A 52,706-nucleotide genomic window follows, 5' to 3' on the forward strand; every position below is an offset into this window, starting at 1 on the left:
GGCCGTGTCCAAGAACCCGTTCATGCAGTTCGTTGTCAAGGGCGCCAAGGCCGGTGACAAGGTCAGCGTGAGCTGGAAGGACAACAAGGGCGACAGCCGCACCGACGAAGCCACGGTCTCCTGACCCGGCACGACGCAAACACGGATGGAGAAGGCGCGCTTGCCCTTCTCCATTTTTTGCTTTTACAAAAACCGACGAGGTGACAGACATGAAACGTTGGACCCTGGCGCTAGGCGCCCTCATGATCAGCGGTGCTGCGCTGGCGCAGAAATCCGCGGCCGACGGCATAGCCGAATACCGTGCCTTGCTGGCCGACGGCAATCCTGCCGAGCTGTTCGAGGCCAAGGGGGAAGACCTCTGGAAGCAAAAGCGCGGCCCCAAGAGCATGTCGTTGGAGAAGTGCGATCTGGGCAAGGGTCCGGGTGTGGTCAAGGGTGCTTTCGTCGAACTGCCGCGCTACTTTGCCGATACCAACAAGGTGCAGGACCTGGAGTCGCGCCTGTTGACCTGCATGGAGACCCTGCAGGGCTTCAATGCAGCCGAGATTGCCAAGACGCCGTTTGGCAAGGGGGAGCAGGCCCATATCGAAGGCCTGGTGGCCTGGATCTCCTCCGAATCGCGCGGCATGAAATTCCAGCTGCCGCAGGATCACGCACAGGAAAAGACCATGTATGAAGTGGGCAAGCGCCTGTTTTTCATGCGCGGTGGCAGCCATGACTTTGCCTGCGCCACCTGTCACGGTGAAGAAGGCAAACGTATCCGCCTGCAGGATCTGCCCAATCTGACCAAGAACCCGGGTGCGGGCGCCGGCTTCGGCGCCTGGCCCGCCTACCGCGTTTCCTCCGGTGAACTGTGGGGCATGCAGCGGCGCCTGAACGACTGCTACCGTCAGCAGCGTTTCCCCTACCCGGGCTATGGCAGCGAAGCCACGATCGCCTTGGGTGTGTACATGGGTGTCAACGGCAAGGGTGGCGAGTCCATCGCCCCAGCTCTCAAGCGTTAAGAGGAGACCGATACCATGAAGAAACAAACTCTGTACATAGTCTGCGCTGCGGCCCTGGCCGCCGCGCTGGTGGCCGGTTGCTCCAGCCTGCCCGATAGCGCTGAACTGGATCAACTGACGACCCGGATCGCCCAGTCCTCCTTCCGCGACCAGGGCCAGGCCAAGGTGGACCGCCTGGTGCAGGACGAGGCCAACAGCGCGTGCAGCGCCGCAGATGTGGCGGGCAAGCCGCTGGATGAGAAAGTGGCCAAGTCCATCGAAGCCGCCAATTTCGCATCCATCCAGTGGCCTGCAGGTGGCCAGTACATCGGCGACTGGAAGGAAGGCGAAAAGATCGCCCAGAGCGGCCGTGGCAAGACCTGGAGCGATCCAGCCGGCAGCGAGAACGGCGGCAACTGCTACAACTGCCACCAGATCAGCAAGACCGAGATCTCCTATGGCACGCTGGGCCCGAGCCTGTACAACTACGGCAAGATACGCGGTGTGAGCAATCTGTACGCACCCGAGTCCGCCGCCATCATCCAGTACACCTGGGGCAAGATCTGGAACGCCAAGGCTTACAGCGCCTGCTCTCAAATGCCGCGCGCGGGCCACGCAGGCGTGCTGAACGAACAGCAGGTCAAGCACATCATGGCCCTGCTGCTTGACCCCAAGTCGCCCGTCAACCAGTAAACGTCTACCATCGGCCCGGGTCGTCCCGGGCCTTTTTTACTTCACTTACATCAGTGGATGCAGAAATATGAATCTTTCCAAACGTGAATTCATGCAGGTGCTGGGCGCCGGCACCATGGCCGGCATGGGTCTGGGCGCTTACGCCGAAGCCGATGCAGCCACCGCGGCCCAGGGCCTGTACGACATCCCGAAGTTCGGCCAGGTGTCCTTCCTGCACATGACCGATTGCCATGCGCAGCTCAAGCCCATCCATTTCCGCGAGCCCAACGTGAACCTGGGCATCGGCAGCATGAAGGGCCGCCTGCCGCATCTGGTGGGCGAGCATCTGCTCAAGGTGGCCAAGGTGCGTCCCGGCTCGGCCGAGGCCCATGCCCTGAGTTATCTCGATTTCGAGAAGGCCGCGCGCCGTTACGGCAAGGTCGGCGGTTTCGCGCACCTGGCCACCCTGGTCAAGCGCCTGCGTGCCAGCCGCCCCGGTTCGCTGCTGCTGGACGGTGGTGACACCTGGCAGGGTTCGGCCACCTCGCTGTGGACGAATGCGCAGGACATGGTGGACGCCTGCAAGCTGCTGGGCGTGGACATCATGACCGGCCATTGGGAGTTCACCTACGGCATGGAGCGGGTCAAGGAGATCATCGAGAAGGACTTCGCCGGCAAGATCGATTTCGTGGCGCAGAACGTCACCACCGCCGACTTCGGCGACCCGGTGTTCAAGCCCTATGTGATCCGCGAGATGAACGGCGTGCCCTGCGCCATCATCGGCCAGGCCTTTCCCTACACCCCCATCGCCAATCCGCGCTACATGGTGGCGGACTGGTCCTTCGGCATCCAGGACGAGAGCATGCAGAAGGTGGTGGACGAGGTGCGCGCCAAGGGGGCCCAGGTGGTGGTGGTGCTCTCGCACAACGGCATGGACGTGGACCTCAAGATGGCCAGCCGCGTGAGCGGCATCGACGCCATCCTGGGCGGCCACACGCACGACGGCATGCCCGTGGCGAGTATCGTCAGCAACAAGGGCGGCCAGACCATCGTCACCAATGCCGGCTCCAACGGCAAGTTCCTGGGTGTGCTGGACTTCGAGGTCAAGGATAAAAAGGTCAGCGACTTCCGCTACAAGCTGCTGCCCATCTTCGCCAACATGCTGCCGGCCGACCGCGAGATGGACGCGCTGATCACGAAGGTCCGTGCGCCCTACGAGAACAAGCTGGGCGAGGTGCTGGCCGTGACCGAAGGCACGCTGTACCGCCGTGGCAATTTCAACGGCACGGGCGACCAGCTGCTGCTGGATGCGCTGATCGATGTGCAGGGCGCGGACCTCGCTTTCTCCCCGGGCTTCCGCTGGGGCACCAGCCTGCTGCAGGGCCAGGCCATCACGCGTGAATGGCTCATGGACATGACGGCCACCACCTACTCCTACGCCACGGTCAGCGAGATGAGCGGCGCCATGATCAAGACCGTGTTGGAAGACGTCTGCGACAACCTCTTCAACCCCGATCCCTATTACCAGCAGGGCGGCGACATGGTGCGCGTGGGTGGGCTGCAATACAGCTGCAACCCGCTGGCCGGCATGGGCAAGCGCATCGACAACATGCGCCTGAACGGCAAGCTGATCGAAGCCGACAAGAGCTACAAGGTGGCCGGCTGGGCCCCGGTGGCCGAAGAGGCGAAGAGCGCCGGCAACAAGCTGGTCTGGGACGTGGTCGAGACCTGGCTCAAGGCGCGTGGCGGCAAGGTGGCGCCGCGCAAGCTCAACATGCCGAAGGTCGAGGGCGTGCTGCCCAACCCGGGCTACGCCGCGCTGTAAGGCAGGGCACCCGCATGAGCATGAGCACGGGTCCTGCGGGGCCTGTTCTCGTTTCAGCGGATCTGCTCGATGGAAAACTTCTTGTCCAGCACGATGGCAGGGATCAGCGCATAACCTTGGTTCTGCCAGTGCATCAGCTCGGTGATGGCCGAGGGCGTCACCTCCACGAAGTCCTGCATGTCGGCCGCGGTGTAGCCGTAGTCCTGCAGCGCCAGACCGCAGACCTTGAACTTCACGCCCATGTCGGCGTAGTAGCGCATGCGCTGCAGAACTTCCTGGTAACGCTCCTGGTTCTTCTTCGCCAGCGTCACGATCTCGGTGCCGTGCAGCAGCACGATGATGCTCATGTCTTCAGGGAACATGCTGTAGGGCGCCTCGGTCAGCGGATTGACCAGGCTGCGCACCCAGTACAGGGCCGCGCCCAGCTTGGCCGGGTCGTCGAGGAAGATGTCGACCAATGCCTTGGGGTTCTGGTAGGGCGTCCGCACCACCTTGGCCTGGGCCAGGGCGGGAGCGGCCTGGAAGGCCAGCAGCAGGACCATGACGAGGCAGGTGCGGGCGTACAAAAGCACGGTGCTCAGGCGCAACATGGGGGAACTCCTTATGGCCAGAGGCCTGGCGAGACCGTCATGATAGTTCTCATGAGATACCGCATGCTGTGCAAGCGCCTGCTCTCGCTGACTCTGGCAGGCTTGCTCACCGCCTGTTCGACCCTGCTGCCCGAAACGCATACCAACTCCACGAGTTTCCAGAGTTTTGACGAGGCGCGCACGGCTGTCGAGGCGCTGGAGCCGCGCAAGAGTGACCGCAAGGCGATGGAGAACAACGGCTTTGCGCTCACCCAGCATCCCAATATGACCTGGCTGACCCACGCCGATGTGGCCCACCGTTTTGCGTCAGGCTCGCTGCTCAGGCGTGACGATCTGGACCAGGGGGTGGTGGCCTGTCTGGAAGCGCGTGACGCCTGTCGCGGTGTGGAAATCGTCGGCGCCCGGATTTCCAGGGTGCGCACGGGCTCCTTCTGGCCCGACTTCCTGAATTTCTACCGCCGCACGGAGACCACGGGCTGGCGTTTCAACGCACTGGTGCTGTTCGTCGGCGATCAGGTGGTCTACCGCTCCTGGGGTGGCCAGCCCAAGGTGGATGAAGTGGAAATCATCCAGCGCCCGATGGGGCCGCTGCAGAACATCATTCCGTGAAGCGGGCGGTGCGACGCCGGTGAGAGGGTGTCAGTGTGGTGCCCCCGACAGGAATCGAACCTGTATCTGCCCCTTAGGAGGGGGCCGTTCTATCCATTGAACTACGGTGGCCGGTACCACGCCATTGTAAATGGCGTGGTACCGGCCACCGTGTGGCCGTATGTGGGCACCTCCCTCCCGGCCTCCCTCCGCCCGCGGAGGGAGGAGAGGGTTCAACCGCGCGCGGCGCGGCTGGCCTGCGTCACTTGGTCAGCAGGCGCATGGCTTCCTCGATGCCCTTGATGGTCAGCGGGTACATGCGGTGGTTCATGAGCTGCTGCATGATGCCGATGCTCTGGCGGTACTGCCAGACGCCCTGGGGCTCGGGGTTGATCCAGGCGAACTTGGGGAAGGCGTTCGTGAGGCGCTGCAGCCATTCGGCGCCGGCTTCCTCGTTGTTGTATTCCACGCTGCCGCCGGGCTGCAGGATCTCGTAGGGGCTCATGGTGGCGTCGCCCACGAAGATCAGCTTGTAGTCCTTGTTGTACTTGCGGATGATGTCCCAGGTCGGGAATTTCTCGCTGTAGCGACGCCGGTTGTTCTTCCACATGAAGTCGTAGACGCAGTTGTGGAAGTAGTAGAACTCCAGGTGCTTGAACTCGGTCTTGGTGGCGCTGAAGAGCTCCTCCACGCGTGCGATGTGCTCGTCCATGGTGCCGCCCACGTCCATGAGCAGCAGCACCTTCACGTTGTTGTGACGCTCGGGCACTAGTCGGATGTCCAGATAACCGGCGTTCTCGGCGGTGGCGCGGATGGTGTCGGGCAGGTCCAGCTCCAGCTCGTGGCCTTCGCGCGCGAAGCGGCGCAGGCGGCGCAGCGCCACCTTGATGTTGCGCGTGCCCAATTCCTGGGTGTCGTCGTAGTCCTTGTAGGCGCGCTGGTCCCAGACCTTGATGGCGTTCTTGTTGCGGCTCTTGTCCTGGCCGATGCGGATGCCCTGGGGGTTGTAGCCGTTGGCGCCGAAGGGGCTGGTGCCGCCCGTGCCGATCCATTTGCTGCCACCCTCGTGGCGCTCCTTCTGTTCCTCGAAACGCTTCTTGAGCGTCTCCATGAGCTCGTCCCAGCCCATCTTCTCGATGGCGGCCTTCTCCTCGGGGCTGAGGTTGAGCTCCAGGTTCTTGCGCAGCCACTCCAGCGGGATGTCCCTGGTGAAGTCGGTCAGCATCTCCACCCCCTTGAAGTAGGCGGAGAAGGCGCGGTCGAACTTGTCGTAGTGCTTCTCGTCCTTCACCAGCGTGGTGCGGCTCAGGTAGTAGAAGTCGTCCACCGAGTAAGCGCTGCCTCCTTCGGGGTCGGCCTTGGGGCCGACCACGCCCGCCTGAAGCGCTTCGAGCAGGGTCAGGTATTCCTTGACCGAGACCGGCAGCTTGGCCGAGCGCAGGGTGTAGAAGAAGTCGATCAGCATGACGAGCTCCTCAGTGCGGTTTGTCCAGCAAGTAGTGCAGATGCGCGCGGACCTCGGGCCATTCGCCGCTGCGCAGGCTGTACATCACGGTATCGCGGATGGTGCCGTCGCGCCGCAGGGCCTGGCCGCGGATCACGCCGTCTTTTTTCGCGCCCAGGCGCTCAATGGCGGCCTGCGAGGCGAAGTTGAAGTTGTCGGTGCGCCAGCCCACCACATGGCAGCCGAGGGCGTCGAAGGCGTGGGTGAGCAGCATGAGCTTGCACGTGGTGTTCACGTGGGTGCGCTGCACGCTTTTCGCGTACCAGGTGTAGCCGATCTCCACGCGTTTCACCGCCGGCAGGATGTCATGGTAGCTGGTGCAACCCAGCACACGGCCGCTGAGTTCTTCCACGACGGCAAAGGCGAAGCGGCTGCCTTCGGCGCGCATCTTCAGGGCCGTCTCGATGTAGGCAGGGGTCTCGTCCGGCGTGGGCACACCGGTCACGCGCAGCTTCCAGAGCGCGCCATCGGCCGCCGCGGCGCGCAGGCCCGCCTCGTGTTCCAGGCCCAGCGGCACCAGCTGCACGCCCCGCAGCGCCAGGGTGACGGGCTCGACGAAGGCCATTTCAGCTTTCCCGTTCTCCGCTCTTGCGGGCGCGCCAGCGACGGGCCCCCTGCAGCCCCAGGCCGCCGCCCAGGCCCACGAGCACGATGGCGACTATGCTGGTGCCGCCGTAGCCTTCTGCGAAGATATCCCAGCCCAGCAGGATGCCGGCCCAGTAGCCGGCCAGGGCGCCGCCGACAAAACCGACGGCGTCGGACAGGCCTTCGAGCAGGAGTTTGTTCGTCATCGCGCAGGCCTCAGCGGTTATTGCGTTGCATGAACACCAGTTTTTCGAACAGGCTCACGTCCTGCTCGTTCTTGAGCAGGGCGCCCACCAGCGGCGGCACAGTCACCTTCTCGTCCCTGCTCTGCAGGGCCTCGGCCGGAATGTCCTCGGCCAGCAGCAGCTTGAGCCAGTCCAGCAGTTCGCTGGTGGAGGGTTTTTTCTTGAGGCCGGGCAGGTTGCGCACGTCGAAGAAGGTTTTCATGGCCGCGCCCAGCAGCTCCTGCTTGAGGCCGGGGAAGTGCACGGCCACGATCTTGGCCATGGTCTCGGCGTCGGGGAACTTGATGTAGTGGAAGAAGCAGCGGCGCAGGAAGGCGTCGGGCAGCTCCTTCTCGTTGTTGGAGGTGATGAAGACCAGGGGGCGGTGCCTGGCCTTGATCAGCTCGCGCGTCTCGTAGCAGTAGAACTCCATGCGGTCGATTTCCCGCAGCAGGTCGTTGGGGAATTCGATGTCGGCCTTGTCGATCTCGTCGATCAGCAGGGCCACGGGCTGGTCGGCCGTGAAGGCCTGCCAGAGCACACCCTTGACGATGTAGTTGTGGATGTCCTTGACCTTCTCCTCGCCCAGCTGGCTGTCACGCAGGCGGCTGACCGCGTCGTACTCGTACAGGCCCTGCTGGGCCTTGGTGGTGGACTTGATGTGCCATTGCAGCAGGGGCAGCTTCAGGGCCGCGGCCACTTCCTCGGCCAGCATGGTCTTGCCGGTGCCGGGTTCGCCCTTGACCAGCAGGGGGCGCTTGAGTGTGATGGCGGCATTGACCGACAGCATCAGATCCTGGGTGGCGACGTAGTTCGAGGTACCTTGGAATTTCATGGGCAGCAGGGGTGTCGGGGGCTGGGAAACCCGGTTTTGGCGGTAGATATAATGTCAGGCTGATTTATATCAACCACTGGCTGATTGTCCTCGCAAAATGAACAAACTGTTGCTGACGCTTATCTCCCTGCTTGTCGCTTCTGCGACGGTGTTCTCCGCCCACGCCCAGGAAGCCAAGGGTGACGCCAAGGCCGGCGCGACCAAGATCGCCATGTGCATCGGCTGTCACGGTATCCAGGGTTACCAGGCCAGCTTTCCTGAGATCTACCGCGTGCCCATGATCTCGGGCCAGAACGCCAAGTTCATCGTGTCCGCCCTGAACGCCTACAAGAAGGGCGAGCGCAAGCACCCCACCATGCGCGCCATCTCCGACAGCCTGAACGACCAGGACATGGCCGATGTAGCGGCGTATTACTCCGAGCACGGCATGGGCGGCAGCGCTGCCGTCAAGGCCGCGCCGGCAGCATCGGCCAAGGTGGCCGAGCTGCTGAACAAGGGTAGTTGTATCGCCTGCCATGGCGACAACTTCAACAAGCCGATCGACCCGAGCTACCCCAAGGTGGGGGGCCAGCCGGCCGACTATATTTTCGTGGCGCTCAAGTCCTACAAGACCGAAGGCGCCGCCACCTGGGGTCGCGCCAACGGCATCATGGGCGGCATCGCCAAGCAGTTCTCCAACGCCGAGTTGAAGGAACTGGCCGGTTACGTCAGCAGCCTGCCGGGTGACCTCAAGACCGTGCCGCAGAGCGAGTTCCGCTAAGCGCCACTTCCCGCACACAAAAAAGCCGCTCGATGAGCGGCTTTTTTTATGGCCCTCCAGCCTGTCCGCCAGCGGTGTGCTGCTCAGTCCTTCGTGGCCTGCTGCTGCACGCAATCGATATAGGCCGCTCCGTCCGGTGGGCGGCCGGCGCGCTGGCTTTCCCAGACCATGCGGCCCAGGCAGTCCATCACGCCGTGGTGGGCCGCGTGCAGATCGTCGCGTTTCGCGGCCAGCAGCTCCACGGCCTGGCGTATGCCGCGTGGCTGGTCGATGCTGCACTGTTCGCTGATGGACAGGTGCATGGACAGGTGCAGGAAGGGGTTCTCGCGCCCGGGCTCGGCCTGGGCCATGCTGGCCAAGGCGCCGTCCAGATCGGCCAGCTCGGCGTGGTACTCGGGGTGCTCGGCGATCCATTGGCTGGCCAGCAGCTCGATGGCCTCCAGGGCTTGGTTGGCGCGGGCCTTGGCGTAGACGCCGCAAAAGAAGCGGCGCACGTCGGCCTGGGAGGGCTGGAACATCATGGGGCGATTATCGGCGAGCCTTCTGGCGGGCGCTTCAGCCCAGTCGACGGGAGATGGTCTGGGCGGCCTGCAGCAGGGCCGGCAGCAGCGTCTCCTGCGCCACCTTGGTGTTGGTGCGGTTGGCCTGGCCGCTGAGGTTGAGTGCCGCGATGAAACGGCCGCTGCGGTCCGTGATGGGCGCGGCCAGCGAGATCAGGCCTTCCTCCAGTTCCTGGTTCACCAGGCTCCAGCCCTGACGGCGCACCTGCTGTACCTTGGCCAGCAGGGCTTCCAGGTCGGTGACCGTGTGTTTCGTCAGGGCCTTGGGGCGTGAAGCTTTGAGGCGACGCAGCACCTCCTCGTCGTCCAGGCCGGCCAGCAGCACCCGGCCCATGCTGGTGCAGTAGGCCGGCAGGCGTGAACCCACGCCCAGGGTGTTGCGCATGATCTTGTGCGTGGGCACGCGCAGCACGTAGACGATGTCCGTGCCCTCGAGCACGGCGGCCGAGCAGGACTCCTTCACTTCGTCCACCAGCGCTTCCATCACCGGTTCGGCCAGGTTCCAGATCGGCATGGAGGAGAGGTAGGCGAAGCCCAGGTCCAGGATGCGCGCGGTCAGGCGGAACAGGCGGCCGTCGTTTTCCACGTAGCCCAGGGTCTGCAGCGTGAGCAGGATGCGGCGCGCACCGGCGCGTGTGAGGCCGGTGCGGGCGGCGACTTCGCTCAGGGTCTGTTGCGGTGTCTGGGCGCTGAAGGAGCGGATGACCTCCAGCCCGCGCGCAAAGGATTGCACATAGCTGTCGCCGGGCTGTGGCGCTGTCGCGGGGGTGGCAGGGGGCATGGGGCGGTCGGAAGGATCTGGATTAGAATTCATTATACGAACAAATGTTCTATATACGAACAAATCGAAGGCAGGAGCACATCCCATGATCAACAAGATCGCGGCCTCGGTGGACGAGGCGCTGGCTGGTGTGAAGGACGGTTCCACCGTCATGATCGGCGGCTTCGGCACGGCGGGCATTCCGCTGGAGCTGATCGACGGCCTGATTGCGCAGGGCGCCAGGGATCTCACGGTGGTGAACAACAACGCCGGCAACGGCGACACGGGGCTGGCTGCGCTGCTGGCCACGGGCCGCGTGCGCAAGATCATCTGCAGCTTCCCGCGCCAGGCCGACAGTTTTGTCTTCGACGGCTTGTACCGCAGCGGCAAGCTGGAACTCGAGCTCGTGCCCCAGGGCAATCTGTCCGAGCGCATCCGCGCGGCGGGCGCCGGCATCGGCGGTTTCTTCACGCCCACCGGCTACGGCACCGAGTTGGCCCAGGGCAAGGAGACCCGCGTGATCGACGGCAAGGGTTATGTGCTGGAGCAACCCATCCATGGCGACGTGGCGCTGGTCAAGGCCGAGCGCGGCGACCGCTGGGGCAACCTGACTTACCGCAAAACCGCGCGCAACTTCGGCCCCAGCATGGCCATGGCCTGCCAGCAGACCATCGCCAGCGTGCACGAGATCGTCGAGCTGGGCGGCCTGGACCCCGAGGCCGTTGTGACGCCGGCCATCTATGTCAGCAAGATCGTCAAGATTCCCCGTCAAACCACCCAAGCGGGCGGTTTCAAAAAGGCAGCCTGACCATGAGCTATCAAAAACGCAGCAAAGACCAGCTGGCCGCGCGTGTGGCCCGGGACATTCCCGAGGGCGCGGTGGTCAACCTGGGCATCGGCCAGCCCACGCTGGTGGCCAACCACATCCCGAAAGATCGTGAAGTGCTGCTGCACAGCGAGAACGGCCTGCTGGGCATGGGCCCGGCCCCACTCGCGGGGCAGGAGGACTACGATCTCATCAACGCCGGCAAGCAGCCGGTGACGCTGCTGCCCGGCGGCTCCTACTTCCACCACACCGACAGCTTCGCCATGATGCGCGGCGGCCACCTGGACATCTGCGTGCTCGGTGCCTTCCAGGTCAGCGCGACCGGTGACCTGGCCAACTGGCACACGGGCGAGAAGGACGCGATCCCCGCCGTGGGTGGCGCCATGGACCTGGCGGTCGGCGCCAGGCAGACCTGGGTCATGATGGATTTGCTGACCAAGCAGGGCGAGAGCAAGATCGTGCAGACCTGTAGTTACCCGCTCACCGGCATCGCCTGCGTCAAGCGTGTCTACACGGATGTCTGCACGCTGGACTGCACGCCGCAGGGGCTCAGGCTCGTCGATCTGATCGACGGCCTGACACATGCCGAACTCGAAAGGATGATCGGCCTGCCGATAGGTCTTACTCCCTCTCCCTTTGGGAGAGGGCAGGGGTGAGGGCATGTCGGGCGGGCGACGAGCCCTCACCCTAACCCTCTCCCAGGGGGAGAGGGAACAAAATTCACGAAAGGATAGACCATGAATCAAGCCTACATCTGCGACGCCATCCGCACCCCCTTCGGCCGTTACGGGGGCGTGCTCTCCAGCGTGCGCACCGATGACCTCGGCGCCATCCCCATCGCCGCGCTGATGGCGCGCAATCCCCAGGTGGACTGGGCGGCCTTGACCGACCTGATCTACGGTTGCGTCAACCAGGCCGGCGAAGACAACCGCAATGTGGGCCGCATGGCGGCCCTGCTGGCCGGCCTGCCGCCCGAGGTGCCGGCCTCCACCGTGAACCGCCTCTGCGGCTCGGGGCTGGACGCGCTGGGCAGCGCGGCACGCGCCATCAAGGCCGGCGAGGCCACGATGATGATCGCCGGTGGTGTGGAAAGCATGAGCCGCGCGCCTTTCGTGATGGGCAAGGCCGAAAGCGCCTTCAGCCGCAGCGCCGAGATCTTCGACACCACCATAGGCTGGCGCTTCGTGAACAAGCTCATGAAGCAGAAATACGGCACTGACTCCATGCCCGAGACGGCCGAGAACGTGGCCGACGAATACAAGATCAACCGGGAAGACCAGGACAAAATGGCCCTGGCCTCTCAGCTCAAGGCCGTGGCCGCGCAGAAGGCCGGATACTTCGACGCCGAGATCACGCCCGTGTCCATCGCCCAGAAGAAGGGCGATGCCATCGTGGTCAGCAGGGACGAGCACCCGCGCGAGACGTCGATGGAGGCCCTGGCCAAACTCAAGCCCATCGTGCGCGAAGGCGGCACGGTGACAGCGGGCAACGCCTCGGGTGTGAACGACGGCGCCTGCGCCCTGCTGCTGGCGAGTGAGGATGCCGCCAAGAAGCATGGCCTGAACCCGCGCGCCCGCATCGTGGGCATGGCCACGGCCGGCGTGGCCCCGCGCATCATGGGCATCGGCCCGGCGCCGGCCACGCAGAAGGTGCTGGCGCTCACGGGGTTGACGATGGCGCAGATGGACGTGATCGAGCTCAACGAGGCCTTCGCCGCCCAGGGCCTGGCCGTGCTGCGCCAGCTGGGGGTGCGTGACGACGATTCCCGCGTCAATCCCAATGGTGGCGCCATTGCGCTCGGCCATCCGCTGGGCGCTTCGGGCGCGCGTCTGGCCACCACGGCGGTGAACCAGCTGCACAGGAGCGGCGGCCGTTACGCCCTGTGCACCATGTGCATCGGCGTGGGGCAGGGCATCGCGGTGATCCTCGAACGGGTCTGAGTACGGGCTTCCGGTTATCCCCCGGCGTAGCGCTGCCGCAGCAGCCGGTGCAGCACCTTGCCCGTGGCGGTGCGCGGCATCTGTGCGTCCTCCACGAACACCACCTGGCCCGGGCACTTGAAGCCAGCCAGGCGCTGGCGGCACCAGTCGCGCATTTCGTCGGCGCTGGCGCTCTCGCCCTGGTGCAGCACGATGACCGCCATCGCCGTCTCGCCCCATTTCTCGTGCGGAACGCCGATGACGGCCACGTCGCGCACCTTGGGGTGCAGGCCCAGCACGCCCTCCACCTCCGAGGGATAGATGTTCTCGCCACCGCTGATGATCATGTTGCTCTTGCGGTCTACCAGCCAGATGTAGCCGTCGGCATCGCGCCGCGCCATGTCACCCACCGAGCACCATTCGCCGTCCAAAGCCTCGGCCGTCTTGTCGGCATTCTTCCAGTAGCCGTCGAACACGTAGGCCGTGCGCGAAAAGAGTTCACCCACCTCGCCGTCCGCCACCTCCTGCCGCCGCTCGTCGAGCAATCGTATCGGGCCGCTGCCCGCCCATTCGCGCCCGACGGAGCCGAGCTTGCTCAGTTGTTCCTCGGGTCGCAGCAAGGTCACCCAACCCGCCTCGGTCGAGCCGTACAACTCGTACAGCCGGCCGTTGGGAAACAGCTCCATGATGCCGCGCTTGGTGTCCGGCCGCGCCGGCGCCGACGAGACCATGAGCTTGCCCACGGCGCTCAGGTCGAAGCCGCGCTTCACCTCGGGCGGCAAGGCCAGCATCATGATGTAGTGGGTGGGCACGAGCGAGGTGAAGGTGACGCGGTCCTCGGCCAGCGTGCGCAGCAGTGCCTGCGCGTCGAAGCTGCGGCGGTCCTCGATGATGCAGGTGCCCCCCATGTGGATGAAGGTGGTGCCGAAGTAGAGCGAATTGGCGTGGCACAGCGGCATCACCAGCAGCGCCGTGTCCTGGCGCTGGAAGCCCATCTCCAGCGCAGTGGCCAGGGCAATCAGCGTGCTGCCGCCGTGGCTGCGCAGGGCCCCCTTGGGCCGACCCGTGGTGCCCGAGGTGTACATCAGCGCGCAGGTGTCCTCCGGGAGCACCGGTTCGAAGGCGAAGCCGGGATCGGCGCCGGCCATCAGCGCTTCGTAGGCCGTCCAGCCGGCGGGTGCGCTCTCGCCCAGCGTCACATAACGTCCGGCGGGCACGCGCAGCTGCGCGCGCAGGGTGTCCACGGTGGCGCAGAACTCGGGGCCGGCGATCACCGCGCCGACCTCCGCGTTGTCCAGGATGTAGGCGATTTCCGGGCCGCTCAGGCGGAAGTTCAGCGGCACGGCGACCAGTCCGGCGCGGGCCAGACCGACATAGATCTCCATCCACGCCACGCAGTTGTAGGCCAGCACGCCGACCCTTTCCCCCCGGGCCAGGCCCAGGCCGCGCAGGGCCGCGCCCAGCCGGCTGGCGCGTTCGTTCCATTCGGCGTAGCTCAGCCGGCGGCGGGAATCGCGCGCGCCCAGCTTGGAGGGTGTGAGTCTGGCGTGGGTGGCCACGGCGTCGGCAATGGTGAGTAGATGGCTCATGGGCGGTCTCCGGTAGGGGCGGGTGGAAAGCCGTTCCGGGGCATGGGGCATCCCGGAGGACAGATGGCTTGACATATGTGAATTCTGAATTCAGAATTCATCAACAGTCAAGCCCCGGGTTTTTCCGGCCGGCCCTCGCCGGCCCCGGTTCACGCATCTGCGAAGGAGACGACCATGGCCCCTCCCCCCATCGGTGAGCAATCGGCTGCCGCCGTCATCGCCCGCTTTCTCAAGGCGCGGGGCGTGCGCCGCGTGTACGGCCTGTGCGGCGGCCACATCATGCCGATCTGGATGCGGCTGGATGCCGAGGGCATCCGCATCGTGGACGTGCGCGACGAGCGTGCCGCGGTCTACATGGCGCATGCCGAGGCGCAGCTGGGCGGCGGCCTCGGCGTCGCGCTGGTCACCGCCGGGCCGGGCGTGACCAATGCCATGACCGGCATGGCCAATGCCCATGTGGCGCGGGCGCCGGTGCTGGTGCTCTCGGGCCTGCCCCCCACCGCGCAGGAAAACCGCGGCGCCCTGCAGGACATCGTGCACACCCAGCTGGTGGCCAGCCTCACGCGCTACGCCCGCACCGTGCGCCATCCCGATCTGGTGCCGCAGGAACTGGCCGAGGCCGTCGCGCGCGCCCTCGGCGAGGGGGGCGAGCCCGGGCCGGTCTACCTCGATTTCCCGGTCGACACGCTGCGCGCGGACGTCGCGCGCGCCGTGCAGTTGCCCGAGATGTTCGCCCCGCCCCCGGCGCGGCCCCTCTCGCCGCACCCGCAGGCGGTGCAGGCGGCCGTGGCGCGCTTGTGGGCCGCCAAGCGCCCGCTGGTCATCTCGGGCCGCGGCGCCAGGAACGCGGGGCCTGCGCTGTCGGCGCTGCTCGCGCGCCTGGGCGCGGCCTACCTGGATACGGGCGAGAGCCGCGGGCTCGTGAGCGATGATCACCCGAGCGTCGTGGCCGCCATGCGCGGCGCGGTGATGGGGCAGGCCGATCTGGTCCTTACCGTCGGCCGGCGGCTGGACTTCCAGCTCGCCTACGGTTCACCCGCCGTCTTCGGCCAGGCCGAGTTCCTGCGCATCGCCGATTGCGCCGCCGAGCTGCGCGACAACCGCCGTGGCGCGGTGGAACTGCTGGCCGATCCGGCGCTGGCGCTGCAGGCCATCCTCGACGCCGCGCCCGCCCACGCGCCCGCCAGCGACGGGGCCTGGCTCTCGGGCCTGCGCCAGCAGCATCTGCAACGCTCGGAGAAACTGGTGCAGGGCATGCGGCAGGCCCCGCCCGGCAGCGACGGACGCATGCACCCGAACCGCGCGCTGGCGGCATTGCGCGACGTGCTGCCCGCCGATGCCGTGGTCGTGGCCGACGGCGGTGACTTCCTCAGTTTTGCCCGGGTCGGCCTGCCGGCGACGACCTACCTCGACCCGGGCTCGTTGGGCTGCATCGGCGTGGGCACGCCCTTTGGCATAGCGGCCAGCCTGGTCTGCCCCGACAAGACCGTCGTGGTGGTCACGGGCGACGGCGCCTTCGGCTTCAATGCGATGGAGATCGACACGGCGGTGCGGCATCAGGCGCCGGTGCTGGTGATGGTGGCGAACAATGGCTCGTGGGCCATCGAGGTTCGTGACCAGCAGGAAACGCACGGCAAGGTCGTGGGCACACAGCTGCAGTTTGCCGACCACGCCGCCATGGCGCGCGCCTTCGGCATGCACGCCGAGCGGGTCGAGCGGGCCGAGGACCTGCCGGGCGCCATCGCGCGCGCGATGGCCCATCGACCCGCACTGCTCGATGTGGTGGTCACGCCGCAGGCGGTGTCGTCCGACGCCAAGTCCGGCCTGGCCTGGGTGCCCGACCTGCAGCCGCTGGCGGCCTGGGACGAGGCCGAGCGGGCCTGGCGAGACAAGGGCTGAGCCCGGGCCGCTACCATAGCGCCCCATGAAGACACTGCAAGCCGCCCCCAGCCTGGTCGAGCAGGTGCATGAGGCCATCCTGTCCGAGATCGCGTCGGGCAAGCTGCCTCCGGGCGCGCGCATCATCCAGGAGCAACTGGCGCAGCAGCTCGGCGTATCGCGCCAGCCTGTGCAGCAGGCCCTGACCCTGCTGCGCAAGCAAGGCGTGCTGAACGACGCGCCGGGTCGCGGCCTGCTGGTGGCCCCGCTGGATCTGGACCATGTGCGTCACATGTACGACGTGCGCGCCGTCATCGAGGGCCTGGCGTTTCGCAAGGCGGCCGACGACAGCGCTGCCCAGGCGGCGGCCCAGGGACCGGCCCTGATCCGCGCCGGGCGCAAGGCCGTGGCCAGCGGATCGGTCGGCGCCATGATCGCTGCGGACATGGCCTTTCATGACTTCATCTACACCCTGTCAGGCAACCCGCTGGTGGCGCCGTCCATGCAGACCCACTGGACCCATACGCAGCGGGTCATGGGCGAGGTGCTCATGCGCGACGACAAGCCGCGCGACATCTGGGACCAGCACGAAGCCCTGCTCGAGGCTGTTGCCGCCGCAGACGGCGCGCGCGCCGAGCGGCTGGCGCGCAAGCACATCCTGGAGGCCGCTGATTTCATGATCCGCAGGCTGCGCGCGGAACAGCGCCGCAGCTGAGCGGCGCCGGCAGGGCTGCGCCCGCTTCGGTGGTGTCATGCCCTCTTGCGCAGCCTTTTTCCACCCAACGGAAAACTGATTTTCCAGGGGCCGCCTTGTCCCCGGGCCGTCTTTGCTCAACACTGCGGGATTCGGGATGCGACGCATCCCCAACGCATGAACGAGGAGACACCTTGATGAGCAAGAAAATCGGCTGGATCGGCCTGGGTCGTATGGGCGAAGCGATGGTGACCAAGCTGCTGAAGGCCGGCCACACCGTCCACGTCTGGAACCGCACCGCCTCCAAGGCCGCGCATCTGGCCGAGTACGGCGCGAAGATCGAAACCAGCAAGATCGACCTGGCCAGCTGCGACGTGGTTTTCACCATGGTCTCCACCACCGACGACCTCAAGGACGTGCTGTTCGGCGCCGGCGGCCTCGTGACCGGCGCCAGGAAACCCCAGGTGGTGGTGGACAGTTCCTCCATCTCGCAGGAAGGCTCGGCCGAGATCCGCGAGAAGCTCGAAGGCATGGGCGTGGGTTATCTGTGCACCCCGGTCTCGGGCAACGCCAAGGTGGCCAAGGCGGGCAAGCTGCTCACGGTGTCGTCCGGCCCCAAGGCGCTGTACGAGCAGGTCGAGCCCTATCTGCAGGCCATGGCGCGCAAGGTCATGTGGGTGGGCGAGGGTGAGCTGGCCCGCATCTGGAAGATCGCGCACAACACCATGTTCGGCGTGATCATCCAGAACCTCTGCGAGATCACCGTGCTGGCCGAGAAGGCCGGCATTCCGCGCAACGTCTTCCTGGAAAGCATCAACGACTCGGTGCTGGGTTCCATGTACACGCGCTACAAGACCCCGGTGCTCAGCAACCTGAATTTCGACCAGGTCACCTTCACCCCCAAGCTCCTGCTCAAGGACATGGACCTGGGCATGAGCGCGGCCAAGGCGCACGGCGTGCCCATGCCTTCGGCGGCCGCGACACGCGAGTCGATCGCGCGCATGGTGGGCCACGGCCATGACAACGTGGACTTCGCGATCCTGCTGCAGGAGACGGCGAACGACGCGGGCCTGCAGATCAAGCCGCTGAACCTGCAGATCCCCGACGGCCTGTCGAGCTGACCATGGAATATCAGTTCGGGCTGAGCTTGTCGAAGCCACGCCATGCCCTCACCCCAACCCTCTCCCAGAGGGCGAGGGGGTAATGCCATGCGCACCCTGATTCGCGGCGCCACCGTCATCACCCTGGACGCGCTGGGCGACCTGCCGCGCGCCGACGTGCTGGTGACGGGCGACACGATCACCGAGATCGCGCCCGCCATCCACGCCGACGACGCGCAGCTGGTGGACGCCACAGGCTGTATCGTCATCCCGGGCCTGGTCAATGCGCACATGCACACCTGGCAGACCGCGCTGCGCGGCCTGGCCGCCAACTGGACGCTGCTGGAGTACTTCAAGAACATGCACGCGGGCCTGGCCACGGTGTTCGAGCCGCAGGACCTGTACATCGCCACGCTGGTCGGAGCGCTCAACCAGCTCAACTGCGGCACCACCACCCTGGGGGACTGGTGCCACAACAACAAGACCCCGGCGCACAACGACGCGGCCATCCAGGGTCTGCTGGAGTCCGGCATCCGTGCTGCCTTCTTCCACGGCACGCCCAAGCCCGATCCCAAACCGGGTGAGCGCCCCTTCTGGGAAGTGCCGCACCCGCGCGCCGAGGTCGAACGCCTGCTCAAGGCGCACCAAGGCAAAGAACTGCTGAGCGTGCACGCCGCCGTGCTGGGGCCGCATTACTCCACGCTGGAGGTGGCCCTGCACGACTTCCGCATGGTCCGGGAGCTGGGCATCATCGGCTCCCTGCACCAGGGCGGTGGCGCGGCGCGCACCCCGGAGGGCTGGGAAAAACTCGAAGCCGAGGGCCTGCTGGGCCCGCAGATCAATATCGTGCACGGCCATGCCCTGAGTGACGCGCAGCTCAAACGTTTCTGCGATCTCGGCATGAGCTTCTCGGCGGCCGCCGAGAACGAAATGACCCAGGGCCATGGCCATCCCATCACCGGTCGCCTGCGTGCCTATGGCAAGGCGCCGTCGCTGGGGGTGGACCTGGAGAGCGTGCTCAGCGGCGACATGCTGACCCAGGCCCGTGTGGCCTTGGGCGTGCAGCGCAGCCTGGACAACGTGGCCTACCGCGAAGCGCGCGGAACGATTCCCCCCACCTCCACCGTCACCACGCGCGAGGCGTTGGGCTGGGTCACGGTGGAAGGCGCGCGCATGCTGGGCCGGCTCGACCGCATCGGCACCCTGGCCGCGGGCAAGCAGGCCGACCTGGTGCTGATCCGCGCCGACGACCTGAACATGCAGCCCGTGCACGACCCGGTGAGCACGGTGGTCATGCAGACCACACTGGCCAATATCGACAGCGTGATGGTGGCCGGGCGCTGGAAGAAGCGCCACGGGAAACTGGTGGATGTGGACCTGGTCCCGAAGCTCGCTGCGCTGCAGGCTTCAGGCCGCAAGATCACGACGGCGTTGGGCTTGTCGCGATAAGCAGAGAAAAGCTGCCTACGCCTGGAGGCCGAGGGCAGCGCAGAGTGTTCGAGTCATAACTATTGAAGGAGACAGACATGAAACGCGTTCTTATTTCTGCAGCCCTGCTGCTGAGTGCCGGCCTGGCGCTGGCGCAGGCTTATCCGAACAAACCGATCCGCATCGTCGTGCCCTTCACGCCCGGCAGTGCCACGGACATCATGGCGCGCATCGTGGGCGAGAAACTCGGCACGGCCTGGGGCCAGACCGTGATCGTCGATAACAAACCCGGGGCCGGCGGCACGGTGGGCTCGGCCTTCGTGGCCAAGAGCGAACCCGACGGCTACACCCTGCTGGTGGTGTCCACCGGCCACGTGGTCAACCCGGTGCTCTACCCGGGGTTGAGCTATGACACCGTGGGCGACTTTGCCGGCATCACGCCGCTGGCCTCCCTGCCCAATGTGCTGGTGGTGGGCGCCAACAGCCCGATCAAGAACGTGCAGGAATTGATCGCTGCGGCCAAGGCCAACCCCGGCAAGCTCAACTACGCTTCGGCCGGCACCGGCAGCGCCACCCACGTGAACGCCGAGAAATTCCGCGCCGTCACGGGCATCCAGGCCACCCACATCCCCTTCAAGGGCACGCCCGAGACCATCACCGAGACCGTGGCCGGCCGCGTCGACTTCATGTTCACGCCCGTGCTCTCGTCCATCCCGATGATCCGCGACAACCGCATGCGCGCCCTGGCGGTCAGCACGGCCCAGCGTTCCTCGGCCCTGCCGGAGGTGCCCACCGTGTCCGAAGCCGGCGTGCCCGGTTTTGTGTTCGACTTCTGGATCGGCCTGCTGGCGCCGGCCAAGACGCCGCGCGATGTCGTCAACAAGCTCAACCAGGAGGTCGGCAAGGCCCTGGCCCAGCCCGACGTCAAGGAACGCATGGCCAAGCTCGGTGGCGAGCCGCTGCCCATGACCCCCGAGCGTTTTGACGCCTTCATCCGCGAAGAGCACGCGACCCTGAGCGTCATCATGAAGGACGCACCCAAGTAAGACCTGGCCACGCCCCCTGCAGCCCCCCTGCCGAGTCGCAGGGGGCTGTCCTGAACCCTTGCGGAGATCCCTGCCCATGCAGCCACTGCGCGTCAACATCTTCAACACCTCCAGCAACCTGCCGCTGCTCGCGGCGCAGGAGGCCGGCTGTTTTGCGCGGCGTGGCCTGGCGCTGGAGATCCAGCACACGCCGAACTCCGATGCGCAGCGCGCCGGCCTGGCCGCGGGCAGCTTCGACATCGCCCACGCCGCGGTGGACAACGCCGTGGCCATGGCGGAGGCGGGGCAGGACGTGCTCATCGTGCTCGGTGGTGACGCCGGCATGAACGAGTTCATGGTGCGCCCGGAGATCCAGACCATGGCCGATCTGCGCGGCAAGGTGCTGGCGGTCGATGCGCCCAACACGGCCTACGCCCTGGTGGCCAAGAAGATCCTCAAGAACCATGGTTTGCTGGAAGGCCGCGACTACACCGTGCGCCTGGCCGGCGGCACCGGCCCGCGCGCTGCGGCCATGGTGGCCGACCCGCAGCTGGCGGCCGCCATGATCAACCCGCCCTTCTCCTTCACGGTGCGCCAGCAGGGCCTCAAGAGCCTGGGCAGCCAGTACACCCTGCTGGGGCCCTACCAGGCCACCGGTGCGTTTGTCCTGCGCGACTGGGCGCGAGCCCATGCGGAGCTGTTGCAAGACTATCTGGCGGCTTATATCGAAGGGCAGCGCCTGGTCATGAACCCGGCCCGCCGCGCGCAGATGATCGATCTGCTGATGCGCAGCTTCAAGCTCGACCCGGTGGCGGCGGCCGGCACCTACGAGGCGCTGCTCACGCCGGGCGCCGGCCTGGCGCCGGACGCCCGTTTCAACACCGAGGGTTTCCGCGCCGTGCTGGCCATCCGTGCCGAGATGGAGGGCATGTGGGGCGGCACCCCGCCAGCGCCCGGCAAGTACATGGACCTGTCCTCTTACGAGCAGGCTATCCAGAAGTGTTCATAACAAGAGGAGATCCGCCATGAAACGTTTTGCCCTGACCGTCCTGTCGGCCCTGGCCCTGGGCTCCGCCCTCGCGCAAGGCTACCCGGCCAAGCCCATCAAGTTCATCGTGCCCTTCACCGCGGGCAGCGCCACCGACATCGTCGCGCGCACCGTCGGTGAGTCCATGAGCCGCAGCATGGGCCAGCCCATCGTCATCGAGAACAAGCTGGGCGCCGGCGGCACCATCGCCGCCGCCCAGGTCGCCAAGAGCGAGGCCGACGGCTACACCATCCTCGTGCATTCCTCGGCGCATGCGCTGAACCCTGCTCTCTACCCCAACCCCGGCTACGACACGCTCAAGGACCTGACGGGCGTGACTGCGCTGGCCGCCATTCCCAATGTGCTGGTGGTCCATCCGAACAAGGGCTGGAAGACCCAGGCCGAGCTGGTCGCCGCGGTCAAGGCCAACCCGGGCAAGTTCAACTACGCCTCGGCCGGCATCGGCAGCGGCACACACATGAACGCCGAAATCTTCCGCCTGCAGGCCGGCATCGACGCCCTGCACGTGCCCTACAAGGGCACGCCCGACGCCATGAACAATGTCATCGGCGGCTCCAACGACTGGTTCTTCGCGCCCCTGGCCTCGGCCCTGCCCCTGATCCGCGACAAGCGCCTGCAGGCCCTCTCGGTCAGCACCAAGATGCGCACCTCCACCCTGCCCGACGTGCCCACCAGCATCGAGGCCGGCCTGCCCGCTTCCGACTACACCCTGTGGGTCGGCATGATCGTGCCCATGGCCACACCGACGGCCGTGGTGAGGAAACTCAACGAAGAAGCTCTCAGGGCGCTCAGCAGCCCCGAGCTGAAGGAGCGCATGGCCAAGCTGGGCGCCGACCCCTTCCCCATGGCGCCCGAGGCCTTCAACGCCTATATCAAGGGCGAAATCGAGGTGGCCGCGCGCATCGTCCAGGCGGCCAACCTGAAGGCGCAGTAGAGCGGATCGGTTTCCCATGAAGATCCATTTCACTGGCATCGGCAAGATGGGCCTGCCCATGGCCGGGCACCTGGCCGCCGCCGGGCACGCCCTGACAGCCTATGACCCCTGCGACGAGCGTTGCGAACTGGCGCAGGAGCAGGGCCTGACCGTGGTGGGCGACGCCGCCGCTGCCATGGCGGCAGCCGATGTCGTCTTCTCCTCCTTGCCGCACGACGCGGCCTTGAGCGCCGTGGCCGCCCAGGTGGCGGCTGCCGCCCGGCCCGGCACCGTCTATGTGGACACCAGCACCGTTTCGATGCAGGCCTCGGCCGACGCGGCGCAGGCGCTGGACGGCAAGGGCCTGGCCTATCTGCGCACCGCCGTCTCGGGCAACAACAAGATGGCCGAGGCCGGGCAGCTCACCGTGCTGGCCTCCGGCCCGCGGGCGGCCTACGAGCAGGTGCTGCCGCTGCTCAAGACCCTGGGCTCCCATCACTTCTATCTGGGCGAGGCCGAGCAGGCGCGCCTGATGAAGCTGGTGGTCAACCTCATGATCGCCCAGACCAGCGCCATGCTGGCCGAGGCCCTGACCCTGGGGCGCAAGGGCGGCCTGGACTGGCAGGCCATGTGGGAGGTGCTCACCGCCAGCGCCGTGGCCTCGCCCATCGTCAAGGCCAAGTCCGCGCAGCTGAGCCAGCGCGACTTCACGCCCACCTTCACGGTGGAGCAGATGATCAAGGACCTGGACCTGATTCTCGACGCCGGGGTGGCCAGCAATGTGCCCCTGATGCAGGCCGCCATGACCCAGAAGCTCATGCACGCCGCCGTGGTGCAGGGCAACGGGCTGGACGATTACGCTGCCATCATCAAGGTGCTGGAACGCGGCGCGGGTTTAAACCCCAAGCTGTAAGCTGAAGCTGCCGATTTCCCTGGAGAGTTTTGTGAACCCTTTCGTCTACACCGCCCAGCCCGCGCGCGTCGTCTTCGGCGCGGGTTCCCTCTCGCAGCTGGCCAAGGAGATCGATGCCCTGGGCTGCAAGCGCGCGCTGGTGCTCTCCACGCCCGAGCAGCGGGCTTCGGCCGAGAGGGTGGCAGGTCTGCTGGGGGCGCGTGCGGCCGGCGTGTTCGACCGCGCGGTCATGCACGTGCCCATCGAGACCGCACGCGAGGCGCGTGAGGTGGCCAGGCAGCTCGGCGCCGATTGCGCCGTGGCCATCGGCGGCGGCTCCACCACGGGTCTGGGCAAGGCCGTCGCGCTCGATTCGGGCCTGCCCATCCTGGCCATCCCCACCACCTACGCGGGCTCGGAGATGACCCCCATCTACGGCATCACCGAGGCCGGGCTCAAGAAAACCGGGCGCGACCTGCGCGTGCTGCCGCGCACCGTGATCTACGACCCCGAGCTCACGCTGAGCCTGCCCGTATCTTTGAGCGTCACCAGCGGCATCAACGCCATCGCGCACGCGGCCGAGGGCCTGTACGCGGTGGACAGCAATCCCATCATGGACCTGATGGCCGAGGAGGGCATCACAGCCCTGGGCCGCGCGCTGCCGGCCATCGTGAGGAACGCCGCTGACGTGGGGGCACGCGCCGACGCGCTGTACGGCGCCTGGCTCTGCGGCACGGTGCTGGGCCACGTGGGCATGGCCCTGCACCACAAACTCTGCCACACCCTGGGTGGCAGCTTCAATCTGCCGCACGCCGAGACCCATACCATCGTCCTGCCGCACGCCCTGGCCTACAACGGCCAGGCCGCGCCGCAGGCCATGGTGCGCATCCGGCGCGCCCTGGGTGGCGGCTCGGCCGCGCAGGCCGTCTTTGATCTGGCCAGGAACAACGGCGCGCCGGTTGCGCTGAAAGACATCGGCATGAAAGCCGCCGATCTGGACCGGGCCTGCGACATTGCGCTGCAGAACCAGTACCCCAACCCGCGCCCCCTGGAGCGCGCGGCCATCCGCCAGCTTTTCCAGGACGCCTTTGACGGCGTGCGGCCCGCAACCTGATCCCGGCCTCAGGTGGTTCCCTGTAACCCTGCCCGGCCAGTGGGCATCTGGCAATTAAATTGCACACAATTTAATTGCAGGCAATAATTCAGCCCATGCCGAATCAGAAGCTCTCCGTCGACCAGGTCCTGCGGCTGGACAATCAGCTCTGTTTTGCGCTGTATTCCGCTTCGCACGCCATGTCCAAGGCCTACAAGCCGCACCTGGACGCGCTGGGCCTGACCTATCCCCAGTACGTGGCCATGCTGGTGCTGTGGGAGCAGGATGGGCTGACGGTCTCCGAGATCGGCGAGCGTCTTTACCTCGACTCGGGCACGCTCACGCCCCTGCTCAAACGCCTGGAAACCACGGGCTACATCAGCCGCCTGCGGGATACGACCGACGAACGCCGGGTGCTGATCCAGCTCACCGCAGCGGGCCGCAGGCTCAAGAGCAAGGCTGCGCCCATACCCGGTTGCATGTTCGAGGCCATGCAGTGCGCGCCGGCTGAACTCGCCACCTTGACCCGCCAGGTGCAGCAGCTGCGCGATCGCCTGCAGGCCTGATTCCTCATTTTTTCAACCACCACCAGGAGCTCACCGTGCCCACCACTCTCGACAAAGTTGTCTACACCGCCAAGGCCCATACCACCGGCGGCCGCGACGGCCGTGCCACCACCGACGACGGCCTGCTCGACGTCAAGCTGTCTCCGCCCAAGGCCATGGGCGGCGCCGGCGGTGCGACCAATCCCGAACAGCTGTTCGCCGCTGGCTACTCGGCCTGTTTCATGGGCGCGCTCAAGCACGTGGCCGGCATGAAGAAGGTGGCCGTTCCGGCCGACGCGGCGATCGACGCCGAAGTGGACATCGGCCCCATCCCCCAGGGTTTCGGCATCGCTGCACGCCTGGCCATCAGCCTGCCGGGCATGGACCGTGCCGTGGCCCAGGATCTGGTGGACACCGCCCACAAGGTCTGCCCCTACTCCAACGCCACCCGCGGCAACATCGTCGTGGACCTGCGCCTGGTCTGAAGTCATGAAAAAAACCGCCGGGCTCCTCGAGCCCGGCGGTTTTTTTGTGGGTCGGGGCTGATCAGCCCGGTTTGATATTGGCCTTGATCACCACTTCTTTCCAGCGGGCCTGTTCCTTGGCGACGAAATCGGCGTACTCCTTGGACGGGCCGCCCCCGGGGACGGCGCTTTCGGCTTCGTGTTTGGCCACGACGTCAGGCGCGCGCAGGGCCTTGGCACATTCCTGCTGCAGACGCGTGATGATGGCCGGCGGCGTGCCGGCCCGGGCGTGGATCCCATACCACTGCACGGTCTCGAAACCCGGAAAAAGTTCGGAGACGGACGGAACATCCGGCAGCACGGCGATGCGCTGGGCCGATCCCACGGCCAGGCAGCGCAGCGCGCCGCTCTTGATGTGCGGCAACAGCGCCGGCGTGCCCGCCGAGAAAAACTCGATGCGGCCGGCCAGCACATCCGTCAGCGCCGGGCCGGTGCCGCGGTAAGGGATGTGGGTCATGAAAATCCCGGAACGCAGCTTGAGGGCTTCAACAGCCAGGTGGCCTGCACTGGCGTTGCCCGCAGAGGCGTAGTTGAGTTGGCCGGGCTTGGATTTGGCGTAGGCGATGAAGGACTTCAGATCGGTCACCGGCACATCCTTGTGCACGCAGAACAGACTGGGGATGCGGTTGAGCAGGGTGACCGGCGTGAAGTCCTTGTTCACGTCGTAGCCGGCGTCGGGGTAGATCAGCGGGTTGACCACCATCAGCCCGATATGGCTCATGATGATGGTGTAGCCGTCGGCCGGGGAACGCAGCATTTCCTGCATGGCCGGCACACCGCCGCCGCCGCCCTTGTTGTCGATGACAAAGTTGGCCCCCATCTGCTTGGTCAGCTCCGCGGCGATGCTGCGCGCGACGATGCTGGAGGTGCCGCCGGGGGCAAAGGGAACGATCCAGCGTATGGGCTTGCTGGGCCAGGCGTCCTGGGCCTGCGCGGGCAGACCGGCGGCAGCCAATCCGCTGACGCCCATCCATTTCAGGCAGTCGCGTCGGTCCAGTTGGGCATCATTTCGGTTCATGGGTCTCTCTCGTGGGTGTCAAAGACAGGTTTATGAAGGAAAAACGGCGGCAGCGCAATTTGGAGATATCCCTAATAGAGGAACTACTCATGGAGCCAGAAGCGTCGCCGCCCGTGTCAGGTGCGTGCCCAGCAGTGTTGCACAGTCCTGCGGGTGGGTGTTGATCAGGCAATGGCTGGCGCCGGTCGCCGCCGCAGTCTGCACGCGCCGCAGCCGCACCGCCAGGGTTTGCGTGATCGTCACCATGGCCGGGTTGGCGTGCTCGCCGCGCACCAGCAGGTTCAGGCGGGCCGGATCGGCGCCGCCCCGGAAGTCGATGCTGCGCGCGGGCGCAGCGTGTTCGCCGTCGGCCAGGGCCCGCTCGAAGCGGGCGCCACCAGGCCGTACCAGTGGTCATGCACCGCGCCGGGCACGACATCCTGGATCACCGATACCCCGGGCATGAGCGGCGCGCGCTGCGCTGTGCTCACGGCCAGCGGCAGCAGCTGGCCGTCCTTGCAGCGGGGCCCGACGGGTCCGTTCCCTGGCGCATGCTTCGTCTCCTCGTTCTTCTGGGCAGCGACCATGACAGGAACGAAGCTTGCTGGCGGGAAATACCGATTTCCGAGGGTAGCTATAAGCCAGGCTTATGGGCTGAAGCTGCACCGGGCAGTGCCCGGGCCTCGGTGCTGCGCTGTGGCCCGGGCCAGCACGGCGGGGGCCTGGCTGGCATCCTGCCCGCGCCAGGCCACGATCTGGTCCGGACGCATGAGCGCCAGGGGCGCCTCGTACAGGGTGGCCAGTTCCGCCGACGCCTGCCGCACCACCCGCAGGTCCAGCCCCAGCGCTTGCGCTGCCTGCCCGAAGGCCCGCGTGTCGGGCGCGTCGGGTCCGAGCGCGAGCAGCGTCCATTCAAAGTGGAAGGTGTCATAGAGCGAACGCCCGTCCGCCAGCCAGGCGTGCGGTGGTCGGCCGCCGGGACAGGCGCTGGGCACATAGGTGTTCGGCGCGTCGGGTGGCGGGGACGTGCCGTCCGCCACGATGATGGGGCTGCCGTCGTAGCGGCCGCCGAAGGTGACACCGGGGATGTTGAACTCGCGGCGCACGTGGCCATTCAAATATTCCGAGGCCACGGTACGGGCCTGCGCGCCTTCAGGGCTGTCCGCCTCGAGGTCGGCTGCCGCCTCGAACAGGCCGATCGAGTCTGCGAACTGGCGCGCATAGCCGGTGTTGCGCAGGGCCAGGGGCTTGCGCTCGTGTTGGTAGCTGTCCAGCAGCGTTGCCGGCGCGATGCCGCGTATCACGTGGGCCAGTTTCCAGCCCAGGTTGACGGCATCCTCGACCGCGGTGTTGTAGCCCAGTCCGCCTGTGGGGGTGAACAGATGCACGGCATCGCCGCCCAGGAAGACACGGCCCCGCTGGAACGATTCCGCCACCAGGGCGTGGCCAGCCAGCCAGATGGCCATGGACAGGATTTCGATCTCGATGTCCTGTCCGTAGGCCAGCGAGAAAAGGCGCCGTGCATCGGCCTCGGTCAGCGCCTCGGTGGCGGCGTCGTCGGCCATCTGGATGTGGAAGGCAAATTCGCTGACACCGTCGACCGACATGATGAAGGCGCGCAGCTGGACCTCCACGAATTTCTGCGAAATGCGGTGCGGCAGTTCGGCCGCGCTCCACGAACCCGACATGCTCCTGATCGCCTGCGGCGCCGCCGCCGCGGTCGGCAGCCGCAGGCGGGCCAGCTCGGTGCCGGCAAAGCGCGTCAGGTAGGCGATGTCGGTGGGGTGGTCCGGCGGCAGGCCCAGGCTGCGGATTTCCTGCGCAAAACCCAGGCGCCGGAAATGCTCCATGGTGCGGGCCTGCGTGGCATTGGCCTGCGGGTTGAAGGCGGTGCCGGGCTTGGGGTCGACCAGCAGGCAGCGGATGTGGCGCCGCCCCAGTTCATTGGCCAGCATCAGACCGCAGGGGCCGCCGCCGGCGATCAGGACATCGGTGGTGCAGGGCTGGGTCATCAAGGGGGGCTTGCCGACTTGACGAATTGCCGGTTGATGAAGCGGTAGGTGCTGGCGCGCTGTTCCGTCTTCTCCTGGCATGTCCCGTTGGCGGGGCACAGGCTTTCCTTGGTCACGATCAGCTCTTGCAGCAGGGGGGCATTGCCTGCACTCGAAAATTTCCACTCCACACGGGTGCTCTCGGCCTCCGTGCCGCCGTTTCTGTCCAGTCTGGAGCCCTCGCTGAAAGCGGCCTTGTGCAGCACCACGGGCGTGTCGTCTTGCAGCTGAAGGATGTATTTCTCACCCTCGGTCGTGCCCTGGGCAAAACCGGAGATGCTGGAAACGATTTCGGAGACGCCATCGCCGTCCAGATCAAGCACCTGGAACTCCGGGCCGATGCCGGACCTGACCTCGACGACTTCCTGCAGACCGGGGCGTACCAGCAGGGCGCCGGGCTCGGCATTTTTGCCGCGTCCACCCAGGGTGACACCTGCCAGGTAGACCGTTTCACGACTGAGCAGCTGGACGGCCTTGACGTCGAAGACCTCGATCTCCTCGTCCGACTTCCTTTTCCACCAATCGATGATCTGCTCCCTGGCAGGCGCCCCGCCGTCCATGGGAGCCGCATTCGAAGCACTTGTCTCTGCCACAGCTTCAGCGGCCGCAGGAGGGACGGCCAGGGGCGGGGCGCTGACGATGGGCTCACGCCCGGATTCACCACAGGCGGCCAGACAAAGGCATGCCAGGCCGACGGATTTTCGCCACATCATTTCCATACCTCCTTCCTTGGGGCCGATGCAGCCATTCTGACCGCGGAACTCAGTTCACGCCGAAACGTCCGGTCCATTTCTGCTCGTAGTTCATCTTGGCGAAATGTTCGGCCATGAAGTCGATGAAGGTGCGCACCTTGGCCGAGAGGTGCTTGCGGCTGGGGTAGGCCAGGTTGATGGTCAGGCGCGGCAGGTCCCATTCGTCGAGCACGGGCACCAGGCGGCCGGCCACCATGTCGTCGTAGACGATGTAGGTGGGTTGCACCAGGATGCCCAGGCCGTCGAGCGCGGCCGCACGCAGGATCTGGCCGTCGTTGGATTCGAGCTGGCCCTTGACGTGCAACGCGGTGGTCTCGGCCTCGCGCGTGAAACGCAGTTCGTTGGGGTTGTTGGCGTGGGTGTAGATCAGCAGCTTGTGCTGCGCCAGGGCTTCCAGCGTCTGGGGCCGGCCGTGGCGGGCCAGGTAACGCGGTGCGGCCACCAGGATGCGGCGTGTCTGCGCCAGGCGGCGCACGGTGATGTTGGAGTCGGGTTCGAACTCGCGCGTGCGGATGGCCACATCGATGTTGTTGTCGATGATGTCCAGGTAGCGGTTGGCCGCCTCCACGTGCACGCTGACATTGGGGTAGCGGTCGGTGTAGGCGCGCAGCAGCGGCGCCACGTGCTGCATGGAAAAGGACAGCGAGGCGCTGATGCGCAGCGTGCCCGTGGGGTTGAGCGTGCTGGCGTTGACGGCGTCCTCGGCGTCCCTCATGTCGGCCAGCAGGGTCTTGGCGCGGCTGAAGAACTCCTGGCCGGTGTCGGTCAGGAAGAGGCGGCGCGTGTTGCGTTCCACCAGGCGCGCGGCCAGCCGGTCCTCCAGCGCCTGCAGGTGGCGGCTGGCGGCGGCGTTCGAAAGCCCCAGCGCCTCGGCGGCACGGCTCAGGCTGCCGGTCTCGGCCACCTGGACGAACAGCTCAATTTCGGCAAAACGGTCCAAACCGGTCTCCAGTTTTTTCGCTGCGCGGAAAAGTCATTTGCGGCAGCGCCCTTCCCCAAATTGTCGCGGACTTTTACATTTATCGAGCTCAGCAAGAACCCGCAGGAGACAAACGGTATGCGCAACCTCAACGAGGACACCATCACCCAGGCCGTGATCGAGCGCTTTTCCAGAACGCCCGACCCGCGCCTCAAGGAGATCATGACCAGCCTGGTGCAGCACCTGCACGCCTTCGCGCGCGAGGTGCGGCTGACCGAGGAGGAGTGGTTCAAGGGCATCCAGTACCTCACGGCGACCGGCCAGATGTGCAGCGACACGCGCCAGGAGTTCATCCTGCTGTCCGACACCCTGGGCCTGTCCATGCTGACGGTGGCCATGAACAACGACAAACCGGCCGGCTGCACCGAACCCACGGTGTTCGGCCCCTTCTTCCTGGAGCAGGCACCCGAGTACCAGCTCGGTGACGATGTGGCCAATGGCGCCAAGGGCGAGCCCTGCCTGGTCAGCGGCACCGTCAAGGGCCTGGGCGGCGAGCCGATTCCGAATGCACTGATCAACGTCTGGCAGGCCGACGCCGACGGCAACTACGACGTGCAGTACGCGCACCTGGCCCATCCCCAGGCGCGCGGCATCCTGCATGCCGACGCGCAGGGGCGTTTCCATTTCAAGACCATCCTGGCCGAGGCCTACCCCATCCCCAGCGACGGGCCGGTGGGCGCCATGCTCAAGGCCACCAGGAACCACCCCTGGCGGCCGGCCCACCTGCATTTCATGATCGAGGCGCCAGGCTACGAACGCCTGATCACCCATGTGTTCCGCGACGGGGACCCCTACCTCGATTCCGACGTCGTGTTCGGCGTGCGCTCCACCCTGATCGCCGACTGGGTGAAGCAGCCGGATGGCAGCTACCTGCTTGAGTACGACTTCGTGCTCAACCCCGGAACCTGAAAGAGGGCCGCCGGCCCGAGTTCATCGACCTGACCCGCCTCATGTAACGGAGCCCCCATGCTGTTCGCCTTCATCTTGATGGACAAGCCCGATCACGCCGCCCTGCGTCTGCGCGTGCGCCCCGAGCACAAGGACTACCTGGCCGCCATGGCCGAACGCATGGCTTTTGCCGGTCCCTTCACGCACGACGACGGCAAGACCATGCTGGGCAGCCTGCTGGTGATCGACTTCCCCAGCCGCGACGCCGCGCACGCCTGGCTGGCCATGGAGCCGTTCACCCAGGCCGGCCTGTACGCCAGCACCACCATCCACGCCTTCGTGAACCTGTGGCCGCAGAAGGCCGGTTTCCCGCCGGCGGCCTGAACGGAGCGGATCAGTGATCAAGCACATCGTGATGTGGAACGTGCGCGGCGACACGCCGGCCGAGAAGCTGCTGGCCATCGCGCAGCTGCAGCGCAGTTTCGAGAGCCTGCGTGGCCGCATCCCCGGCCTGCTGCGTCTGGAGATCGGTGTGGACAGCAGCCGCATCGACTACGCCTGTGACGTGGTGCTGTATTCCGAGTTCGAGAGCCAGGCGGCGCTGGACGCCTATGGCACGCACCCCGAGCACCTGCGCGTGAAGAGCGAGGTGGCCGACCTGCGCATCGCCCGCCACCAGGTGGACTACACCGCACCCTGATTTTTTGTTTTCCTAGGAACGACCATGAGCAACTCTTTGAACGACGAACTGCTGATCCGCCAGCTGGTGGAGCGCTGGGCCGTCTGGCGCGACGCCGGCGACTGGGAGCGTTTCGCCAACGTCTGGCATCCCGAGGGCGTGATGATGGCCACCTGGTTCCAGGGGCCGTACGCCGAGTTCATCCGCGTGACCAAGGAGGGCTGGGCCAAGGGCGTGAGCATCCTGCACTTCCTCGGTGGTTCGGCCATCGAGGTGGCGGGGGACCGCGCCATAGCCCAGACCAAGATGACCATCTCGCAGCGTGGCATGGTCGAAGGCGAGAACGGCCCGGTGCTGTGCGACGTGGTCTGCACCGGCCGCTTCTACGACTTCGTGACCCGGCATAACGGTGCATGGAAGCTGATCCACCGCCAGCCCATCTACGAGAAAGACCGTATCGACCCGGTCGATTCCACCGCCCAGCTCAAGCTCGACCAGCAGGCCCTGGCCGGTTTTCCCGAGGGCTACCGCCACCTGGCCTACATCCAGACCCGCATCGGCTACACCGTCAAGATGGACATGCCCATGCTCAAGGGCCCGGTGGTCGAGGAGCTCTATCGCCGCGGCGCGCGCTGGCTGGCCGGCGGCGCAATCGAGCGCTGATTTCCGACATCCGATCACGAGGAGACAAGCATGAACAAGATGCAGGCATCCATTTTCAAACGCCGCGACATCGTGCGCGCCCTGCCAGCCGCCGCCCTGTTGGGGATGGCACCGTCGGCCTGGGCGCAGAGCGCCTACCCGAGCCGTCCCTTGCGCGTGATCGTGCCGCAGCCGCCGGGCGGCGGTTTCGATTTCGTGGCCCGCGCACTCGGTGAGCGACTGAGCAAGCAGATCGGCCAGAGCGTGGTGGTCGAGAACAAGCCCGGCTCGGGCACCCTGGTGGGCACGGACGCCGCCGCCAAGGCCGACCCGGACGGCTACACCCTGCTGATGGGCTCGGTCTCCAATATCGCGCTCAATATGGGCCTGTACGACAAGCTGTCCTACGACAGCCTGCGCGACTTCGAGCCCGTGGGCCTGGCCGTGAGCTACAGCTACACGCTGATGGCGCGCAAGGACCTGCCCTTCAACTCCCTGCAGGACGTGGTGGCCTATGCCAAGGCCAATCCGGGCAAGCTCAACTACGCCTCGGCCGGCAACGGCTCCGGCCAGCATGTGCTGGCCGCGGCCCTGTGGCATCTGGCCGGGGTCAACGTCACGCATATCCCCTACAAGGGCGCGCAGGCGGCGTATCAGGATCTGCTGGGCGGCCGCGTGGATCTGTTCTTCGATCTCTCGTCCACCGCGCGCGGCCAGGTCCAGGCCGGCACCGTCAAGGCTCTGGCCCTGTCGGGCGCCGAGCGCAACCCCATGCACCCGGACGTGCCCACCATCCTGGAGAGCGGCGTGGCCCCGCTGGACCTGGAGTCCTGGTTCGGTTACTTCGTGCCCAGCAGGACGCCGGCCGCCGTGCAGGAGCACCTGCGCAGCGAACTGGCCAAGGTCATCGCGCAGCCCGAACTGCAGGAGACCTTCCGCAAGGCCGGCGGCAAGCCGCTGGCGCTGAACACCGCCCAGACCCTCGCGCTGGTCAAGCGCGATGTGGAGCGCTGGACCAAGCTGGTGCGCGACATCGGCATCAAGGCCGAGTAGACCTTCTGCCGGCGCCACTTGCCGTGGCGTCGGATAATTCTTTCTTCACACAGGCTTCCATCACCATGAAAATCGACCAGGTTTCCCTCGACCAGCTCTTCCTCAACGCCCGCACCGCCAACGGCTTCCTTGACAAGCCGGTGCCGCTGACGCTGCTGCAGGAGGTGTACGACCTCGCCAAGATGGCGCCCACCTCCATGAACACCCAGCCCACGCGTTATGTGTTCCTGAACTCACCCGCTTCCCGCGCGCGCCTCAAGCCCGCGCTGAGCCCCGGCAATCTGGACAAGACCATGCTCGCCCCGGTGACCGTGATCGTGGCCACCGACACCAGGTTCTACGAGCACATGCCCCAGGTCTGGCATGGCGCCGGCGCCAAGGAGAACTTCGAAGGCAATACCGCCCTGGCCACCGCAACGGCCACGCGCAACGGCACCCTGGGCGGCGCCTACTTCATCATGGCGGCGCGTGCCCTGGGCCTGGACTGCGGCCCCATGAGCGGTTTCGACATCGCCAAGGTCAACGCCGAGTTCTTCCCCGACGGCCGCCTGACGGCCAACTTCCTGATCAACCTCGGTTACGCCGACCACAGCAAGGAATTCAAGCGCAACCCGCGCCTGAGCTTCGAGCAGGCTTGCACCGTGCTCTGAGCGCGGTTCCGGAGTGTCTCTTACACTTCAGCCCTCCCCAAGCCGGGGAGGGCTGAAGAAAGTTTTCCCTTGAATTTTCCCGTCATCACCGATCCCTACTTCTATATGGTGTCGGTGCCAGCGGTGCTTTTGCTGGGCATCAGCAAAAGCGGTTTCGGCGCCGGCTTCGGTTCGCTGGCCGTCCCGCTGATGGCGCTGGCGGTCACGGTGCCCCAGGCTGCGGCCATCCTGATGCCGGTGCTGCTGCTCATGGACCTGCTGGGCATCACGGCCCTGCGCAAGGAGTTTGACAAGGACCTGCTCAAGTTCCTGCTGCCCTTCGGCCTGCTGGGCACGCTGATCGGTGCGCTGCTCTTCAAGCTGCTGTCCGCCTCCATCGTGGCGGGCATCGTGGGCGTGTTCACGCTGCTCTTCCTGGCGCAGCGTCTGCTGTTCCCGCCGCGCGCCGACAGCACGCCGCCGCCGCGCTGGCTGGGTGGGTTGCTCACCACGGCCGGCGGTTTCACGAGCTTCGTGGCGCACGCGGGTGGGCCGCCCATCGCGGCCTATGTGCTGCCGCTCAAGCTCAAGCCTGTGGTGTTTGCGGCCACCCTGTCCTGGTTCTTCTTTTTCATCAACCTGTCCAAGTGGGTGCCCTATGCCTGGCTGGGCCTGCTGGACTGGCGCAACCTGGCCACCTCCATCGTGCTGCTGCCGCTGGCGCCCGTAGGCGTGTGGATCGGCGTGCGCATGGCGCGACGCATCGACCCCAGGCTGTTTTACCAGCTGATCTACCTGGGCCTGCTGCTGACCGGCACCAAGCTGGTCTGGGACGCCTTTCACTGAGGTTCCGCGCTGCTCAGGATTCGCCAGCGGGCTTGTGCTGGCGCTCGGCGCGCTCCTGGGCCATCTGCTCTTCCAGCTGCTGGCGGCCCTGGCGCACCACGGCGATCAGCTTGCTGCGGTCCTTGTAGTGCGGGTGCATCTTCTCGAACAGTTCCAGGTTGTGCTGGCGGAAACGCCAGGCGAACTGGCGTGCCTGCTCCTGCGTGTGGCCCAGCAGCTCCAGCACGCTGCGCGCGCTGCGCAGACTGGACTCGAAAAGTTCGCGTTGCACCAGCTGCACGCCGCGTTCGCGCAGTTCGTGCCAGTGCGTGACGTCACGCGCGCGCGCCACGATCTGCAGGGCGGGGAAGTTCTCGCGTACCAGGTCCACGATCTTGAGCGACTGCTCCTTGTCGTCCACCGCCACCACCAGCACCCTGGCGCTGGCCGCGCCGGCGATGCGCAGCAGGTCCAGGCGCGTGGCGTCGCCGTAATGCACGCGGTAGCCGAAGCTGCGCGCCGCCTCGATCATGTCGGCGTCGTGGTCCAGCACGGTGCTGGGAATGCCCTGGGCCAGCATGACACGCGCCACGATCTGGCCGTAACGGCCGAAGCCGGCAATCAGCACCGGCGCTTCCTGCGGCTCCGAGATTTCGTCCGGCGCGGCGCCGCCGCCGGCGGCCAGGCGCGGCGCCAGCAGCTTGTCCACCGCCAGCAGCAGCAGGGGGCTCAGCAGCATGGACAGGGCCACCGCGCCGATCAGCAGCGAGGTGGTCTGGCCCGAGAGCAGTTGCGCGCCGGCCGCGGTCTGGAAGACCACGAAGGCGAACTCACCGCCCTGGGCCAGCAGCAGGGTGATGACGGGGCGCTCGGGCAGGGGCACGCGCATGAAGCGTGTCATGGCGTAGATCAGCACCGCCTTGATGACCAGGAAACCCAGCACCAGCAGGGCGATCAGTCCGGGCGCTGAGCGCAGCACCGAGAGGTCGATGCTCATGCCGACCGCAATGAAGAACAGGCCCAGCAGCAGGCCCTTGAAGGGCTCGATGTCGGTCTCCAGCTCGCGCCGGTACTCACTCTCGGCCAGCAGCACGCCGGCGAGGAAGGCGCCCAGGGCCATGGACAGACCGATCTGCTGCATCAGCGTGGCGATGCCCACCACCAGCAGCAGGGCGGCGGCGGTGAAGATCTCGGGCGTGCGGCTGCGTGCGATCCAGCGCAGCAGGGGGCGCAGGAGCAGGCGGCCGCCCAGCACGATGCCCCCGATGACGAGCACGATCTTGAGCAGCTCACCCCAGCGGAAGTCGCCATTGGCCTGTCCCGGCTCGGCGCCCAGCAGGGGCAGCAGGGCCAGGATGGGGATGGCGGCCACGTCCTGGAACAGCAGGATGGAAAAGCCCGCCTGCCCGCCCGGCGTGGGCAGCAGATTGCGCTCACCCATGACCTGCAGGGCGATGGCGGTGGAAGACAGGGCCAGGCCCAGAGCCGCCACCAGTGGGGTCTTCCAGCCGCCGAGCTGGGCGGGGAACACCAGGCCCAGGGTGTAGAGGCCGAGGAAGAGCGCGGCGCTGCAGGCCAGCACCTGGGCGCTGCCCCAGCCGAAGATGGGCCGGCGCAGACTCCAGAGTCGGCGCGGCTCCAGCTCCAGCCCGATCAGGAAGAGCATGAGCACCACGCCGAATTCGGCGAAGTGCAGCACGTCCTGCACCTCGCTGACCAGGCCCAGGCCCCAGGGACCGATGATGATGCCCGCGCCCAGGTAACCAATGATGGCGCCCAGGCCCAGGTATTTGCTCAGGGGCACGGCGATGACGGCGGCGCAGAGGTAGACGAAGGTGTGGCCGAGCCAGCTGGAGGTGTGTTCCATGAATGAGACGCCTGAACACGGATTCAAGGGGTGAAAGCGGAGCCCTACGCTACCATAGGGTCTGGTCAGACTACAAGGAGCGCGTGATGCCGGTCGTCGTGGTTGCCAATCCCAAGGGGGGGGTCGGAAAGTCCACCCTCTCCACCAATATTGCGGGCTACTACGCCAGCAAGGGCCACAGCGTGATGCTGGGCGACGCCGATCGCCAGCAGTCCTCGCGCCTGTGGCTGGGCCTGCGGCCGGCCAACGCGCGGCCGATCGTGAGCTGGGACGTGGGGGAAGACAAGCTGGCCAAGCTGCCCAAGGGTGTCACACACGTGGTGCTCGACACCCCGGCCGGCCTCAAGGGCGCGCGCATGAAGGACGTGCTGCAGCATGCCGACAAGGTCATCATCCCCTTGCAGCCCAGCGTCTTCGACATCTTTGCCACGCGCACCTTCCTCGACGAGATCAAGCAGCATACGCACAAGGGCATGCAGGTCGGCATCGTCGGCATGCGCGTGGACGGCCGCACCATCGCGGCCGACAAGCTGCGCGCCTTCGTTGATGCCCTGGGCGTGCCGGTGCTGGCCTATCTGCGCGACACGCAGAACTACATTCATATGGCCGCTCATGGCCTGACCCTGTTCGACGTGGCGCCCAGCCGCGTGGAAAAGGATCTGGAGCAGTGGCAGGGGCTGTGCCGCTGGCTGGACCATTGAGCCTCGCGTCGCGCGCATGACAGCCAGCGCGCGGGTCCGACCGCTACAGTGGGCGGCATGAAAACCTTCCAGTCCCTCAAGGAATTCCCCCCGCTGGTGGGCCAGGAGGTCGCGGTCAGCGACTGGCTCACGATCACGCAGGAGCAGGTCAACCAGTTCGCCCAGGCCACGGGTGACCACCAGTGGATCCACGTCGATGTGGAAAAGGCCAGGGCCGGGCCTTTCGGCGGCCCCATCGCCCATGGTTTCCTCACGCTGTCCCTGCTGCCGAAGTTCTTCGAAAGCACCATGGAGATCGTCGAGTCGCGCATGGGCGTGAACTACGGCCTGAACCGCGTGCGTTTCATGGCCCCGGTGCCGGTGGGCAGCCGCCTGCGCGCGCGCATGAAGCTGCTGGCCTGCGAGCCCATCGACAACCGCGGTGTGCAGATGACGTGGGAAGTGACGATCGAGCGCGAAGGCGCGGCCAAGCCGGTCTGCGTGGCCGAATCGATCGCGCGGCGCTATCCCTGAGCGGCGCACGGCCGCCCGAAGCCGCGAGGGCCCCCTTGGGGGGCAGCGAGGACACGCAGTGCCGAGCGTGGGGGCTATGTCCTAAACCCGTTCTGCCGCCAGGCCTCGAAGACCGTCACCGCTACCGCGTTGGACAGGTTCAGGCTGCGCTGGCCCGCGCGCATGGGCAGCTTGAGTTTCTGCGCCTGGGCGAAGGCAGCACGCACCGCCTCGGGCAGGCCGCTGGTTTCCGAGCCAAAGACCAGCCAGTCCCCGGGCTGGAAAGCCACATCGTGTACATAGCGCGTGCCGCGCGTGGTGAGCGCGAACATGCGTTCGGGTAGCGGCTGTTCGTCGGCCAGGAAGGCGTCCCAGCTCGCATGGCGGTGCAGTTCGGCGTACTCGTGGTAGTCCAGGCCGGCGCGGCGCATCAGGCGGTCTTCCATGGAAAAACCCAGCGGCTCGACCAGGTGCAGGGTGCAGCCGGTGTTGGCGCTCAGGCGGATGACGTTGCCCGTGTTGGGCGGGATTTCGGGCTCGACCAGGACGATGTGGAACATAGGCGCGTATTGTCTGTCGCCTTGAGTTGGACTGGTAATTTGGCCAGGTCTTTCTAGAATGAAGCGTCTACACACTGGGGGCGAACCATGAAATCCTTGGAAAAGCTGCACACGGACTTTGGCGCTTTTTTCCCGACGGGCCATATGGTGGTGGCGTTTCAGCAGGCCCAGGACGCGCACCAGGTCATGCACGAACTGGAAGAGCTGGCGCAGCGTCCGCTGGACGCGCTGGAGCTGACGCCGCAGCAGATGGCGGAGTTCGCCGAGAAGAACCTGCACCAGGCGGGTTTCATCGCCAATATGGGGACCAGTATGAAGACCGTGCAGGCCTTTCTGGACGCCGCCAAGGCCGGGGCCACCTTCCTGATCCTTCCCGTACCAGACAACAGCGCAGCCGAGCGCGTGTCGCAAGCCATCCACCACGTGCCCTTTGTCCTGGCCGAGCGTTACCACCGCATGGTCATCGAAACCGTGCACTGAAGGCGCGTCACTCGGTTCTGGCCAGCACCAGGCCCGTGATGTGTGCGGCCCCGGCCGCGCGCAGGGCCAGTGCGGCCGTGTAGAGCGAGGCGCCGCTGGTCATGACGTCGTCCACCAGCACCAGGCGCCGCCCTTCGATCTCCTTTTCCCGGCTTGGCGCCACGCCGAAAGCGCCCCGTACATTGCGCAGGCGTGCGGGGCGCGGCAGGCTGCTTTGCGCCGGTGTGTCACGCAGCCGTACCAGCAGGGTGGCGTCCGCCTTGCCCGGCGCGAGCTGGCGGGCCAGTTCCAGCGCCTGGTTGAAACCGCGTTCACGCAGCCGCTCGCGCGACAGCGGCATGGGCAGCACCAGCTCGGCGGCTTCCAGCGCCGGCTCGGCCCAGGGCGTGCTGCGCATCAGCAGGGCCAGAGCCATCGACCAGCCCGGCCTGGCGCCAAACTTGTAGTGGCCGACCAGTCCGCTCCAGGGGTATTCATAAGTCACAGCCGCAAGACAAAGGTCCAGGGGCGGTGTTTCCTTGATGCATGCGCCGCAATGTTCCAGGTCCTGCGGAACCTGGAGCGCGCAGCTACGGCAGCGTGGCCGGGGCTGGGCAAAACGCGCCACACAGGCCTCGCACAGGACGGGCGTCGGCCAGGCGTGGCAGACCGCGCACTGGCTGGGCAGGGCGGCGCTCAGGCGGTCGAGCAGGGCGCGGAACATGGGGAATCAAGGAATATGGGGAATCAATATACTCGCCGGTCCATGTCCGATCACCGCCCTCCCACCATCGATCCCGCCGCGGCCGCGCGCTGGGCGCAGCGTCCGCAGACGGCTTCCGCCTGGCTGCATGACGAGGTGGCGCGGCGCATGGAGCAGCGGCTGGACTGGATCGTGCGCCAGCCGCAGAGTTTGCTGCACTGGGAGCCTGTGCGTGGCGGCCAGCAGGCGCAGGGCCTGCTGGCGCGGCGTTACCCCGGAGTGCGGGCCATGGTCAGCGCGGCTGTGGCGGACGAACGGCAGCGCGCGCAGCAGGCGGCGGCGCGACCCTGGTGGCACCCGGCGCGCTGGCGCGCGGCCCTGGGCGCGGCGCCCGCGCCGATTCCGGCCGAACTGCTCTGGGCCAATATGTCCCTGCACATGGCGGCCGATCCGCAGGCCCTGATCCGGCGCTGGCACGAGGCGCTGGCGGTCGATGGTTTCCTGATGTTCTCCTGCTTCGGCCCCGATACCCTGCGTGAGTTGCGCACGCTCTACCAGGCCCTGGGCTGGCCGGCCCCGGCGCATGAATACACCGATATGCACGACTGGGGCGACATGCTGGTGGCGGCAGGTTTTGCCGAACCGGTGATGGACATGGAACGCATCGAATTGACCTTCGAGACGCCGCAGCGCCTGCTGCAGGAATTGCGCGAACTCGGGCGCAATCTGCATCCTGCGCGGCCGCCCGGCCTGCGCGGGCGCGGCTGGTTGCGGCAGCTGCAAGAGGCGCTGCAGGGGCTGGCCGATCCGGCGCAGCAAGGACGGCTCAAGCTGAGCTTCGAGGTCATCTACGGACACGCCTTCAAGCCGCCGCGCCGCCTGGCCGTGGCGGCCGAAACCACCCTGAGCCTGGACGAGATGCGCGCGACGCTGCGCCGGCCGCAGGAGCCCCGCGCCTAGCGTACGGGCTTGTCCTATCAGCCGGGGCGGGGCCCAAAAGTGCTGGGCTACAATAAGCGGCTACTGAATTTTGAAATTCAACGGCAGTTCCCTGCCCGCCCCGGAGTGGCGGTGGGCGCATCGGTCACAAGCCGCATGTCGGGCCAGCCTGGACAGTCCTGGATTATTTAAGACCTTGAAGAAGTGAACATGATGAAGAGCATTTCTAATAAATTGGCTTCACTGCTGCTTATGGCCGGCGCTTGGGCCGGTACGGCAGCCTTCACCGCAGCCCAGGCTGTCAACGACCTGCCCGGTGGTCCGGGGGTCAACCAGCTCAATCTGGGGACCGCGGTCACCAAGATCGCTGCTGAACAGCAGTGGCTGCACTGGTTCATGCTGATCATCTGCACCGTCATTTTCGTGGCGGTCTTCGGCGTGATGTTCTATTCCATCGTGAAGCACCGCAAGTCGGTGGGGCACAAGTCGGCCGACTTCCATGAGTCCGTGGCCGTGGAAATCGCCTGGACCGTGATCCCCTTCATCATCGTGATCCTGATGGCCCTGCCGGCCACCAAGGCCGTCGTGGCCATGAAGGACACCAGCAACGCCGACCTGACCATCAAGGCCACCGGCTACCAGTGGAAGTGGGGCTACGACTACATCAAGGGCGAAGGCGAGGGCATCGGCTTCATCTCCACCCTGGACAACAACCACCGTGTGATGTCCGAGTCCGGCAAGCCGGAACCCACCGACGACTACCTGCTCAAGGTGGACAACCCCCTGGTCGTGCCGGTGGACAAGAAGGTGCGCATCATCACCACCGCCAACGACGTGATCCACGCTTTCATGGTGCCGGCTTTCGGCATCAAGCAGGACGCCATCCCCGGCTTCGTGCGTGACACCTGGTTCCGTGCCGAAAAGACCGGCGACTTCTACGGCCAGTGCGCCGAGCTGTGCGGCAAGGAACACGCCTACATGCCCATCCACGTGAAGGTGCTGTCGGCCGAGGACTATTCCAAGTGGGTCGATGGCCAGAAGAAAGCCATGGCCGCCAAGGCCGACGATCCGAACAAGGTCTGGGCACTGGGCGAAATGATCCAGCGCGGCGAGAAGGTCTATGCCGCCAACTGCGCCGCCTGCCACCAGGCCAACGGCAAGGGCGCCGGCCCGATCAAGCCGCTGGATGGCGCCGCTGTCGTGCTGGACGGCGACAAGAACAAGCAGATCGCGGTGCTGCTGAATGGCCAGAACAAGGGCGCCATGCCGGCCTGGAAGCAGCTGAGCGACACCGAGATCGCCGCCGTCATCACCTACACCAAGAACAACTGGTCCAACAAGACCGGCCAGCTGGTGCAGCCGGCCGATGTCAAGACCGCCCGCAAATAAACAGTCGTCAGACGCCTAGAGTATTGAGAAGGAAATCAGGATGAGTGCCGTTCTAGACCATCACGATCACCATGCCCATGACGACCATCACGCCCCCACGGGCTGGCGGCGCTGGGTCTACGCGACCAACCACAAGGACATCGGTACCCTGTACCTGCTGTTCGCCTTCACCATGCTCATGGTGGGCGGCGTCCTGGCCCTGCTGATCCGCGCCGAGCTGTTCCAGCCCGGCCTGCAGATCGTGAACCCCGAGCTGTTCAACCAGCTGACCACCATGCACGGCCTGATCATGGTGTTCGGCGCCATCATGCCGGCCTTCGTGGGCTTCGCCAACTGGATGGTGCCGCTGCAGATCGGCGCGGCCGACATGGCCTTCGCGCGCATGAACAACTTCAGCTTCTGGCTGATGATCCCGGCGGCTCTCATGCTGGTGGGTTCCTTCTTCATGCCCGGTGGCGCTCCCGCGGCCGGCTGGACGCTGTACGCCCCGCTGACCCTGCAGATGGGCCCCTCGATGGATGCCGGCATCTTCGCCATGCACATCCTGGGCGCTTCCTCCATCATGGGCTCGATCAACATCATCGTGACCATCCTGAACATGCGCGCGCCCGGCATGACGCTGATGAAGATGCCGCTGTTCTGCTGGACCTGGCTGATCACCGCCTACCTGCTGATCGCCGTGATGCCCGTGCTGGCCGGCGCCATCACCATGACGCTGACGGATCGCCACTTCGGCACCACCTTCTTCAACCCCGCCGGCGGCGGCGACCCGGTGATGTACCAGCACATCTTCTGGTTCTTCGGCCACCCCGAGGTGTACATCATGATCCTGCCGGCTTTCGGCATCGTCAGCGCCATCGTGCCGGCCTTCGCCCGCAAGCGCCTGTTCGGCTACGCCTCCATGGTGTACGCCACGGCTTCCATCGCCATCCTGTCCTTCATCGTGTGGGCGCACCACATGTACACCACCGGCATGCCGGTGACCGGCCAGTTGTTCTTCATGTACGCCACCATGCTGATCTCCGTGCCCACCGGCGTGAAGATCTTCAACTGGCTGGCCACCATGTGGAAGGGCTCGATGACCTTCGAGTCCCCGATGCTGTGGGCCGTGGGCTTCATCTTCGTGTTCACCATGGGTGGTTTCACCGGCCTGATCCTGTCCATGGCGCCGATCGACATCCAGCTGCAGGACACCTACTACGTGGTGGCCCACTTCCATTACGTGCTGGTGGCCGGCTCCCTGTTCGCCATGTTTGCCGGCATCTACTACTGGTTGCCCAAGTGGACCGGTCGCATGTACAAGGAAAGCCGCGGCAAGCTGCACTTCTGGTGGTCGATGATCGCTTTCAACGTCACCTTCTTCCCCATGCACTTCCTGGGGCTGGCCGGCATGCCGCGTCGTTATGCCGATTACCCCATGCAGTTCGCTGACTTCAACGCCATCGCGACCGTCGGCGCCTTCGGCTTCGGGCTGGCCCAGGTCTATTTCTTCGTCGCCGTCGTGCTGCCCGCCATGCGCGGCCAGGGCGAGAAGGCCCCGCAGAAGCCCTGGGAAGGCGCCGAAGGCCTGGAGTGGGAAGTGCCCTCGCCGGCTCCCTTCCATACCTTCGAGACCCCCCCGAAGCTGGACGCCACGGCGACCAAGGTCATCGGCTGAACAGCGCGCAGGAAGACCTGAGTGATGACGACGCCTGAACAGAAGAAAGCCAACCTGCGCCTGGGCCTGATCCTGGCTTCGGTTGCGCTGGTTTTTTTCGTCGGCTTCGTGGCCAAGTTCGTGTTCTTCGGCAAGTGACGAGGCAGCCATGAACCTGCGACGCGAAAACGCCCAAATGGTGGGCAAGCTGGCCATCGTGGTGGCCGTCATGTTCGGCTTCGGTTACGCGCTGGTGCCGATCTACAAGCATCTCTGTGAAGCCCTGGGCATCAACATTCTTGCCATCGGTGAGCGCGAAGTGCCGGGCCGCGGCCGCGCCGCACCCGCCAACACGCAGATTGATGCCAGCCGCACCATCACGGTCGAGTTCGACGCCAATGTGCGCGGCCCCTGGAGTTTCAAGCCGGCGCAGCGTTCGCTGCAGGTGCATCCGGGCGAAATGACCACCGTCATGTACGAGTTCCAGAACGTGCAGAACCGCGTCATGTCGGCCCAGGCCATCCCGAGTTATGCGCCGCGCCAGGCGGCAGCGCACTTCAACAAGCTGGAGTGCTTCTGCTTCAACGAGTACACGCTGGCGCCGGGCGAGAAGAAAAGCTGGCCGGTGGTGTTCGTGATCGATCCCAAGCTGTCCCGGGACGTGAACACCATCACCCTGTCCTACACCTTCTTCGAGGTGGGGAGCAAGACGCCGCCGGCGCCGGGCTCGACGGCCGCGCGCAAGGGCACGGAGGCCGGAGCATGAACGCCGCACGGCCGCCCGAAGGCGCTCGCACCGCAATGCACAGCATGGAGGTTGCCGAATGAGCAGCGCGCAGGCCTCCAAGGGCGCGCTGTGGGCGACCGTCAAGGCCGTGGCCTGGTCCTTCCTCGGCGTGCGCAAGAGCAGTGGTTTCCAGGATGACATCGGACGCCTCAAGCCCTACCACATCATCGCGGTGGGCCTGGTCGGTGGCATCCTGTTCGTATTGAGCCTGATCGCATTGGTGAACTGGATCGTGGCCTAGTAGGGCCGGATACCAGACACCTGAAAATTTGAGATAAGCAGAACCGGAAGGAATGGAGCAAACATGAGTTCGACTACACACGGCGGCACCCCGTACTACTTCGTGCCTGGCCCGTCCCGTCACCCCGTGATGGCGGCAATCGGCCTGTTCTTTGTCATCCTGGGAGCCGCTCAGTGGGTCAATGGCGCCGGCTGGGGCAAATATTCCCTGCTGTTCGGTCTGGTGTGGTGGCTGGTGGTGCTGACCCAGTGGTTCCGCCAGGCCATCTCCGAGAGCGAAGGTGGACAGTACGGTCACAAGATCGACATCTCCTTCCGCTGGAGCATGACCTGGTTCATCTTCTCCGAAGTGATGTTCTTCGGCGCCTTCTTCACCGCCCTGTGGTGGACCCGCGTGCACTCGGTGCCGGCGCTGGGCAGCCTGGACAACGCGCTGCTGTGGCCCGACTTCAAGGCCGTGTGGCCCAGCCTCGCTGCGGGCGCCACCGCGTCGCCGGCCGGCATCATCGAGCCCTTCCAGACCATGGGCCCCTTCTGGCTGCCCACGATCAACACCGCCCTGCTGCTGAGCTCGGGTGTGACGCTGACCATCGCCCACCACGCCCTGCGCGACGGCAACCGCAGCAAGACCCTCGGTTTCATGTGGGTCACCGTGCTGCTGGGCCTGACCTTCCTGTTCGTGCAGGGCTATGAGTACGCCCACGCCTACAGCGACCTGAACCTCAAGCTCTCGTCCGGCGTCTACGGCTCGACCTTCTTCATGCTGACCGGCTTCCACGGTTTCCACGTGTTCGTCGGCATGCTGATGCTGTTCTTCATCACCCTGCGCCTGCGCAAGGGCCACTTCACGGCAGACCGCCACTTCGGCTTCGAAGGCGCCGCCTGGTACTGGCACTTCGTGGACGTGGTGTGGCTGGGTCTCTACATCCTCGTCTACTGGATGTAATCGGGCGGCTACTGCGCGGGCTTGATCCGTCGTTGCGGGGCCCGTCGGGAAATCCTCACGTACCTCAAGGTACGCTCCGGTTTCCCGCCACCCGCGCCTAGGCTGAAGCCCGCTCGCTACGCCGCCAAGCGTGGGTGAGCCGACAAAAACAAAAGCCGCGTCGAGCGGCTTTTGTTTTTGTTCGAAGCGTGAGGTGCTTACTGGCCGGGTTTGATGCCGGTGGGCTGGATGTAGCCCAGCTTCCAGGCGATCAGGATGCAGACGAAGACCAGGATGGAAAAGCCGACGCGAAAGGCGAGGGCGCGTGCCATATGGCTGGTCTTGGGCTTGCCGTCGCGGCCGTCACGCATCATGAAGAACAGGGCCGAGCCCAGGCTGGCGATGATGGCCAGGAAGGCCAAGGCGACGAGGTATTTCATGGACGGGATTATCGCGTGAGTGTGAAAGTGCGCTTCTGGCTGGTCACGATGGCTGCGCTGCTGGGTGTGGCGGCGACGCTGGCGCTCGGGCGCTGGCAGCTGGGCCGTGCGGCCGAGAAGGAGGCCTTGCAGGCGGCCATCGAGGCGCGCGGCAGCCTGCCGCAACTCGACGGCGCCAGCCTGGTCGCTTTGACGGACGCCGAAGCGCTGCTGCACCGTCGTATCGAGGCTGTCGGGCGGTGGGTGGCCGAGCGCACCGTGTTTCTGGACAACCGGCAGATGCACGGGCGGCCGGGCTTTTTCGTGGTGACTCCCTTGCGCCTGGACAACGGGTCTGTCGTTCTGGTGCAGCGCGGCTGGGTGCCACGCAATTTCGAGGACCGTACGCGCGTGCCGCAGATCACCACATCTGCGGGCTGGGTCCACGTGTCGGGCCGTATCGCCCCGGCGCCTTCCAGGCTCTATGACATGGGCGAGCCGGGGGCAGGGGCAATCCGGCAAAATCTCGATCTGGCGCAGTTCCGGGTCGAGACCGGCCTGGCGCTGGTGGCGCTGTCGATCCAGCAGACCGAGGCCTCGGCCGACGGGCTGCTGCGCGACTGGCCGCAGATCAACACCGGGGTCGACACGCACTACGGCTACGCCTTTCAATGGTTCGGGCTCAGCGCCCTGATTGCACTTCTTTATGTCTGGTTCCAAATTGTCAGAAGATACAAGCCGCGCCCAGCCTGAGGGTCGTGACCACGTGCTCGGCCTCACCGTCTATGACCTGCCCTCGCCTGGGCAGGCACTGGCGGAGGAGACGCGCCGCACACGCAGCGGCCGCTGGAAAATGATCGCCCTGCTGCTGGTCAGCGCGGCGCCGGTGATCGCCTCCTATTTCACCTACTACGTCATCCGTCCCGAAGGGCGGCGCAATTTCGGCGAGCTCATCGATCCTCAGCACCCGATGCCCGATATGCCGGGCCTGGACCTTGAAGGTCGCACGCACAAGCTGACGGAGCTCAAGGGACAGTGGCTGCTGGTCAGTGTGGGCAGTGGCAGCTGCAATGAGCTCTGCGTGCAGCAGCTCTACTTCCAGCGCCAGCTGCGCGAAAGCCTGGGCAAGGAACGGGACCGCCTGGACCGTGTCTGGCTGGTCAGCGACATGCAGGCCATCCCGGCCGAAATGCAGCCGGGCTTGCAGGATGCAACGGTGCTGCGCGTGCCGGCCGAGGAGCTGGCGCGCTGGCTGGCGCCGGCCCCTGGCCATGAGATGGGTGAACACCTGTACGTGGTGGACCCCATGGGCAACTGGATGATGCGCTTCCCGGCGCGGCTCGATGTCGAGACGGCGGCCAAGGCCAAACGCGACCTGGAGCGCCTGCTGCGCGCCTCCAGCGCCTGGGACCAGGCTGGTCGCTGACGCCATGGACACCTCGTCGCTCTACGACCTCGGCCCGGCGCTGCGTCTCATGCTCATGGGCCTGGTGCTGGCCGGCGGGCCCCTGGCCTGGGTCTGGCTGCGCAAACGCGAGGGCGGCACCGCGCGCCGCCTGCAGGCGCTGACCGTGCTCACGCTCTTCCTCAGCTTCGACCTCGTGCTGTTCGGCTCCTTCACCCGTCTGACCGACTCGGGCCTGGGTTGCCCGGATTGGCCGGGCTGCTACGGCAACGCCAGCCCGGTCGGTGCCCACGCCGAAATCTCCGCCGCGCAGCAGGCCATGCCCACCGGCCCTGTGACGCATGGCAAGGCCTGGGTCGAGATGATCCACCGCTATCTCGCCACCAGCGTGGGCGTGCTCATCCTGGTGCTCGCTGCGGTCAGCTGGCGCGAGCGCGTACGCCAGCAGCGCCGCGACGCCGCGACGCTGAGTCCCTGGTGGGCCACGCTCACCCTGGTCTGGGTCTGCGTGCAGGGCGCTTTTGGGGCGCTCACCGTCACCATGAAACTGTTCCCCGCCATCGTCACCCTGCATTTGCTGGGGGGCCTGCTGCTGCTGGCCCTGCTGTGCCTGCAGGCGGTGCGTTACGCGCAACTGCACGATGCGGCGGCCACGCGTGTCGCACCCGAGGGCCTGCGCAGCCTGCTGGGGTGGAGCCTGGGCCTGCTGACGCTGCAGATCGCGCTGGGCGGTTGGGTCAGCACCAACTACGCTGTGCTGGCCTGCACCGAATTCCCGGCCTGCCAGGGCAGCTGGTGGCCCGAGATGAATTTTGCCCAGGGCTTCGAACTCTGGCGTGAGCTGGGCCTGAGCAGCGCGGGTGAGCACATCAGTTTCGCCGCCCTGACCGCCATCCATTACGCGCACCGCCTGCTTGCCTACGTGGTCATCGCCGTGCTCGCCGTCCTGGCCTGGCGCCTGCGCGGTCTGCCGCAATGGCGGGGCGCGGCACGCGGCCTGGCGGCACTGCTGTTGCTGCAATTCCTTACCGGTTTGAGCAACGTCGTGCTGGGCTGGCCGCTGCTGGCGGCCGTGCTGCATACCGGCGGTGCGGCCGCCCTGGTCCTGCTGCTGACCTGGGGCCTGGCCAGCAGCCAGCGCAGGGCTCATCCGTCCCGCGCCTCTTCCGTTCCTGTTTCGAGTCCTGCCGCATGAGTGCCCCCACCTTAGCCTCCATGATCTCCGTGTTCAGCCAGTTCTATGCGCTGACCAAACCGCGTGTGGTCCAGCTCATCGTCTTCTGCGCCCTCATCGGCATGGTGCTGGCGGTGCCCGGCCTGCCGCGCTGGCCCGAGCTGCGCCTCATGCTGATCGCCTGCATCGGCATCTGGCTGGTGGCGGGCGCGGCGGCGGCCTTCAACTGCATCGTCGAGAAGGGCATCGACGCCAAGATGAAACGCACCGCCTGGCGGCCCACCGCCAAGGGAGAGCTCAGCGATGTGCAGACCCTGCTGTTCTCGGCGGTGTTGTGCGCAGCCGGCTCAGCGCTGCTGTACTTCTGGATCAACCCGCTGACCATGTGGCTGACCTTCGCCACCTTTGTCGGTTACGCGGTGATCTATACCGTCATCCTCAAGCCGCTGACCCCGCAGAACATCGTGATCGGCGGCGCCTCGGGCGCCATGCCCCCGGTGCTGGGCTGGTCGGCCATGAGCAACGACGTCGGCCCCGAGGCCCTGATCCTCTTCCTCATCATCTTCCTGTGGACGCCGCCGCATTTCTGGGCTCTGGCCCTGTACCGCGTGGAGGACTACCGCAAGTCCGGCCTGCCCATGCTGCCCGTCACGCACGGCAACGAGTTCACGCGCCTGCAGATCCTGCTCTATACGCTGGTGCTGTTCGCGGCCTGCCTGATGCCCTTCGCTTACGGCATGAGCTCCTGGCTTTACCTGACCGTGGCCGTGCTGTTGAGCATCGGTTTCTTTGCCTATGCTTTCAAGCTGTGGCGCAGTTATTCGGATGAGCTGGCGCGCAAGACCTTTCGTTTCTCGCTGATTCATCTCAGCGTGCTGTTCGCAGCCCTGCTGCTTGACCATTACCTGCTGTGAGGCCCCATGCTTAAACGTTCCCTGCTCCTTTCCGTTGCTGCCGGGGCACTGCTGCTGGCTGCCTGCTCGGAGGGTGGCAAGCCATCCTTCAGCGCCATCGACCTGACCGGCGCCGACTACGCCAAGGATTTCGCACTGACCGACCACAATGGCCAGGCGCGTACCCTCAAGGACTTCCAGGGCAAGATCGTCGTGATGTTCTTCGGTTACACGCAGTGCCCGGACGTCTGCCCCACCTCCATGACCGAGCTGGCCGCGGTGAAGAAGCTGCTGGGTCCGGACGGCGAGAAGCTGCAGGGCCTGTTCGTCACCATTGATCCCGCGCGGGACACGCCCGAGGTGATGAAGAGTTACATGGCCAACTTCGACCCGAGCTTCCTGGCCCTGTACGCCGGCTCCGCCGAGAAGCTGGCGGCCGTGGCCAAGGACTACAAGGTCTATTACAAGAAGGTCGACGGCAAGACGCCTGGCAGCTACACCATGGACCACTCCGCCGGCATGTACGTGTATGACACCCAGGGCCGGCTGCGCTTGTACTCCCGCTACGGCAGCGGGGCGGATGCGCTGGTTTCGGACATCAAGCTGCTCTTGCAGGAAAAGTGATCGGCCTGCCCAAATAAAAACCCGCCGATGGCGGGTTTTTATTTTCCAATGCGCCCGCCCGGACGGGAGGATTATTCGGCCTTGATCGCCCGATCCGCAATGATCTTGCCCAGCACTGCGGTATCGGACTTGATGCGCAGCGCCAGCGCTTCCGAGGAACCGCCAGCCACCTGCCAACCCTGCTGGAACAGCTTCTGCCGTACGTCAGGGCTGCGTGCGATCTCGCTGAGAAGTACGGAGAGTTTGGCGATGACGGGCTTGGGCATGGAGGCCGGGCCGGCCACGGCGTTCCAGATCTCGAGCTGGAAGTTCTTCACACCGGCTTCGGACAAGCTGGGGATTTCCGGCGCCAGCGTGCTGCGACCGGCCGAGGTGACGCCCAGCACACGGACCTTGCCGGCGCGTGCCTGCGCCAGGGCCAGGCCGGGCGGCAGCATGGAGAGCTGGATCTGTCCGCCCAGCATGGCGGTCACCACCTGCGGGTAGCCGGGGTAGGGCACATGCAGCGGCGCCATGTCCACGCGCGCCTTGAGCAGTTCCATGCCGATGTGGCCCACGGTGCCCACGCCGGGTGAGCCGTAGCTCCACTTGTCACCGCTGTTGCGCGCGGCGGCCAGGAACTCGGCGGTGGTCTTGCCCGGGGCCTCGACCGGCGCGGCCAGCACCAGCGGCGCAGTACCGATCAGGCTGATGGGGGCCAGGTCCCTGGCCGGGTCATAGGGTGTCTTGGGGTTGAGCAGCCTGGCGATGGTCAGGTTGCCGTTGATCATCACGCCGATGGTGTGGCCGTCGGTGGCCTTGGCCACCTGGTCGGCCGCGATATTGCCACCCGCACCCGGCCTGTTCTCCACGATGACCGGCTGGCCCAGCGCCTTGCTCAGCGGCTCGGCCAAGGTGCGCGCCACCAGATCGGGCGAGGTGCCGGCCGGGAAGCCGACCATGATCTTCAGCGGCTTGCTGGGCCAGGCAGCCTGCGGCTGTGCCTGGGCAGCGGCGGCCAGCGTGAGCAGGCCCAGCGCCAGCAGGGCGCGAAGCAAGGGGGAGGGGGTCGGTTGCATTCTTGTCTCCAGTGAAAAGGCCCCGGACTCTCTCGAATCCGGGGCCTGTTGGCCTGTGGTGAAAGTCAGGCGTATTCTGCCAGTGCCGTCTTCATCTTTTTCATGGCGGCCACTTCGATCTGGCGGATGCGCTCGGCGCTCACGCCGTATTCGGCCGCCAGTTCGTGCAGCGTCATGCCACCCGAGCTGTCGTCGTTGACCTTGAGCCAGCGTTCTTCCACGATGCGCCGGCTGCGCGCGTCCAGCGTGTCCAGGGCGGCAGCGATGCCGTCGCTGGCCAGATGGTCGCGCTGGCGGGCCTCGATCATGGCCGTGGGCTCGTGGTTGGCGTCGGCCAGGTAGGCGATGGGGCCGAAGCTGTCCTCACCGTCTTCGCCCGGGCCCGGGTCCAGCATGACGTCACCGCCCGACAGGCGGGTTTCCATCTCGATGACCTCTTCGCGCTTCACGTTGAGCTCGCGCGCCATCAGGTCGATTTCGTGCTCGCTCAGGGTCTCGCGGTGGGTGGCGGCGTCCGCAGCGGCGGCATCGGCCTTGTAACCCTGCTTCTTGGAGCGCAGGTTGAAGAACAGCTTGCGCTGGGCCTTGGTCGTGGCGACTTTGACCATGCGCCAGTTCTTCAGGATGTACTCGTGGATTTCAGCCTTGATCCAGTGCAGCGCGTAGCTGACCAGGCGCACGCCCTGGTCAGGGTCGAAGCGCTTGACGGCCTTCATCAGGCCCACATTGCCTTCCTGGATCAGGTCGCCGTGGGGCAGGCCGTAGCCCAGGTACTGGCGCGAAACGGAGACCACCAAGCGCAAGTGAGAGAGCACCAACTTACCGGCAGCCTCAAGGTCGTTGTGGTCGCGGAATTTGCGCGCGAACTCCTGCTCTTCTTCCAGGGTGAGCATGGGCAGGCGGTTGGCGGCCGAGATATAGGCGTCCAGATTGCCCAGCGGGGGCACCAGCGCCCAGGGATTGGCGACGGCCAGGGCCGAGGCGGGAACTGCAGAGACAGCGGTCATGCCAGAACTCCTTTCAGCATCATGTTTCTATATTAGCACTCTCTGTGATTGAGTGCTAAGCTCAAAGTTCCTGAGGTTTTGACCAGCTGGAATGGCCCGGGAGCGGGCAGGGATGAAGCAGAAAAAGCTTGCTTATGTATTACGAACCATTATCATTCGTGTGCAATATCCGCTGCCCACTCATCCCCGCCATGATTGTTTGCGTCTGCCACCGAGTCTCCGACAAAACCATCGAGCGTGCTGCCCGCGGCGGCGCCGACTTCGACGAGATCCAGCTTGAGTTGGGCGTGGCCACCCAGTGCGGCAAGTGCGAAGGCTGTGCCCGCGCCCTCTGGTCCGAATGCCGCAGCGGCGGCCCCAGGATCGCCCATCTGAGCCAGGAACTGGGTGTCGGCCGCACCATCGAGCTGGTCGCCGCCTGATCCGGCCTCATCCCCCCCTCCCACATGAAAAAGGGCTGCGCACTGCGTAGCCCTTTTGCTTTGGAGCGCTCCCGCTTCAGGAGATCTCGCCCATCTGGCTTTGCAGGTAGTTTTGCAGGCCCACCTTGTCGAGCAGTTCGATCTGGGTTTC

At 66.0% G+C, this 52,706-nt stretch carries 64 protein-coding genes and 1 tRNA gene (1 of these 65 running past the window's edge); 43 read left to right on the plus strand and 22 right to left on the minus strand.

The features are described 5' to 3' along the window. The 4 genes from ACYVH8_RS02945 to soxB form a co-directional block, all read left to right on the plus strand. Positions 1–124, plus strand: a 124-nt coding sequence (locus ACYVH8_RS02945; protein WP_460487512.1) for a thiosulfate oxidation carrier complex protein SoxZ, incomplete at its 5' end; no start/stop codon positions are given. Between the two features lie 85 nt (positions 125–209). Continuing rightward, complete coding sequence (gene soxA, locus ACYVH8_RS02950; protein ID WP_460487388.1) at positions 210–1,004, plus strand: sulfur oxidation c-type cytochrome SoxA; 795 nt, start codon at positions 210–212, stop codon at positions 1,002–1,004. Between the two features lie 15 nt (positions 1,005–1,019). Continuing rightward, positions 1,020–1,676: a sulfur oxidation c-type cytochrome SoxX gene (gene soxX, locus ACYVH8_RS02955; protein WP_460487389.1), complete on the plus strand. Its 657-nt coding sequence runs from the start codon at positions 1,020–1,022 to the stop codon at positions 1,674–1,676. 67 nt (positions 1,677–1,743) lie between these two features. Then, positions 1,744–3,480: a thiosulfohydrolase SoxB gene (gene soxB, locus ACYVH8_RS02960; RefSeq protein WP_460487390.1), complete on the plus strand. Its 1,737-nt coding sequence runs from the start codon at positions 1,744–1,746 to the stop codon at positions 3,478–3,480. A gap of 53 nt (positions 3,481–3,533) precedes the next feature. On the opposite strand, the gene ACYVH8_RS02965 is transcribed toward soxB, so the two are convergent. Continuing rightward, positions 3,534–4,070, minus strand: a complete 537-nt coding sequence (locus tag ACYVH8_RS02965; protein WP_460487391.1) for a DsrE family protein — start codon at positions 4,068–4,070, stop codon at positions 3,534–3,536. Positions 4,071–4,121: 51 nt separating this feature from the next. Between ACYVH8_RS02965 and ACYVH8_RS02970 the strand changes: the two genes are divergently transcribed. Next, positions 4,122–4,679, plus strand: a complete 558-nt coding sequence (locus ACYVH8_RS02970; RefSeq protein ID WP_460487392.1) for a hypothetical protein — start codon at positions 4,122–4,124, stop codon at positions 4,677–4,679. A gap of 36 nt (positions 4,680–4,715) precedes the next feature. Here the strand turns inward: ACYVH8_RS02970 and ACYVH8_RS02975 are convergent. The 5 genes from ACYVH8_RS02975 to ACYVH8_RS02995 form a co-directional block, all read right to left on the minus strand. Further along, positions 4,716–4,790: transfer RNA gene (locus tag ACYVH8_RS02975), tRNA-Arg, on the minus strand. A gap of 130 nt (positions 4,791–4,920) precedes the next feature. Then, positions 4,921–6,123 (minus strand): vWA domain-containing protein, encoded by a 1,203-nt coding sequence (locus ACYVH8_RS02980; protein WP_460487393.1) that lies wholly within the window; start codon positions 6,121–6,123, stop codon positions 4,921–4,923. A gap of 10 nt (positions 6,124–6,133) precedes the next feature. After that, entirely contained in the window at positions 6,134–6,727 is a 594-nt protein-coding gene (locus ACYVH8_RS02985) for a GNAT family N-acetyltransferase (protein WP_460487394.1), read from the minus strand. A 1-nt stretch (position 6,728) separates the two neighbouring features. Further along, positions 6,729–6,953, minus strand: a complete 225-nt coding sequence (locus ACYVH8_RS02990; protein WP_460487395.1) for a hypothetical protein — start codon at positions 6,951–6,953, stop codon at positions 6,729–6,731. Between the two features lie 10 nt (positions 6,954–6,963). Continuing rightward, positions 6,964–7,806: an AAA family ATPase gene (locus ACYVH8_RS02995; RefSeq protein WP_460487396.1), complete on the minus strand. Its 843-nt coding sequence runs from the start codon at positions 7,804–7,806 to the stop codon at positions 6,964–6,966. A gap of 97 nt (positions 7,807–7,903) precedes the next feature. Between ACYVH8_RS02995 and ACYVH8_RS03000 the strand changes: the two genes are divergently transcribed. Beyond that, entirely contained in the window at positions 7,904–8,566 is a 663-nt protein-coding gene (locus tag ACYVH8_RS03000) for a c-type cytochrome (RefSeq protein ID WP_460487397.1), read from the plus strand. An 83-nt stretch (positions 8,567–8,649) separates the two neighbouring features. Here ACYVH8_RS03000 and ACYVH8_RS03005 read toward each other — a convergent pair whose 3' ends face one another. Both ACYVH8_RS03005 and ACYVH8_RS03010 read right to left on the minus strand, forming a co-directional pair. Beyond that, positions 8,650–9,084: a DUF1841 family protein gene (locus ACYVH8_RS03005; RefSeq protein WP_460487513.1), complete on the minus strand. Its 435-nt coding sequence runs from the start codon at positions 9,082–9,084 to the stop codon at positions 8,650–8,652. Between the two features lie 37 nt (positions 9,085–9,121). Continuing rightward, a complete protein-coding gene (locus ACYVH8_RS03010) occupies positions 9,122–9,907 on the minus strand; it encodes an IclR family transcriptional regulator domain-containing protein (protein WP_460487398.1) in 786 nt (261 codons plus the stop codon). A gap of 85 nt (positions 9,908–9,992) precedes the next feature. Here ACYVH8_RS03010 and ACYVH8_RS03015 point away from each other — a divergent pair, with 85 nt between their 5' ends. From ACYVH8_RS03015 to pcaF, 3 genes are all read left to right on the plus strand, one after another. Beyond that, positions 9,993–10,694, plus strand: a complete 702-nt coding sequence (locus ACYVH8_RS03015) for a 3-oxoacid CoA-transferase subunit A (protein ID WP_460487399.1) — start codon at positions 9,993–9,995, stop codon at positions 10,692–10,694. Positions 10,695–10,696: 2 nt separating this feature from the next. Beyond that, on the plus strand, positions 10,697–11,368 hold the full coding sequence (locus tag ACYVH8_RS03020; protein WP_460487400.1) for a 3-oxoacid CoA-transferase subunit B: 672 nt from the start codon (positions 10,697–10,699) through the stop codon (positions 11,366–11,368). 81 nt (positions 11,369–11,449) lie between these two features. Continuing rightward, positions 11,450–12,652: a 3-oxoadipyl-CoA thiolase gene (pcaF, locus tag ACYVH8_RS03025; protein WP_460487401.1), complete on the plus strand. Its 1,203-nt coding sequence runs from the start codon at positions 11,450–11,452 to the stop codon at positions 12,650–12,652. Positions 12,653–12,666: 14 nt separating this feature from the next. Here pcaF and ACYVH8_RS03030 read toward each other — a convergent pair whose 3' ends face one another. Continuing rightward, on the minus strand, positions 12,667–14,220 hold the full coding sequence (locus tag ACYVH8_RS03030; protein ID WP_460487402.1) for a class I adenylate-forming enzyme family protein: 1,554 nt from the start codon (positions 14,218–14,220) through the stop codon (positions 12,667–12,669). Between the two features lie 174 nt (positions 14,221–14,394). Between ACYVH8_RS03030 and ACYVH8_RS03035 the strand changes: the two genes are divergently transcribed. From ACYVH8_RS03035 to ACYVH8_RS03085, 11 genes are all read left to right on the plus strand, one after another. Further along, a complete protein-coding gene (locus ACYVH8_RS03035; protein WP_460487403.1) occupies positions 14,395–16,119 on the plus strand; it encodes a thiamine pyrophosphate-binding protein in 1,725 nt (574 codons plus the stop codon). 25 nt (positions 16,120–16,144) lie between these two features. Then, positions 16,145–16,813 carry a GntR family transcriptional regulator gene (locus tag ACYVH8_RS03040; RefSeq protein ID WP_460487404.1) on the plus strand — a complete coding sequence of 223 codons (669 nt, stop codon included), beginning with the start codon at positions 16,145–16,147 and terminating at the stop codon, positions 16,811–16,813. A gap of 32 nt (positions 16,814–16,845) precedes the next feature. After that, positions 16,846–17,913 carry an NAD(P)-dependent oxidoreductase gene (locus ACYVH8_RS03045; RefSeq protein WP_460487405.1) on the plus strand — a complete coding sequence of 356 codons (1,068 nt, stop codon included), beginning with the start codon at positions 16,846–16,848 and terminating at the stop codon, positions 17,911–17,913. A gap of 87 nt (positions 17,914–18,000) precedes the next feature. After that, the gene (locus ACYVH8_RS03050) at positions 18,001–19,341 is read left to right on the plus strand and encodes an amidohydrolase family protein (protein WP_460487406.1); all 1,341 of its coding nucleotides are present in this window, start codon (positions 18,001–18,003) and stop codon (positions 19,339–19,341) included. A 77-nt stretch (positions 19,342–19,418) separates the two neighbouring features. After that, on the plus strand, positions 19,419–20,366 hold the full coding sequence (locus ACYVH8_RS03055; RefSeq protein ID WP_460487407.1) for a tripartite tricarboxylate transporter substrate binding protein: 948 nt from the start codon (positions 19,419–19,421) through the stop codon (positions 20,364–20,366). A gap of 76 nt (positions 20,367–20,442) precedes the next feature. Further along, positions 20,443–21,354 carry an ABC transporter substrate-binding protein gene (locus tag ACYVH8_RS03060; protein WP_460487408.1) on the plus strand — a complete coding sequence of 304 codons (912 nt, stop codon included), beginning with the start codon at positions 20,443–20,445 and terminating at the stop codon, positions 21,352–21,354. 16 nt (positions 21,355–21,370) lie between these two features. Further along, positions 21,371–22,327 carry a Bug family tripartite tricarboxylate transporter substrate binding protein gene (locus ACYVH8_RS03065; protein WP_460487409.1) on the plus strand — a complete coding sequence of 319 codons (957 nt, stop codon included), beginning with the start codon at positions 21,371–21,373 and terminating at the stop codon, positions 22,325–22,327. A 16-nt stretch (positions 22,328–22,343) separates the two neighbouring features. Beyond that, positions 22,344–23,219 (plus strand): NAD(P)-dependent oxidoreductase, encoded by an 876-nt coding sequence (locus ACYVH8_RS03070; protein ID WP_460487410.1) that lies wholly within the window; start codon positions 22,344–22,346, stop codon positions 23,217–23,219. A gap of 31 nt (positions 23,220–23,250) precedes the next feature. After that, positions 23,251–24,312: a maleylacetate reductase gene (locus ACYVH8_RS03075; RefSeq protein ID WP_460487411.1), complete on the plus strand. Its 1,062-nt coding sequence runs from the start codon at positions 23,251–23,253 to the stop codon at positions 24,310–24,312. Positions 24,313–24,407: 95 nt separating this feature from the next. Next, positions 24,408–24,857 carry a MarR family winged helix-turn-helix transcriptional regulator gene (locus tag ACYVH8_RS03080; protein ID WP_460487412.1) on the plus strand — a complete coding sequence of 150 codons (450 nt, stop codon included), beginning with the start codon at positions 24,408–24,410 and terminating at the stop codon, positions 24,855–24,857. Between the two features lie 35 nt (positions 24,858–24,892). Next, the gene (locus ACYVH8_RS03085) at positions 24,893–25,321 is read left to right on the plus strand and encodes an organic hydroperoxide resistance protein (RefSeq protein WP_460487413.1); all 429 of its coding nucleotides are present in this window, start codon (positions 24,893–24,895) and stop codon (positions 25,319–25,321) included. Positions 25,322–25,382: 61 nt separating this feature from the next. On the opposite strand, the gene ACYVH8_RS03090 is transcribed toward ACYVH8_RS03085, so the two are convergent. The 6 genes from ACYVH8_RS03090 to ACYVH8_RS03115 form a co-directional block, all read right to left on the minus strand. Beyond that, on the minus strand, positions 25,383–26,378 hold the full coding sequence (locus ACYVH8_RS03090; RefSeq protein WP_460487414.1) for a Bug family tripartite tricarboxylate transporter substrate binding protein: 996 nt from the start codon (positions 26,376–26,378) through the stop codon (positions 25,383–25,385). 87 nt (positions 26,379–26,465) lie between these two features. Continuing rightward, complete coding sequence (locus tag ACYVH8_RS03095) at positions 26,466–26,624, minus strand: hypothetical protein (RefSeq protein WP_460487415.1); 159 nt, start codon at positions 26,622–26,624, stop codon at positions 26,466–26,468. 35 nt (positions 26,625–26,659) lie between these two features. Next, positions 26,660–26,944: a hypothetical protein gene (locus tag ACYVH8_RS03100; RefSeq protein WP_460487416.1), complete on the minus strand. Its 285-nt coding sequence runs from the start codon at positions 26,942–26,944 to the stop codon at positions 26,660–26,662. Positions 26,945–27,004: 60 nt separating this feature from the next. Next, a complete protein-coding gene (locus ACYVH8_RS03105; protein ID WP_460487417.1) occupies positions 27,005–28,369 on the minus strand; it encodes an FAD-dependent monooxygenase in 1,365 nt (454 codons plus the stop codon). Next, positions 28,369–29,121 carry a hypothetical protein gene (locus ACYVH8_RS03110; RefSeq protein ID WP_460487418.1) on the minus strand — a complete coding sequence of 251 codons (753 nt, stop codon included), beginning with the start codon at positions 29,119–29,121 and terminating at the stop codon, positions 28,369–28,371. The genes ACYVH8_RS03105 and ACYVH8_RS03110 overlap by 1 nt, the downstream gene beginning before the upstream one ends. A gap of 49 nt (positions 29,122–29,170) precedes the next feature. Then, positions 29,171–30,100, minus strand: coding sequence for a LysR family transcriptional regulator (locus ACYVH8_RS03115; RefSeq protein ID WP_460487419.1), 930 nt, complete (start codon positions 30,098–30,100; stop codon positions 29,171–29,173). A gap of 117 nt (positions 30,101–30,217) precedes the next feature. Between ACYVH8_RS03115 and ACYVH8_RS03120 the strand changes: the two genes are divergently transcribed. From ACYVH8_RS03120 to ACYVH8_RS03150, 7 genes are all read left to right on the plus strand, one after another. Beyond that, positions 30,218–31,048: an intradiol ring-cleavage dioxygenase gene (locus ACYVH8_RS03120; protein ID WP_460487420.1), complete on the plus strand. Its 831-nt coding sequence runs from the start codon at positions 30,218–30,220 to the stop codon at positions 31,046–31,048. A 57-nt stretch (positions 31,049–31,105) separates the two neighbouring features. Next, positions 31,106–31,411 carry a YciI family protein gene (locus ACYVH8_RS03125; protein WP_460487421.1) on the plus strand — a complete coding sequence of 102 codons (306 nt, stop codon included), beginning with the start codon at positions 31,106–31,108 and terminating at the stop codon, positions 31,409–31,411. A 13-nt stretch (positions 31,412–31,424) separates the two neighbouring features. Next, a complete protein-coding gene (locus tag ACYVH8_RS03130; RefSeq protein ID WP_460487422.1) occupies positions 31,425–31,727 on the plus strand; it encodes a Dabb family protein in 303 nt (100 codons plus the stop codon). A 24-nt stretch (positions 31,728–31,751) separates the two neighbouring features. Further along, a complete protein-coding gene (locus tag ACYVH8_RS03135) occupies positions 31,752–32,369 on the plus strand; it encodes a nuclear transport factor 2 family protein (protein WP_460487423.1) in 618 nt (205 codons plus the stop codon). 30 nt (positions 32,370–32,399) lie between these two features. Continuing rightward, positions 32,400–33,401: a Bug family tripartite tricarboxylate transporter substrate binding protein gene (locus tag ACYVH8_RS03140; RefSeq protein WP_460487424.1), complete on the plus strand. Its 1,002-nt coding sequence runs from the start codon at positions 32,400–32,402 to the stop codon at positions 33,399–33,401. Between the two features lie 65 nt (positions 33,402–33,466). Continuing rightward, positions 33,467–34,051, plus strand: a complete 585-nt coding sequence (locus tag ACYVH8_RS03145; RefSeq protein ID WP_460487425.1) for a malonic semialdehyde reductase — start codon at positions 33,467–33,469, stop codon at positions 34,049–34,051. A 69-nt stretch (positions 34,052–34,120) separates the two neighbouring features. After that, positions 34,121–34,876 carry a sulfite exporter TauE/SafE family protein gene (locus ACYVH8_RS03150; protein WP_460487426.1) on the plus strand — a complete coding sequence of 252 codons (756 nt, stop codon included), beginning with the start codon at positions 34,121–34,123 and terminating at the stop codon, positions 34,874–34,876. 13 nt (positions 34,877–34,889) lie between these two features. Here the strand turns inward: ACYVH8_RS03150 and kefC are convergent, their stop codons facing one another. Then, the gene (gene kefC / locus ACYVH8_RS03155; RefSeq protein ID WP_460487427.1) at positions 34,890–36,722 is read right to left on the minus strand and encodes a glutathione-regulated potassium-efflux system protein KefC; all 1,833 of its coding nucleotides are present in this window, start codon (positions 36,720–36,722) and stop codon (positions 34,890–34,892) included. An 86-nt stretch (positions 36,723–36,808) separates the two neighbouring features. Here kefC and ACYVH8_RS03160 point away from each other — a divergent pair, with 86 nt between their 5' ends. Both ACYVH8_RS03160 and ACYVH8_RS03165 read left to right on the plus strand, forming a co-directional pair. Continuing rightward, positions 36,809–37,423 (plus strand): AAA family ATPase, encoded by a 615-nt coding sequence (locus ACYVH8_RS03160; protein WP_460487428.1) that lies wholly within the window; start codon positions 36,809–36,811, stop codon positions 37,421–37,423. Positions 37,424–37,480: 57 nt separating this feature from the next. Then, positions 37,481–37,936, plus strand: coding sequence for a MaoC family dehydratase (locus tag ACYVH8_RS03165; protein WP_460487429.1), 456 nt, complete (start codon positions 37,481–37,483; stop codon positions 37,934–37,936). Positions 37,937–38,010: 74 nt separating this feature from the next. Here the strand turns inward: ACYVH8_RS03165 and trmL are convergent, their stop codons facing one another. Next, positions 38,011–38,475, minus strand: a complete 465-nt coding sequence (trmL, locus tag ACYVH8_RS03170; RefSeq protein WP_460487430.1) for a tRNA (uridine(34)/cytosine(34)/5-carboxymethylaminomethyluridine(34)-2'-O)-methyltransferase TrmL — start codon at positions 38,473–38,475, stop codon at positions 38,011–38,013. A gap of 87 nt (positions 38,476–38,562) precedes the next feature. On the opposite strand from trmL, the gene ACYVH8_RS03175 reads away from it, so the two are divergent. Beyond that, on the plus strand, positions 38,563–38,955 hold the full coding sequence (locus ACYVH8_RS03175; RefSeq protein ID WP_460487431.1) for a hypothetical protein: 393 nt from the start codon (positions 38,563–38,565) through the stop codon (positions 38,953–38,955). A 7-nt stretch (positions 38,956–38,962) separates the two neighbouring features. Here the strand turns inward: ACYVH8_RS03175 and ACYVH8_RS03180 are convergent, their stop codons facing one another. Then, on the minus strand, positions 38,963–39,658 hold the full coding sequence (locus ACYVH8_RS03180) for a ComF family protein (RefSeq protein ID WP_460487432.1): 696 nt from the start codon (positions 39,656–39,658) through the stop codon (positions 38,963–38,965). Positions 39,659–39,700: 42 nt separating this feature from the next. On the opposite strand from ACYVH8_RS03180, the gene ACYVH8_RS03185 reads away from it, so the two are divergent. The 7 genes from ACYVH8_RS03185 (at position 39,701) to ACYVH8_RS03215 (ending at position 45,574) form a co-directional block, all read left to right on the plus strand. Then, positions 39,701–40,597: a biotin synthase gene (locus ACYVH8_RS03185; RefSeq protein ID WP_460487433.1), complete on the plus strand. Its 897-nt coding sequence runs from the start codon at positions 39,701–39,703 to the stop codon at positions 40,595–40,597. Positions 40,598–40,789: 192 nt separating this feature from the next. Continuing rightward, positions 40,790–41,965, plus strand: coding sequence for a cytochrome c oxidase subunit II (gene coxB, locus ACYVH8_RS03190; RefSeq protein ID WP_460487434.1), 1,176 nt, complete (start codon positions 40,790–40,792; stop codon positions 41,963–41,965). 40 nt (positions 41,966–42,005) lie between these two features. Beyond that, positions 42,006–43,622, plus strand: coding sequence for a cytochrome c oxidase subunit I (ctaD, locus tag ACYVH8_RS03195; protein WP_460487435.1), 1,617 nt, complete (start codon positions 42,006–42,008; stop codon positions 43,620–43,622). Between the two features lie 24 nt (positions 43,623–43,646). Further along, on the plus strand, positions 43,647–43,760 hold the full coding sequence (locus ACYVH8_RS03200) for a cytochrome oxidase small assembly protein (protein ID WP_460487436.1): 114 nt from the start codon (positions 43,647–43,649) through the stop codon (positions 43,758–43,760). Positions 43,761–43,770: 10 nt separating this feature from the next. Beyond that, complete coding sequence (locus ACYVH8_RS03205; protein WP_460487437.1) at positions 43,771–44,367, plus strand: cytochrome c oxidase assembly protein; 597 nt, start codon at positions 43,771–43,773, stop codon at positions 44,365–44,367. 58 nt (positions 44,368–44,425) lie between these two features. Then, positions 44,426–44,629, plus strand: coding sequence for a DUF2970 domain-containing protein (locus tag ACYVH8_RS03210; RefSeq protein ID WP_460487438.1), 204 nt, complete (start codon positions 44,426–44,428; stop codon positions 44,627–44,629). Between the two features lie 63 nt (positions 44,630–44,692). Further along, complete coding sequence (locus ACYVH8_RS03215; RefSeq protein WP_460487439.1) at positions 44,693–45,574, plus strand: cytochrome c oxidase subunit 3; 882 nt, start codon at positions 44,693–44,695, stop codon at positions 45,572–45,574. A gap of 197 nt (positions 45,575–45,771) precedes the next feature. Here ACYVH8_RS03215 and ACYVH8_RS03220 read toward each other — a convergent pair whose 3' ends face one another. After that, complete coding sequence (locus ACYVH8_RS03220; protein ID WP_460487440.1) at positions 45,772–45,993, minus strand: twin transmembrane helix small protein; 222 nt, start codon at positions 45,991–45,993, stop codon at positions 45,772–45,774. A gap of 48 nt (positions 45,994–46,041) precedes the next feature. Here ACYVH8_RS03220 and ACYVH8_RS03225 point away from each other — a divergent pair, with 48 nt between their 5' ends. From ACYVH8_RS03225 to ACYVH8_RS03245, 5 genes are read left to right on the plus strand one after another with little or no spacing between them, the layout of a single operon-like run. Then, positions 46,042–46,725, plus strand: coding sequence for an SURF1 family protein (locus tag ACYVH8_RS03225; RefSeq protein WP_460487514.1), 684 nt, complete (start codon positions 46,042–46,044; stop codon positions 46,723–46,725). Beyond that, entirely contained in the window at positions 46,679–47,398 is a 720-nt protein-coding gene (locus tag ACYVH8_RS03230) for an SCO family protein (protein WP_460487441.1), read from the plus strand. Before ACYVH8_RS03225 ends, ACYVH8_RS03230 begins: the two co-directional genes overlap by 47 nt. Positions 47,399–47,402: 4 nt before the next feature. After that, on the plus strand, positions 47,403–48,572 hold the full coding sequence (locus ACYVH8_RS03235) for a COX15/CtaA family protein (RefSeq protein WP_460487442.1): 1,170 nt from the start codon (positions 47,403–47,405) through the stop codon (positions 48,570–48,572). Further along, positions 48,569–49,465, plus strand: coding sequence for a heme o synthase (cyoE, locus tag ACYVH8_RS03240; protein ID WP_460487443.1), 897 nt, complete (start codon positions 48,569–48,571; stop codon positions 49,463–49,465). Before ACYVH8_RS03235 ends, cyoE begins: the two co-directional genes overlap by 4 nt. A 6-nt stretch (positions 49,466–49,471) precedes the next feature. Beyond that, on the plus strand, positions 49,472–50,068 hold the full coding sequence (locus ACYVH8_RS03245; RefSeq protein ID WP_460487444.1) for an SCO family protein: 597 nt from the start codon (positions 49,472–49,474) through the stop codon (positions 50,066–50,068). A gap of 71 nt (positions 50,069–50,139) precedes the next feature. Here the strand turns inward: ACYVH8_RS03245 and ACYVH8_RS03250 are convergent, their stop codons facing one another. Then, positions 50,140–51,126: a Bug family tripartite tricarboxylate transporter substrate binding protein gene (locus tag ACYVH8_RS03250; RefSeq protein WP_460487445.1), complete on the minus strand. Its 987-nt coding sequence runs from the start codon at positions 51,124–51,126 to the stop codon at positions 50,140–50,142. A 65-nt stretch (positions 51,127–51,191) separates the two neighbouring features. Further along, positions 51,192–52,133, minus strand: coding sequence for an RNA polymerase sigma factor RpoH (rpoH, locus tag ACYVH8_RS03255; protein WP_460487446.1), 942 nt, complete (start codon positions 52,131–52,133; stop codon positions 51,192–51,194). A gap of 191 nt (positions 52,134–52,324) precedes the next feature. On the opposite strand from rpoH, the gene ACYVH8_RS03260 reads away from it, so the two are divergent. After that, positions 52,325–52,555, plus strand: a complete 231-nt coding sequence (locus ACYVH8_RS03260; protein ID WP_460487447.1) for a (2Fe-2S)-binding protein — start codon at positions 52,325–52,327, stop codon at positions 52,553–52,555. 76 nt (positions 52,556–52,631) lie between these two features. On the opposite strand, the gene bfr is transcribed toward ACYVH8_RS03260, so the two are convergent. After that, on the minus strand, positions 52,632–52,706 hold the end of the coding sequence (gene bfr, locus ACYVH8_RS03265) for a bacterioferritin (RefSeq protein ID WP_460487448.1). The gene runs 402 nt beyond the window's last position; the window shows 75 of its 477 coding nt (coding positions 403–477); its start codon lies beyond the right edge, outside the window — the gene reads right to left on this strand; it ends in the stop codon at positions 52,632–52,634.

This window comes from Curvibacter fontanus (genome assembly GCF_054780335.1).

Bases quoted from the DNA above. Each gene is read 5' to 3' on its own strand.
- soxA (WP_460487388.1), top strand. From the start codon at position 210: ATGAAACGTTGGACCCTGGCGCTAGGCGCCCTCATGATCAGCGGTGCT.
- soxX (WP_460487389.1), top strand. From the start codon at position 1,020: ATGAAGAAACAAACTCTGTACATAGTCTGCGCTGCGGCCCTGGCCGCC.
- soxB (WP_460487390.1), top strand. From the start codon at position 1,744: ATGAATCTTTCCAAACGTGAATTCATGCAGGTGCTGGGCGCCGGCACC.
- ACYVH8_RS02965 (WP_460487391.1), bottom strand. From the start codon at position 4,070: ATGTTGCGCCTGAGCACCGTGCTTTTGTACGCCCGCACCTGCCTCGTC.
- ACYVH8_RS02970 (WP_460487392.1), top strand. From the start codon at position 4,122: ATGAGATACCGCATGCTGTGCAAGCGCCTGCTCTCGCTGACTCTGGCA.
- ACYVH8_RS02980 (WP_460487393.1), bottom strand. From the start codon at position 6,123: ATGCTGATCGACTTCTTCTACACCCTGCGCTCGGCCAAGCTGCCGGTC.
- ACYVH8_RS02985 (WP_460487394.1), bottom strand. From the start codon at position 6,727: ATGGCCTTCGTCGAGCCCGTCACCCTGGCGCTGCGGGGCGTGCAGCTG.
- ACYVH8_RS02990 (WP_460487395.1), bottom strand. From the start codon at position 6,953: ATGACGAACAAACTCCTGCTCGAAGGCCTGTCCGACGCCGTCGGTTTT.
- ACYVH8_RS02995 (WP_460487396.1), bottom strand. From the start codon at position 7,806: ATGAAATTCCAAGGTACCTCGAACTACGTCGCCACCCAGGATCTGATG.
- ACYVH8_RS03000 (WP_460487397.1), top strand. From the start codon at position 7,904: ATGAACAAACTGTTGCTGACGCTTATCTCCCTGCTTGTCGCTTCTGCG.
- ACYVH8_RS03005 (WP_460487513.1), bottom strand. From the start codon at position 9,084: ATGTTCCAGCCCTCCCAGGCCGACGTGCGCCGCTTCTTTTGCGGCGTC.
- ACYVH8_RS03010 (WP_460487398.1), bottom strand. From the start codon at position 9,907: ATGCCCCCTGCCACCCCCGCGACAGCGCCACAGCCCGGCGACAGCTAT.
- ACYVH8_RS03015 (WP_460487399.1), top strand. From the start codon at position 9,993: ATGATCAACAAGATCGCGGCCTCGGTGGACGAGGCGCTGGCTGGTGTG.
- ACYVH8_RS03020 (WP_460487400.1), top strand. From the start codon at position 10,697: ATGAGCTATCAAAAACGCAGCAAAGACCAGCTGGCCGCGCGTGTGGCC.
- pcaF (WP_460487401.1), top strand. From the start codon at position 11,450: ATGAATCAAGCCTACATCTGCGACGCCATCCGCACCCCCTTCGGCCGT.
- ACYVH8_RS03030 (WP_460487402.1), bottom strand. From the start codon at position 14,220: ATGAGCCATCTACTCACCATTGCCGACGCCGTGGCCACCCACGCCAGA.
- ACYVH8_RS03035 (WP_460487403.1), top strand. From the start codon at position 14,395: ATGGCCCCTCCCCCCATCGGTGAGCAATCGGCTGCCGCCGTCATCGCC.
- ACYVH8_RS03040 (WP_460487404.1), top strand. From the start codon at position 16,145: ATGAAGACACTGCAAGCCGCCCCCAGCCTGGTCGAGCAGGTGCATGAG.
- ACYVH8_RS03050 (WP_460487406.1), top strand. From the start codon at position 18,001: ATGCGCACCCTGATTCGCGGCGCCACCGTCATCACCCTGGACGCGCTG.
- ACYVH8_RS03055 (WP_460487407.1), top strand. From the start codon at position 19,419: ATGAAACGCGTTCTTATTTCTGCAGCCCTGCTGCTGAGTGCCGGCCTG.
- ACYVH8_RS03060 (WP_460487408.1), top strand. From the start codon at position 20,443: ATGCAGCCACTGCGCGTCAACATCTTCAACACCTCCAGCAACCTGCCG.
- ACYVH8_RS03065 (WP_460487409.1), top strand. From the start codon at position 21,371: ATGAAACGTTTTGCCCTGACCGTCCTGTCGGCCCTGGCCCTGGGCTCC.
- ACYVH8_RS03070 (WP_460487410.1), top strand. From the start codon at position 22,344: ATGAAGATCCATTTCACTGGCATCGGCAAGATGGGCCTGCCCATGGCC.
- ACYVH8_RS03080 (WP_460487412.1), top strand. From the start codon at position 24,408: ATGCCGAATCAGAAGCTCTCCGTCGACCAGGTCCTGCGGCTGGACAAT.
- ACYVH8_RS03090 (WP_460487414.1), bottom strand. From the start codon at position 26,378: ATGAACCGAAATGATGCCCAACTGGACCGACGCGACTGCCTGAAATGG.
- ACYVH8_RS03095 (WP_460487415.1), bottom strand. From the start codon at position 26,624: ATGGTGACGATCACGCAAACCCTGGCGGTGCGGCTGCGGCGCGTGCAG.
- ACYVH8_RS03100 (WP_460487416.1), bottom strand. From the start codon at position 26,944: ATGGTCGCTGCCCAGAAGAACGAGGAGACGAAGCATGCGCCAGGGAAC.
- ACYVH8_RS03105 (WP_460487417.1), bottom strand. From the start codon at position 28,369: ATGACCCAGCCCTGCACCACCGATGTCCTGATCGCCGGCGGCGGCCCC.
- ACYVH8_RS03110 (WP_460487418.1), bottom strand. From the start codon at position 29,121: ATGATGTGGCGAAAATCCGTCGGCCTGGCATGCCTTTGTCTGGCCGCC.
- ACYVH8_RS03120 (WP_460487420.1), top strand. From the start codon at position 30,218: ATGCGCAACCTCAACGAGGACACCATCACCCAGGCCGTGATCGAGCGC.
- ACYVH8_RS03125 (WP_460487421.1), top strand. From the start codon at position 31,106: ATGCTGTTCGCCTTCATCTTGATGGACAAGCCCGATCACGCCGCCCTG.
- ACYVH8_RS03135 (WP_460487423.1), top strand. From the start codon at position 31,752: ATGAGCAACTCTTTGAACGACGAACTGCTGATCCGCCAGCTGGTGGAG.
- ACYVH8_RS03140 (WP_460487424.1), top strand. From the start codon at position 32,400: ATGAACAAGATGCAGGCATCCATTTTCAAACGCCGCGACATCGTGCGC.
- ACYVH8_RS03145 (WP_460487425.1), top strand. From the start codon at position 33,467: ATGAAAATCGACCAGGTTTCCCTCGACCAGCTCTTCCTCAACGCCCGC.
- kefC (WP_460487427.1), bottom strand. From the start codon at position 36,722: ATGGAACACACCTCCAGCTGGCTCGGCCACACCTTCGTCTACCTCTGC.
- ACYVH8_RS03160 (WP_460487428.1), top strand. From the start codon at position 36,809: ATGCCGGTCGTCGTGGTTGCCAATCCCAAGGGGGGGGTCGGAAAGTCC.
- ACYVH8_RS03165 (WP_460487429.1), top strand. From the start codon at position 37,481: ATGAAAACCTTCCAGTCCCTCAAGGAATTCCCCCCGCTGGTGGGCCAG.
- trmL (WP_460487430.1), bottom strand. From the start codon at position 38,475: ATGTTCCACATCGTCCTGGTCGAGCCCGAAATCCCGCCCAACACGGGC.
- ACYVH8_RS03175 (WP_460487431.1), top strand. From the start codon at position 38,563: ATGAAATCCTTGGAAAAGCTGCACACGGACTTTGGCGCTTTTTTCCCG.
- ACYVH8_RS03180 (WP_460487432.1), bottom strand. From the start codon at position 39,658: ATGTTCCGCGCCCTGCTCGACCGCCTGAGCGCCGCCCTGCCCAGCCAG.
- ACYVH8_RS03185 (WP_460487433.1), top strand. From the start codon at position 39,701: ATGTCCGATCACCGCCCTCCCACCATCGATCCCGCCGCGGCCGCGCGC.
- coxB (WP_460487434.1), top strand. From the start codon at position 40,790: ATGAAGAGCATTTCTAATAAATTGGCTTCACTGCTGCTTATGGCCGGC.
- ctaD (WP_460487435.1), top strand. From the start codon at position 42,006: ATGAGTGCCGTTCTAGACCATCACGATCACCATGCCCATGACGACCAT.
- ACYVH8_RS03200 (WP_460487436.1), top strand. From the start codon at position 43,647: ATGACGACGCCTGAACAGAAGAAAGCCAACCTGCGCCTGGGCCTGATC.
- ACYVH8_RS03205 (WP_460487437.1), top strand. From the start codon at position 43,771: ATGAACCTGCGACGCGAAAACGCCCAAATGGTGGGCAAGCTGGCCATC.
- ACYVH8_RS03210 (WP_460487438.1), top strand. From the start codon at position 44,426: ATGAGCAGCGCGCAGGCCTCCAAGGGCGCGCTGTGGGCGACCGTCAAG.
- ACYVH8_RS03215 (WP_460487439.1), top strand. From the start codon at position 44,693: ATGAGTTCGACTACACACGGCGGCACCCCGTACTACTTCGTGCCTGGC.
- ACYVH8_RS03220 (WP_460487440.1), bottom strand. From the start codon at position 45,993: ATGAAATACCTCGTCGCCTTGGCCTTCCTGGCCATCATCGCCAGCCTG.
- ACYVH8_RS03225 (WP_460487514.1), top strand. From the start codon at position 46,042: ATGGCTGCGCTGCTGGGTGTGGCGGCGACGCTGGCGCTCGGGCGCTGG.
- ACYVH8_RS03230 (WP_460487441.1), top strand. From the start codon at position 46,679: ATGTCTGGTTCCAAATTGTCAGAAGATACAAGCCGCGCCCAGCCTGAG.
- ACYVH8_RS03235 (WP_460487442.1), top strand. From the start codon at position 47,403: ATGGACACCTCGTCGCTCTACGACCTCGGCCCGGCGCTGCGTCTCATG.
- cyoE (WP_460487443.1), top strand. From the start codon at position 48,569: ATGAGTGCCCCCACCTTAGCCTCCATGATCTCCGTGTTCAGCCAGTTC.
- ACYVH8_RS03245 (WP_460487444.1), top strand. From the start codon at position 49,472: ATGCTTAAACGTTCCCTGCTCCTTTCCGTTGCTGCCGGGGCACTGCTG.
- ACYVH8_RS03250 (WP_460487445.1), bottom strand. From the start codon at position 51,126: ATGCAACCGACCCCCTCCCCCTTGCTTCGCGCCCTGCTGGCGCTGGGC.
- rpoH (WP_460487446.1), bottom strand. From the start codon at position 52,133: ATGACCGCTGTCTCTGCAGTTCCCGCCTCGGCCCTGGCCGTCGCCAAT.
- ACYVH8_RS03260 (WP_460487447.1), top strand. From the start codon at position 52,325: ATGATTGTTTGCGTCTGCCACCGAGTCTCCGACAAAACCATCGAGCGT.